The 55,127-nt window shown below is 65.2% G+C and carries 55 protein-coding genes (1 of these 55 only partly in view); 13 read left to right on the top strand and 42 right to left on the bottom strand.

Annotation, left to right across the window (positions count from 1 at the left end; all coding sequences use genetic code 11):
- From RBT42_RS08170 to RBT42_RS08160, 3 genes are all read right to left on the bottom strand, one after another.
- Window positions 1-571: the 5' portion of a hypothetical protein gene (locus RBT42_RS08170; RefSeq protein WP_320363954.1), read on the bottom strand. 326 nt of this gene lie to the left of the window's left edge; the window shows 571 of its 897 coding nt (coding positions 1-571); the start codon lies at window positions 569-571; its stop codon lies beyond the left edge, outside the window.
- Window positions 572-677: 106 nt separating this feature from the next.
- A complete protein-coding gene (locus tag RBT42_RS08165; protein ID WP_320363951.1) occupies window positions 678-1,427 on the bottom strand; it encodes a hypothetical protein in 750 nt (249 codons plus the stop codon).
- A complete protein-coding gene (locus RBT42_RS08160; protein ID WP_320363949.1) occupies window positions 1,424-1,684 on the bottom strand; it encodes a hypothetical protein in 261 nt (86 codons plus the stop codon). The genes RBT42_RS08165 and RBT42_RS08160 overlap by 4 nt, the downstream gene beginning before the upstream one ends.
- Window positions 1,685-2,118: 434 nt before the next feature.
- Between RBT42_RS08160 and RBT42_RS08155 the strand changes: the two genes are divergently transcribed.
- A complete protein-coding gene (locus RBT42_RS08155; RefSeq protein WP_320363947.1) occupies window positions 2,119-2,328 on the top strand; it encodes a hypothetical protein in 210 nt (69 codons plus the stop codon).
- A gap of 75 nt (window positions 2,329-2,403) precedes the next feature.
- Here the strand turns inward: RBT42_RS08155 and RBT42_RS08150 are convergent, their stop codons facing one another.
- The 8 genes from RBT42_RS08150 to RBT42_RS08115 form a co-directional block, all read right to left on the bottom strand.
- Window positions 2,404-2,793, bottom strand: a complete 390-nt coding sequence (locus tag RBT42_RS08150) for a hypothetical protein (protein WP_320363945.1) — start codon at window positions 2,791-2,793, stop codon at window positions 2,404-2,406.
- An 11-nt stretch (window positions 2,794-2,804) separates the two neighbouring features.
- The gene (locus tag RBT42_RS08145; protein ID WP_320363943.1) at window positions 2,805-3,137 is read right to left on the bottom strand and encodes a hypothetical protein; all 333 of its coding nucleotides are present in this window, start codon (window positions 3,135-3,137) and stop codon (window positions 2,805-2,807) included.
- Window positions 3,138-3,516: 379 nt separating this feature from the next.
- Window positions 3,517-3,792, bottom strand: a complete 276-nt coding sequence (locus RBT42_RS08140; RefSeq protein WP_320363940.1) for a hypothetical protein — start codon at window positions 3,790-3,792, stop codon at window positions 3,517-3,519.
- A gap of 90 nt (window positions 3,793-3,882) precedes the next feature.
- Window positions 3,883-4,203: a HigA family addiction module antitoxin gene (locus RBT42_RS08135; protein ID WP_320363937.1), complete on the bottom strand. Its 321-nt coding sequence runs from the start codon at window positions 4,201-4,203 to the stop codon at window positions 3,883-3,885.
- Window positions 4,204-4,218: 15 nt separating this feature from the next.
- On the bottom strand, window positions 4,219-4,497 hold the full coding sequence (locus RBT42_RS08130; protein WP_320363935.1) for a type II toxin-antitoxin system RelE/ParE family toxin: 279 nt from the start codon (window positions 4,495-4,497) through the stop codon (window positions 4,219-4,221).
- A 41-nt stretch (window positions 4,498-4,538) separates the two neighbouring features.
- Complete coding sequence (locus RBT42_RS08125) at window positions 4,539-5,954, bottom strand: integrase family protein (protein ID WP_320363980.1); 1,416 nt, start codon at window positions 5,952-5,954, stop codon at window positions 4,539-4,541.
- Window positions 5,955-6,309: 355 nt separating this feature from the next.
- Window positions 6,310-7,728 (bottom strand): GntP family permease, encoded by a 1,419-nt coding sequence (locus tag RBT42_RS08120; protein WP_320363932.1) that lies wholly within the window; start codon window positions 7,726-7,728, stop codon window positions 6,310-6,312.
- A gap of 48 nt (window positions 7,729-7,776) precedes the next feature.
- A complete protein-coding gene (locus RBT42_RS08115; protein ID WP_320363930.1) occupies window positions 7,777-8,799 on the bottom strand; it encodes a LysR family transcriptional regulator in 1,023 nt (340 codons plus the stop codon).
- Between the two features lie 93 nt (window positions 8,800-8,892).
- Between RBT42_RS08115 and RBT42_RS08110 the strand changes: the two genes are divergently transcribed.
- Window positions 8,893-9,204, top strand: a complete 312-nt coding sequence (locus RBT42_RS08110) for a DUF4148 domain-containing protein (RefSeq protein WP_320363928.1) — start codon at window positions 8,893-8,895, stop codon at window positions 9,202-9,204.
- Here the strand turns inward: RBT42_RS08110 and RBT42_RS08105 are convergent.
- The 5 genes from RBT42_RS08105 to RBT42_RS08085 all read right to left on the bottom strand — a co-directional run bounded on the left by RBT42_RS08105 (window position 9,153) and on the right by RBT42_RS08085 (window position 14,100).
- On the bottom strand, window positions 9,153-12,221 hold the full coding sequence (locus tag RBT42_RS08105) for an HD domain-containing phosphohydrolase (protein ID WP_320363926.1): 3,069 nt from the start codon (window positions 12,219-12,221) through the stop codon (window positions 9,153-9,155). The genes RBT42_RS08110 and RBT42_RS08105 overlap by 52 nt on opposite strands.
- Window positions 12,222-12,282: 61 nt before the next feature.
- Window positions 12,283-12,561 carry a hypothetical protein gene (locus tag RBT42_RS08100; protein WP_320363924.1) on the bottom strand — a complete coding sequence of 93 codons (279 nt, stop codon included), beginning with the start codon at window positions 12,559-12,561 and terminating at the stop codon, window positions 12,283-12,285.
- Window positions 12,562-12,577: 16 nt separating this feature from the next.
- Complete coding sequence (locus tag RBT42_RS08095; protein WP_320363922.1) at window positions 12,578-12,832, bottom strand: DUF3297 family protein; 255 nt, start codon at window positions 12,830-12,832, stop codon at window positions 12,578-12,580.
- A 43-nt stretch (window positions 12,833-12,875) separates the two neighbouring features.
- On the bottom strand, window positions 12,876-13,517 hold the full coding sequence (locus RBT42_RS08090) for an SOS response-associated peptidase (protein WP_320363919.1): 642 nt from the start codon (window positions 13,515-13,517) through the stop codon (window positions 12,876-12,878).
- 127 nt (window positions 13,518-13,644) lie between these two features.
- Window positions 13,645-14,100: a hypothetical protein gene (locus RBT42_RS08085; protein WP_320363917.1), complete on the bottom strand. Its 456-nt coding sequence runs from the start codon at window positions 14,098-14,100 to the stop codon at window positions 13,645-13,647.
- 253 nt (window positions 14,101-14,353) lie between these two features.
- Between RBT42_RS08085 and RBT42_RS08080 the strand changes: the two genes are divergently transcribed.
- The 5 genes from RBT42_RS08080 (at window position 14,354) to RBT42_RS08060 (ending at window position 23,052) form a co-directional block, all read left to right on the top strand.
- A complete protein-coding gene (locus RBT42_RS08080; RefSeq protein ID WP_320363915.1) occupies window positions 14,354-15,298 on the top strand; it encodes a DHH family phosphoesterase in 945 nt (314 codons plus the stop codon).
- 113 nt (window positions 15,299-15,411) lie between these two features.
- Window positions 15,412-16,575 carry a two-component system response regulator gene (locus tag RBT42_RS08075; RefSeq protein WP_320363913.1) on the top strand — a complete coding sequence of 388 codons (1,164 nt, stop codon included), beginning with the start codon at window positions 15,412-15,414 and terminating at the stop codon, window positions 16,573-16,575.
- Window positions 16,572-17,279, top strand: coding sequence for a histidine phosphatase family protein (locus RBT42_RS08070; RefSeq protein WP_320363911.1), 708 nt, complete (start codon window positions 16,572-16,574; stop codon window positions 17,277-17,279). The genes RBT42_RS08075 and RBT42_RS08070 overlap by 4 nt, the downstream gene beginning before the upstream one ends.
- Window positions 17,280-17,292: 13 nt before the next feature.
- Window positions 17,293-21,627, top strand: a complete 4,335-nt coding sequence (locus tag RBT42_RS08065) for a PAS domain S-box protein (protein WP_320363909.1) — start codon at window positions 17,293-17,295, stop codon at window positions 21,625-21,627.
- 9 nt (window positions 21,628-21,636) lie between these two features.
- Window positions 21,637-23,052, top strand: a complete 1,416-nt coding sequence (locus tag RBT42_RS08060; RefSeq protein WP_320363907.1) for a 3'-5' exonuclease family protein — start codon at window positions 21,637-21,639, stop codon at window positions 23,050-23,052.
- Window positions 23,053-23,062: 10 nt separating this feature from the next.
- Here the strand turns inward: RBT42_RS08060 and RBT42_RS08055 are convergent, their stop codons facing one another.
- The 9 genes from RBT42_RS08055 to RBT42_RS08015 all read right to left on the bottom strand — a co-directional run bounded on the left by RBT42_RS08055 (window position 23,063) and on the right by RBT42_RS08015 (window position 31,281).
- Window positions 23,063-23,944: an alpha/beta hydrolase gene (locus tag RBT42_RS08055; RefSeq protein WP_320363905.1), complete on the bottom strand. Its 882-nt coding sequence runs from the start codon at window positions 23,942-23,944 to the stop codon at window positions 23,063-23,065.
- A gap of 70 nt (window positions 23,945-24,014) precedes the next feature.
- Window positions 24,015-24,521 carry a nuclear transport factor 2 family protein gene (locus RBT42_RS08050; protein ID WP_320363903.1) on the bottom strand — a complete coding sequence of 169 codons (507 nt, stop codon included), beginning with the start codon at window positions 24,519-24,521 and terminating at the stop codon, window positions 24,015-24,017.
- A gap of 10 nt (window positions 24,522-24,531) precedes the next feature.
- The gene (locus RBT42_RS08045) at window positions 24,532-25,305 is read right to left on the bottom strand and encodes an SDR family NAD(P)-dependent oxidoreductase (RefSeq protein ID WP_320363901.1); all 774 of its coding nucleotides are present in this window, start codon (window positions 25,303-25,305) and stop codon (window positions 24,532-24,534) included.
- Between the two features lie 7 nt (window positions 25,306-25,312).
- Window positions 25,313-25,867 (bottom strand): DUF3833 domain-containing protein, encoded by a 555-nt coding sequence (locus RBT42_RS08040; RefSeq protein WP_320363899.1) that lies wholly within the window; start codon window positions 25,865-25,867, stop codon window positions 25,313-25,315.
- Window positions 25,864-27,264, bottom strand: a complete 1,401-nt coding sequence (locus RBT42_RS08035) for an MFS transporter (RefSeq protein WP_320363897.1) — start codon at window positions 27,262-27,264, stop codon at window positions 25,864-25,866. The genes RBT42_RS08040 and RBT42_RS08035 overlap by 4 nt, the downstream gene beginning before the upstream one ends.
- Before the next feature lie 10 nt (window positions 27,265-27,274).
- Complete coding sequence (locus RBT42_RS08030) at window positions 27,275-27,856, bottom strand: chalcone isomerase family protein (RefSeq protein WP_320363894.1); 582 nt, start codon at window positions 27,854-27,856, stop codon at window positions 27,275-27,277.
- A gap of 43 nt (window positions 27,857-27,899) precedes the next feature.
- A complete protein-coding gene (locus RBT42_RS08025; protein WP_320363892.1) occupies window positions 27,900-29,177 on the bottom strand; it encodes a cyclopropane-fatty-acyl-phospholipid synthase family protein in 1,278 nt (425 codons plus the stop codon).
- Window positions 29,174-29,956, bottom strand: coding sequence for a DUF1365 domain-containing protein (locus RBT42_RS08020; protein ID WP_320363890.1), 783 nt, complete (start codon window positions 29,954-29,956; stop codon window positions 29,174-29,176). Before RBT42_RS08020 ends, RBT42_RS08025 begins: the two co-directional genes overlap by 4 nt.
- Window positions 29,957-29,973: 17 nt before the next feature.
- Window positions 29,974-31,281 (bottom strand): NAD(P)/FAD-dependent oxidoreductase, encoded by a 1,308-nt coding sequence (locus tag RBT42_RS08015; RefSeq protein ID WP_320363889.1) that lies wholly within the window; start codon window positions 31,279-31,281, stop codon window positions 29,974-29,976.
- Window positions 31,282-31,399: 118 nt separating this feature from the next.
- Here RBT42_RS08015 and RBT42_RS08010 point away from each other — a divergent pair, with 118 nt between their 5' ends.
- Window positions 31,400-32,032, top strand: coding sequence for a TetR/AcrR family transcriptional regulator (locus tag RBT42_RS08010; protein ID WP_413785869.1), 633 nt, complete (start codon window positions 31,400-31,402; stop codon window positions 32,030-32,032).
- A gap of 95 nt (window positions 32,033-32,127) precedes the next feature.
- Here the strand turns inward: RBT42_RS08010 and RBT42_RS08005 are convergent, their stop codons facing one another.
- Complete coding sequence (locus RBT42_RS08005; protein WP_320363885.1) at window positions 32,128-33,312, bottom strand: acetyl-CoA C-acyltransferase family protein; 1,185 nt, start codon at window positions 33,310-33,312, stop codon at window positions 32,128-32,130.
- Window positions 33,313-33,526: 214 nt separating this feature from the next.
- Between RBT42_RS08005 and RBT42_RS08000 the strand changes: the two genes are divergently transcribed.
- Both RBT42_RS08000 and RBT42_RS07995 read left to right on the top strand, forming a co-directional pair.
- On the top strand, window positions 33,527-34,126 hold the full coding sequence (locus tag RBT42_RS08000; RefSeq protein ID WP_320363882.1) for an isoprenylcysteine carboxylmethyltransferase family protein: 600 nt from the start codon (window positions 33,527-33,529) through the stop codon (window positions 34,124-34,126).
- 17 nt (window positions 34,127-34,143) lie between these two features.
- A complete protein-coding gene (locus tag RBT42_RS07995; RefSeq protein WP_320363880.1) occupies window positions 34,144-35,550 on the top strand; it encodes an acyltransferase in 1,407 nt (468 codons plus the stop codon).
- Window positions 35,551-35,632: 82 nt separating this feature from the next.
- Here RBT42_RS07995 and RBT42_RS07990 read toward each other — a convergent pair whose 3' ends face one another.
- Complete coding sequence (locus tag RBT42_RS07990; protein ID WP_320363879.1) at window positions 35,633-37,369, bottom strand: sensor domain-containing diguanylate cyclase; 1,737 nt, start codon at window positions 37,367-37,369, stop codon at window positions 35,633-35,635.
- Window positions 37,370-37,735: 366 nt separating this feature from the next.
- On the opposite strand from RBT42_RS07990, the gene RBT42_RS07985 reads away from it, so the two are divergent.
- Entirely contained in the window at window positions 37,736-38,218 is a 483-nt protein-coding gene (locus RBT42_RS07985; protein ID WP_320363877.1) for a GreA/GreB family elongation factor, read from the top strand.
- 63 nt (window positions 38,219-38,281) lie between these two features.
- On the opposite strand, the gene RBT42_RS07980 is transcribed toward RBT42_RS07985, so the two are convergent.
- The 12 genes from RBT42_RS07980 to edd form a co-directional block, all read right to left on the bottom strand.
- Complete coding sequence (locus RBT42_RS07980; protein ID WP_320363875.1) at window positions 38,282-38,839, bottom strand: hypothetical protein; 558 nt, start codon at window positions 38,837-38,839, stop codon at window positions 38,282-38,284.
- 49 nt (window positions 38,840-38,888) lie between these two features.
- Window positions 38,889-39,803: an MBL fold metallo-hydrolase gene (locus RBT42_RS07975; protein WP_320363873.1), complete on the bottom strand. Its 915-nt coding sequence runs from the start codon at window positions 39,801-39,803 to the stop codon at window positions 38,889-38,891.
- A gap of 67 nt (window positions 39,804-39,870) precedes the next feature.
- Window positions 39,871-40,773: a hypothetical protein gene (locus RBT42_RS07970; protein WP_320363870.1), complete on the bottom strand. Its 903-nt coding sequence runs from the start codon at window positions 40,771-40,773 to the stop codon at window positions 39,871-39,873.
- Between the two features lie 11 nt (window positions 40,774-40,784).
- Window positions 40,785-41,009 carry a hypothetical protein gene (locus RBT42_RS07965; protein WP_320363869.1) on the bottom strand — a complete coding sequence of 75 codons (225 nt, stop codon included), beginning with the start codon at window positions 41,007-41,009 and terminating at the stop codon, window positions 40,785-40,787.
- 259 nt (window positions 41,010-41,268) lie between these two features.
- Window positions 41,269-42,027, bottom strand: coding sequence for a Crp/Fnr family transcriptional regulator (locus tag RBT42_RS07960; RefSeq protein ID WP_320363866.1), 759 nt, complete (start codon window positions 42,025-42,027; stop codon window positions 41,269-41,271).
- Between the two features lies 1 nt (window position 42,028).
- Entirely contained in the window at window positions 42,029-43,195 is a 1,167-nt protein-coding gene (locus RBT42_RS07955) for an ABC transporter permease (RefSeq protein WP_320363864.1), read from the bottom strand.
- Window positions 43,196-43,207: 12 nt separating this feature from the next.
- The gene (locus RBT42_RS07950) at window positions 43,208-44,368 is read right to left on the bottom strand and encodes an ABC transporter permease (RefSeq protein WP_320363862.1); all 1,161 of its coding nucleotides are present in this window, start codon (window positions 44,366-44,368) and stop codon (window positions 43,208-43,210) included.
- Window positions 44,368-45,096: an ABC transporter ATP-binding protein gene (locus RBT42_RS07945; protein ID WP_320363861.1), complete on the bottom strand. Its 729-nt coding sequence runs from the start codon at window positions 45,094-45,096 to the stop codon at window positions 44,368-44,370. Before RBT42_RS07945 ends, RBT42_RS07950 begins: the two co-directional genes overlap by 1 nt.
- A gap of 17 nt (window positions 45,097-45,113) precedes the next feature.
- Entirely contained in the window at window positions 45,114-46,349 is a 1,236-nt protein-coding gene (locus tag RBT42_RS07940; RefSeq protein ID WP_320363859.1) for an efflux RND transporter periplasmic adaptor subunit, read from the bottom strand.
- Window positions 46,336-47,670 (bottom strand): glycosyltransferase, encoded by a 1,335-nt coding sequence (locus RBT42_RS07935; RefSeq protein ID WP_320363857.1) that lies wholly within the window; start codon window positions 47,668-47,670, stop codon window positions 46,336-46,338. Before RBT42_RS07935 ends, RBT42_RS07940 begins: the two co-directional genes overlap by 14 nt.
- A 165-nt stretch (window positions 47,671-47,835) precedes the next feature.
- Window positions 47,836-48,489: a bifunctional 4-hydroxy-2-oxoglutarate aldolase/2-dehydro-3-deoxy-phosphogluconate aldolase gene (locus tag RBT42_RS07930; protein ID WP_320363855.1), complete on the bottom strand. Its 654-nt coding sequence runs from the start codon at window positions 48,487-48,489 to the stop codon at window positions 47,836-47,838.
- Window positions 48,486-50,348 carry a phosphogluconate dehydratase gene (gene edd / locus RBT42_RS07925; protein WP_320363853.1) on the bottom strand — a complete coding sequence of 621 codons (1,863 nt, stop codon included), beginning with the start codon at window positions 50,346-50,348 and terminating at the stop codon, window positions 48,486-48,488. The genes RBT42_RS07930 and edd overlap by 4 nt, the downstream gene beginning before the upstream one ends.
- Before the next feature lie 19 nt (window positions 50,349-50,367).
- Between edd and pgl the strand changes: the two genes are divergently transcribed.
- Window positions 50,368-51,099 (top strand): 6-phosphogluconolactonase, encoded by a 732-nt coding sequence (gene pgl / locus RBT42_RS07920; RefSeq protein ID WP_320363850.1) that lies wholly within the window; start codon window positions 50,368-50,370, stop codon window positions 51,097-51,099.
- A gap of 92 nt (window positions 51,100-51,191) precedes the next feature.
- On the opposite strand, the gene RBT42_RS07915 is transcribed toward pgl, so the two are convergent.
- Both RBT42_RS07915 and RBT42_RS07910 read right to left on the bottom strand, forming a co-directional pair.
- Window positions 51,192-52,307 carry an acyl-CoA desaturase gene (locus tag RBT42_RS07915; RefSeq protein ID WP_320363848.1) on the bottom strand — a complete coding sequence of 372 codons (1,116 nt, stop codon included), beginning with the start codon at window positions 52,305-52,307 and terminating at the stop codon, window positions 51,192-51,194.
- 14 nt (window positions 52,308-52,321) lie between these two features.
- Window positions 52,322-53,446, bottom strand: coding sequence for a ferredoxin reductase (locus RBT42_RS07910; RefSeq protein ID WP_320363846.1), 1,125 nt, complete (start codon window positions 53,444-53,446; stop codon window positions 52,322-52,324).
- Between the two features lie 111 nt (window positions 53,447-53,557).
- Here RBT42_RS07910 and fabR point away from each other — a divergent pair, with 111 nt between their 5' ends.
- Window positions 53,558-54,238 (top strand): HTH-type transcriptional repressor FabR, encoded by a 681-nt coding sequence (gene fabR, locus RBT42_RS07905; RefSeq protein WP_320363844.1) that lies wholly within the window; start codon window positions 53,558-53,560, stop codon window positions 54,236-54,238.
- Window positions 54,239-54,305: 67 nt separating this feature from the next.
- On the opposite strand, the gene RBT42_RS07900 is transcribed toward fabR, so the two are convergent.
- Window positions 54,306-54,845, bottom strand: coding sequence for a PEP-CTERM sorting domain-containing protein (locus RBT42_RS07900; RefSeq protein ID WP_320363842.1), 540 nt, complete (start codon window positions 54,843-54,845; stop codon window positions 54,306-54,308).
- Between the last annotated feature and the right edge of the window lie 282 nt (window positions 54,846-55,127).

Raw genomic sequence — 55,127 nt, 5'->3', positions numbered from 1 at the left:
CGACGGCTGCGGGTGTGGTGACAGTAAAGGCGGTGAGATACCCTTTAACGGTTAACCCGTTTCTTTCCAAAAAATCGGCGCGGGCCTTGGTGTCAATTGCTCTCATAGGCTTGCCGTCATCCGCCAACTCCAGGTGCCCTGCCTGCGCTGCGTCATTCAGCATGTCAACATACTCTCGAAGCTCCCCACCATCGTTCAGGGACAGCATCGCGGCAGCCTCATAGATGTTGACTACCCCTCGCTCAAGGCGGTCAATGGCTTCCTGTACGCGCCTTCTGGCTTTCTCAGCGGTGGTGATGATGTCGTACTGATTGCAGGCATCCCGAAACACAATTTCAGCATCTGCTGGCATTGCTTCCAGCTCGGGCGGCACTTCTGACGGCCGCAGTCCAACTGTCACCAGTGGCAGCGCATCGGCGGCGATGCATTTCTTAAGTTCGTGCTCCCACAGCCACTTTGCGAAATTCAGGGCCCCAGCAATTTCCTGACCCTGTTCACCGTTGACTAGCTCAAAACATCGAACGCGGCCAGTGTCGCAGTTCAGTTTCAATCGGTATTTTTTGCTTTCCATTCAGCATCCTCCCGAATGCTCTCCCGTGAATAGGTGCCCCAGCAGGCCAGCGGGAGGACTGGCTTTTCGGTCGGATTGCGGCCCGGCCTAGCTGGGGCGAAACTGATTAAACCTGCCCGTGCCTCATCTTCCACAGCAGGCCACCTGGGCGCAGCTCCTTCAGCATGGTCTCCTTCGTGCCTATGGCGATGCGCTCGCCAATCTGGCGCGCCAGGACCGAATCACCACTGGTTGACTCGGTAGAGGTGCGCGCAGTGCCATCCGGTGCAATGTTCACGTTGACATTGATGTCACCCACCCAGCCGGCGCCACCGCCAGAGCTTGCAGCGCCACCACCAGAGCCCATCGGCGTGACCCGCCCGCCCTGCGTCGGCATCAGGTACTGGTTGCCGTTGGCCGCAGTGAACATCTCAGGGCGCCCGCCTTCGTTGACGCGGTACATGCTGCCAGCGGACACCGGGCCACCGTACTGGCGCGCGCCAGCGATTGGCGCTGTGGCAATGGCCGGCGCGCCGATTGCCATGGCCATAGATCCGGCTGCCAATGCCGCCTCTGGCGCAAGCCCTGGGCCTATGACTGGAATTGCAGCTGTTGCCGCAAAAGCGTTCTGAGCGGCAAGTGCGCTCATCCCTTTGACCTGGGCGCCCACGCTGGCCGCGTAAATTGAGCCATTAGCGGCGCGCCGTGCGGCATCAGCAGCAGCGAGAGTGTTGGAGACCTGCGTCAGCTTTGCCTCGACAGACTGCAGGGAGCGCGTGGTGTTAGACAGGGCCGCGTCGACGCGCCGCTGCCCAGCAATCAGCCCTGCCGTCTCCAGCGTGACCTCGTAGTACAGGCGGCCTACAGGTTCGCTCATTGGTCGGCCTCGCTGTCTGCTGTCAGGCCGTCAACTACTGGGCCTGGAACCTCAAAGCGAATGCTGATTGAGCCAGGCGGATGAGAGTCAGCCGCTGGCCTTGTCTGGGAGAACTCCGCAAACGGGGCAATTTGGACGCTGAGCATCACGCCTTCGGCTGTCTGGATGTGCATCCATTCCACCTGTGGGTTTTGCAAAACCACCGTGAGTGTTTCTCCGGGCGCACTAGGCGTTGGCAGTTGTTCCACGTAGTTCATTGCTGGGCCTCCTGCTGCAGACCGTGAGCACGGCGAATCTCGGAAACCGGCCACGCCAAACGCCCATTGATCCGCACAGGGCGGATGGGCCCTGTCGAATTGCTCGCCCAGTTCTGAAGGGTTTTGGGTGCTCTGCAGAGGTAGTAGGCCGCTGCCTGAGTGGATACAGCGGGGCATGTCACTGTCTCCAGTGCTGGAAATTTGGCCTGTGAAGGCGAGCGCATGACGGTCTCCTGTTCTGCTGACGCCTGGGGCTCTTTTGGGGCGCATCGGTCAGCACAGGGAATGCTAGGGAGAGCACAAAACGGCATCAAAAACGCTCCACAAGGTTATCTTGCGCACCGCCTGAATCGGCTGGACCGGTATAGGGTTGGACAGTCTGACCCCCATGCAAAGAATGGGGGGCCATGTGCAACAAGCTCGAGGAGAGCAACATGGCAAAGGAACAGTTCGACCAGGCGGAATCAACGAATCTGCCGGAATCGCTTTGGGCGCAACTGCTTGATCTGGAGCGCCGAGAGTGGCCATCGAAGCTGTCGGGCTCACATGGATCAAGGCTCATGACCCAGCGCCGCATCGATAAGCGCACCTACGCCGCTGCCCGCGCGAAGCTGCTGGACATGGCGCAGCTAACCCTCTGGTAAACGATACCGGCACAAAGCCCACGCCAGACGGTCGCAGCGCCTTTGATGGCGCGGCAAGGCGCCTGGGTGGGCTGGCTATTTGCGGGGCTGGCTGGTTTCAACCTGTGCCGGGGCGGTTGAGCTGGGCCCCCTGCCGGTGCCGTAGGCCGTCGACGAGGCGCTAGTCTGCGTCAGCCTGCCGTTCGCGCCGAACATCAGCGTGACAGCGTCAGAGGTGACATCGGCCCCTCCCACAAACGCCCCCACAAAGGGAATGAAGGTGGCCGGCCTGGTCGAATACTCGGCGTAGGAATAGACGACCATCACCGCGCCGTCAGGCAGGCGCGTGCGCATGGTCGGCTTCCCGAGCTGGCTAATCACCTCTGCCTCGGTGGTTTCGCCCACTTTGAAGGCCTCAAGGTTCTGCTCTGTGACACGCACGCCAGTGCTTCCGCATCCAGCCAGCAGGCTGACCACCAGGACCACGCAATGCAACCTCATTTCATCCACCCCAAGTATTCACCCACTACAGTGACACCATGGTGCTGCGAGTCCATCGGCGGCCCATCATGTTGTTCAGCCTCATAGCCGCTGGCCAAGCGGCGGAACTCGCCGAGGAAGAGGGCCCCAGCCGGGGTCTTAAACAGGTACATCTCACCATCAATGCAGCCGGCATCCGACGCGAGGCTGCTGATTGCCACCTTGCAGCCCTGCCTCAACCGCCACCGGGGCAAATCGTTCTCCACGAGATACCACTTCTTCTCCGGTGTGGCCTCAGGCCATGGCATAGCCGCGTTTTTGAACCGCTGGCTTTCAGTCATGTGTGTCATGAAGTCACCTCTTCGTTAGGCTGTGGTTGGCGAGGACTTAGGTTCGGCCGGTGTTTGACGTTGGCCCAGCTGGGGTGACCGAGGTTGAACCAGGGACGTTATGAGTTCGTTCTGCCGATGCAGGAGATATGTGAAGCCATTCCCCGCACCGGTTTGCCACCAATCAGGCGTGTTATAGCTAATGTCGTGCGCCTCCAGGGCCGCGCTGAGTGCGCCGCCTCCATCGTTGGCGAACCCCTGTATTTCCTCAATCAACTCACGCGCCTGGGTAATCCACAGCACTAGTTCGCTGAGGGCGGCGGCCTCCCTGACGACGCTTTCGCGGTCCACTTCGTTTGCAGTTTCATTTGCCACAGTCAAATCTCCGTTTTGATGGTGTTCAGGACTGCGGATTGAGTTGCTGCAGCGGTGCCGCGCTCACATGCGTGTCAATCTTCGCAACAAGCGCCTTTAGCTCTGAGGCCATGTCGGCACAAGACCACATGTACTCGTCTTGCAAGTGGTCGTTCATATTTCTAAATGCGCCGCCACTCTCGCCATATGTATACGCCAGCAAGGCGTTTAGCTTCGCTGCCAAGACGCAGGCCCTTGCGCTTGTATCTTCAAGGATGAGGATTGCCGGTGATGTTGGTGGGTTTACAGTGTCGTTAGCCATGGTGCGCGGTCCTCTCAGTGTTGCGCGTTGTGGTCAGGGGCTGGCGCTGTGTTGCTGCACATGCCGGCCCCGCTTTTTTGCCTGAGTCCGTCAGGCGGCGGCTTGTGCCTTTGGTGCCCGCTGTACGTTCAGAGGTGCGCCCTTTAGGCGTTCCTCTGTCTGCCACATGTCGTAGGCGCTTTGCTCGGCCAGCCACACGCGGGCATCGCCTCCGCGCTCTTTGCCGAGCCATGCCTCGATGCGCAGTGCCATTTCTGGCGAGATGGCTGCACGGCCATTCAGCACGCGAGACAGTGCGACGCGAGACACGCCAAGCTGATCGGCTGCTTGGGTCACGTTCAGGCCCAGGGCTGGCAACACGTCATCGCGCAGCGTCAGGCCGGGGTGGGGGGGGTTGAACATGCGGGCCATGATGTTTCCTTGGGTTCAGTGGTAATCCTGATAGTCCACCAGTTCGGCGTCGGCACCATCGAATCGAAAGGTCAGCCGCCAATTGCCGCTTACCCAGACCGAAAAGTGCCCCTTCAAGGCGCCTTTGAGTGGATGCAAGCCCCAGCCTGGCAGGCTCATGTCCTGCGCGCGTGTCGCCACATCCAAGCGCCGCAGCATGGCCGCAAGCCTGGGGGCGTGCGCAGCCTGAATGCCTGCTGTGCTGCCTTTCTCAAAGAACTGCTTGATGCCTTTGTGCTTGAAGGACTTGATCATAATTGAGTGTATCGTGTAACGCTATGCTTTGCAAGTGCGTGTCATTGGGCAGAAATAACGCGCAGCTTTCCTGGCTCGACTTGGGCGTCAAACTGAACGCCAGCCAGCGCCAGCACGTGCGCTTCGATTTGAGTCAGGAAGGGGCGTAGGGCGTCCACACTGCGCGGGCGGTAGCCCTCGGCGGTGGCGCTTGGCTTGTGGCCCATCACTTGGGCAATGGCCCCGGCCGGCGCGCCGGCAGCCTCCCCCAGCAGCGAGAACGAGCGGCGCAGGCCGTGAATGGTTAGGCCCTCAATCCCGGCGCTCAAGAGTGCTTTGGCATGTTGGCTTCTGGGGTCGGACATGCGGCCCGATTCGCTCACCGTCGAAACCTCACCCGCTGGCGCTGTGCGCCCCGCCTGGGTGGCGTCGCGCTCCCGACGTTTGGCGTTGTAAACGGCCATGCTGAGGGTCTTGGTGCTTGCAAACACCCATTCATTGACGCGGGGTAGGGTGGCCAGCAGTTGCGCCATGTAGGGCGTCAGGGGGATGGTGCGGGTTGCTTCCACCTTGTCGGCAATGGTCAGCTTGCGCCATTGAAAGTCCACATCAGCCCATTTCAGCCCTGCCATTTCCTCACGGCGGGCACCAGTGAGCAGCAAGGCGCGCAGGTACACCGAGGCGGTGCGGTTGTTCAGTTGCTCCACTCCTGCCCACCAGCCCGCTACCTGTGCGGCCTCTAGGGCATCGGTGCGGCGCTTCATGCTGGGCAGGTTCTCAAGGATGGCAGGGGCGCGGCCTGCTTCGTTGTCCACCAGGCCCCTGTACTTCGGCTTGGTGGCACACCAGCGCAGGAACCCTCGAAACATCATCAAGGCTCGGGCGGCTTGGTGCTTGCTTGCGCGGGCTTCGTTGTCGTGCCACTCCTTGAGGGCGTCCTCTGAAATGTCCACCAGCGCCAGCGCCAGCAGCGGATAGATGGGGCCAGGGCGGGTCGTGCCCTTGCCGCGCTTCTTGGGCTCACCCCCTGGGGCGCTCATGCGCTTGAGGTCTTCGAGATATCGGGGCTTCCACGCGTCCCGGCGCTTTGGCTTGCCTGTTTCCAGGTAGTCGGGCCACAGGTCGCCCACGGTCAGGGCATGGGCGGTTGCAGCAGCCTTTGCAGCGGCCTTGTGTGAGGCTTTGGCCTTCTCTAGTTCGCGGGGGTCTTCGCCTCGGTCAATAAGTTGCTTCAGCTCGGCGGCGCGTTTGCGGGCTGTGTCCAGGCTCCAATCGGAGGCGGTCCCGATGCTGATGCGTACAGTGGCCCCGTTCAGTCTTGACTCAAAGGCGTAGGTCTTGCGGCCCGTCGGGGTGGCCCTGAGCAGGAGGGAGGGGGCCTCGGTGTCCCAAAGGAATGCCTGAGCCTTTCCGGCAGGGCAGGTGAATGCTTCCACCCGTCCGGCTGTCAGTCTGACTCGGCTTGTGTCCTTGCTCATGCTCACCCCATTCAGTCCTGTAGGCAACTTGTAGGCAATCTGTAGGCAAATTGACCAAAGATTGTCGAATGCCAATCAATGACAAAACAGCTTGTTGGGCATGTAATGCTTTGATTTTCAATGAGTTTATCAATGAATCCGAATGAAGGCAAATAATGCCGAATGTCGTTTTACGCTCATTCGTAATGAGAAGGTCGAGGGTTCGATTCCTTTCTCCGCACCAATAAAATCAACGACTTAGGCCACCTCGCAAGGGTGGCCTTTGTTATTTCTGGGGGCGATGTAGGCGCCTTGTAGTGAGGCGGCTCTGCCCCAAGGGGCCGCACCTGTGAAGGCGCCTGTCACGGGGGCACTGTCAAAAACTCCCGAACACCGTCCCCAAGGCTATGACCAGTGCCAGTGCGGGCAGCGGGAACAGCATGGTCACCGCCGCGATGTCGGCGTAGGACTGGCGGTGGTTGAGCTTGCAGATGGCCAGCAGGGTGATGATGGCGCCGCAGTGCGGCAGCGTGTCCATGCCACCCGCGGCCATGACGGCCACACGGTGCAGCAACTCCGGGCTGATGGCGGCCGCCTCGGCCATGGCCAGGTAGTCGTTGCCCAGCGTCTGCAAGGCGATGCTCAGTCCGCCGGAGGAGGAGCCGGTGATGCCGGCCAGCACGTTCATGGCGATGGCTTCGGAGACCAGTGGGTTGTCGGAGACACGCAGCACGGCGTCACGGATCAGGCCGAAGCCTGCCAGTGAGGCGATGACGGCCCCATAACCCACCTCGGACGCTGTGTTGAACAGCGGCAGCATGAAGCCGAACACACCCTGGTTGAGCGTGTGCTTGAGGTCGTGCCAGTGCCCCAGTCGGGTCACGACCAGCGTGGTGCACGCAACCAGCAGGGCGATGAGCAGCGACCACAGGCCGGTGACGCGGCTTGGGTCCAGCGTGGCGTAGCGCTCAGCCATGAAGGACAGATCGAGCGCGGGAAACACCAGGTAGGTGAAGAGCGCGTTGACGCCCACGACCAGCACCAGCGGCAGGAGGGCCAATGCCAGTGGCACCTCGGCATGGCGCGCGGCTTCGGCCGCAGCCTGGGCGGGCGTGGGGTTGGCGCGGTTGTCATCGCCTTCGTCGTGCTGCCCATAGCCTTCGCCTGTTGCGCGTGCGGCGGCGGCGCGGCGCAGCAACCACGTCATGCCGCCACCCAGCATCACGGCTGCGGCCAGTAGGCCCAGGCCCGGTGCGGCAAAGCCGTTGGTGCCGAAGTAGGGGATGGGGATGGCGTTCTGGATGGCCGGCGAGCCAGGCAGTGCCGTCATCGTGAAGGTGAAGGCGCCCAGCGCGATGGTGGCCGGCACCAGGCGCTTGGGGATGTCTGCGGCTTCAAAGAGGTTGCGCGCGATGGGGTAGATGGCAAACGCCACGACAAACAGCGACACGCCGCCATAGGTCAGCAGCGCACAGGCCAGCACCACGGTCAGCATGGCATGTCGCTCGCCCAGCGTGCGCACGATCCAGTGCGCCAGGGTGCTGGCAGCGCCCGAGTCGGCCATCAGGCGGCCGAACAGCGCCCCCAGCAAGAACAGTGGCAGGTACTGCAGCACGTAGCTGCCGAGCGCACTCATGAAGGTGTCGGTGTAGAGCGGCAGCAGCCAGCGCGCCTCGCCCGACAGCAGCACCGCCAGGGCCCCCATCAGTGGCGCCAGCAGCAAGACGGTCACGCCCCGGTAGGCCAGCCACATCAGCAAGGTCAACGAGACCACGACGGCCAGCACGCTCAGCATGGGGCACTCCCTGCTGGCTGTGGGCGGTGGGCGAGCTGGGTATGGAACTCAGAGCGGTGCCTGTGAGGCCTTCCTGGGACGAGGGGTTTCATGCGGGGCATTCTCGCCCAGGTCAGGGGCTTTCCCGGCTGGGCCCTGCAACGCTCGCACCACCGCCCCCATGTGCTCGCGGATGTAGCGGTGACGCCCATCGCGGTCGTGGCGGTGGTGCCAGACCCCGCCGATGCTGATCTCGACGGGCGGTTCGCTGCGCAGCGGGAGGCTGGTGAGCCCGTCCATGTCCAGCAGGTGGCCGAGTTGCAGCGCGGGCTGGATGGTCAGCAAGGGCGATTGCCGCAGTGTGCCCATGATGGAAGCCATGCTGGCCAGCGAGGCCACCACGCGGCGGGTGAGGCCGTGTGCGGCGAAGAGCTGGTCGAGCGCGCTGGTGGCGTCGCCGCGGTAGCTGCTGACCACATGGTCGCAGGCAGCGAGGTCGGCCAGGCTGGGGGCGGCGGGCAGTTGCAGGTGGGCCGGGGCGTAGATGCAGTTGAAGCCGCAGCGCAGCCACTCCGCCCGACGGTGCCAGCTGCGCAGGGGCAGGTCCACGGCGACGACGGCGAGGTCCACGTCATCGGCGTCCAGGGCCTGGGGCAGGTGCTCCACGGCCAGTGGCTGCACGCGCAGACCCAGGCCGGGCGCCTCGGCACGCAGGCGGGCCAGGAGGGGCGGCAGGATCAGGGCTTCCAGGCCGTCCGGGATGGACAGGCGGATCAGGCCTTCGGCGCGGGCGGGGTCGAAGGCCTCTTCGCGCAACAGGAAGTCGGCGCCCTCTTGCAGCCAGGCGCGCACGCGCGGACCCAGGGCCAGCGCCAGGTCGGTGGGCTCCATGCGCTTGCCGGTGCGCACGAACAGTTCGTCGTCAAACAGGGTGCGCAGGCGGGCCAGGGCGTGGCTCATGGCGGGCTGGCCGATGAACAGGCGCTCGGCCGCTCGGCCGACATGGCGCTCGCTCAGCAGGGCGTCAAAAGCCACCAGCAGGTTCAGGTCGAGCTTGCGGAAATCGGTGTAATTGATATCGATGTTGTGCATGGTGTTTATCCATTTAATCGATTTCCATAATTTTACTCACTTCGCCAGAATGAGCTTCATGTCCTCCCGGACAGCTCACGAAAGGTAAATCTCATGACATCCACTGCTTCTTTCCGTTCCGCTCTCTTGTCTCTGGCCCTGCTGGCTGGTGTGGCCCAAGCCGGTGTGGTCCAGGCTGCAGAGCAGTCCGCCAACCGCCCGCAAGCGCTGACACGCGCCGAGGTCGTGGCCGACTTCAATCTGTGGCACCGTGCAGGCCTGGATCAGTTCCTCAACACCCCGGGCTTCAACTTCAACTCGGCCGAATACCAGCAAGCGCTGGACACCTATCACGCCCTGCGCTCGGGCCCGGCCTATGCCGAGGAGTTGGCCAAGGTGCGCGCAGCGGCCGGATCGGCTCGCTGAGCGTCGCTGGCAGAGTCTGGCTGCTGCGGCGCTGGATCGGCACGCACCCGGTCGGTGGCTGCCAGATAGGTGGCCACCGGCACCGCGTCAATCTGTGACGGGTCCATGAAGCGCTCGGCGTAGGTCTTGTACACGCCGGACGACAGGAACAAGGCAAAGAGTGCGGGGTCGATGTGGCCCCGCTGGCTCATCCGGTGCAGGATCTCGATGGCCTCGGACAGCCGCTTGCCTGGCTTGTAGGGCCGATCGGCGGCCGTCAGCGCCTCGAAGATGTCGGCAATGGCCAGCATCCGCGTCTCCGGACGCAATTGCGCCTGGTGCAGGCCCTTGGGGTAACCGCTGCCATCCATCTTCTCGTGGTGGCCGGAGGCGATCTCGGGCACGTTGGCGAGGTAGGGCGGGAAGGGCAGCTGGCGCAGCATCACTTCGGTCTGCACGATGTGCTGGTTGATCTTGAAGCGCTCTTCCTCGGTGAGCGTGCCGTAGCCCACACGCAAGTTGTAGAGCTCGCCCTGGTTGTAGAGCAGCTTGGGCTCGGCCATACGGAAGCCCCAGCGACCGTCCTTGGGCATCTGGTCGTGGACCGGTCGCTCCAGGCGGTGCTGTGGCTTGTCGGCCAGCACCGATTCGGTCACGGGCAAAGGCAGGGCCACGTCTTGTGGATGGCGCTGCAGTTCCAGTGGTGACAGGCCCAGGCGGTCATCGAGGGTGCGCTGCCAGCGGCGCTGCGCCACCTCCAGCAGACGTTGCTGGTCTTCGGGCACCATCGCTTCGCTGCCCAGGTTGCAACGGGCCACGAAGGCGAAGTCATCGTCCAGTTCGGCCAGTGTCTTTGCCAGGTGCTGGCGACAGGCGGCTTCGTCGCCACCCTCGAGGATGCCTTGCAGGCAGTGGATCTCGGCATCGCGCTTGAGCACTTCGAAACGCATGCGCACTTCGTGGATGCGGTTGTAGAGCGTCTCCAGCTTGGTGGCCTTGTCGACCACGTACTCGGGCGTGGTGATCTTGCCGCAGTCGTGCAGCCAGGCGGCCATGCGCAGGGTTTCCCAGCCTTCCTCGTTGAGGCGGAAGGACGCGTAAGGGCCATCGTGCGCGGCGCAGGCCGCTTCGGCCAGCATGCGGGTGAGCTCGGGCACGCGGGCGCAATGGCCGCCGGTGTAGGCGCTCTTGGTGTCGATGGCATTGGCGATCAGCTGAATGAGCGCATCGAACAGCGCTTTCTGCTCGCTGATCAGCGCCTGGGCTTCGAGCGCGACCGCTGCCGTGCCGGACAGGGCGCCGAGGAAGGAGACGCGGTCGTTTTCACTGGGCGTCTCGGACAGGATCAGCATGGCGCCGACCAGTTCGCGCTGTCGGTTGAGCAGCGGCACCGCCATGGCGTGAGGCGGCCAGGGGTGTTCGCCCAGCTCCGACAGGCCCAGGGTCAGCATGTCCACAGGTTGCAGGGGGCCAGACAACACTCGCCCCTGGCTCATGGCCAGTCCCAGCAGCGGCACGTCTCGCCCTGGAGGCGTTGCGGCGGATGGTTCGCGGGGATTGGGCAGTGCCAGCCGGTGCAGGCCTTGCAGCGCCGCCGCGTCCATGGCGTGGCCGTCGATCCCTTGGGCACAGGCCGGCTTCAGGCCACCGTCATCGCGCAGGTAGAGCACGCCGGCGGTCGCGTTGACGGCGCCCACGGTCTCGCCGAGCAGGCGAGGCAGGAGGCGGTCAAAGTGCTTTTCGCCGGAGATGGCCGAGCTGATCTCCAGGAACTGGCGGATGGTGCGCTTCATCTGCGCCACGCTGCGTGCCAGGGTGTTGACTTCCAGGACATACGACTTGAGCGGGACGGTTTGCCCGAAGTCGAAGTGGCGAATGGATTCGGCCTCCTTGACCAGACCACTCAAGGGGCGGGCAATGCCGCGGGCGAAGCGCCAGGCCAGCGCGATGGCACCCAGGATGATCAGCAGCGCCGCGATGAGGGCGAAGCGACCCTCTTCGTATACGGTGGCCAGCAGTTCGTGCCGGGGCACGGCATTGATCAGCAGCAAGCTGGTGTTGCCCAGCATCGGCAGGGTGTTGAGGGTGACCTGCCAGGGGCCGTCTGCCAGGTCGATCACCTGTTGCAAGGTGCCGGTGGCTGGAACCTGGCTGAGCTGGATGTGTTGGCTCAGTGCGGTGAGCACGGGCACGCCGAAACGCGCCAGGGGGGTCAGGGCAGGGCGGTCGCTGGTGCCGCCGCGGGGCACGATGAAGGAGTTCTCGTGGGCAAAGACCTCGCCCTGGGCATTGACCAGCACCAGTTGCGAGCTGGGGGTGAGCTTCTGGCGCGCCAGGCCAGCGCCCAGCGTGCGCAGCTGGATGTCCAGGCCGATCACGGTGCCGCTGGCGTGCCGTGACGGACGCGACAGGGTGATGCCGACCTGCCGGTCGGTGAAGAACAGATAGGGGTCGGTGACGAAGACGTCGTTGTGGCGAAGGGCCTGGCGGTACCAACTGCGGTTGCGCGGGTCGAAGCTACGTGCGTAGTCGGGCACCGAGCGGGCGAGCATCACCTGCAGGCGCTCGTTCAGAAAGATCTGCCTGCCGCGCGGGGCTCCGCCTTGTCGCTCAATGCTGCGCACCATGTAGTGCGCACCTGCGGGGGCGTCGAAGTGCTCGCGCTCATCGGCGGAGCGCAGGCAGTGTACGTAAAAGTAATCGCCGTTGGGGTAGCCGAAAAAGATGGAGGCCGATGCCGGCGTGTGATCCAGCGTGGCCTTGATCAGGGGCAGGCGCGTCATGCGCTGCTCGAATTGGGTGAAGCTGGCCAGGGGCTCGAACTGCAGCAGCTGCAAGGCAGTGTGCGCCGGCTCGGTCAGCTGGCGCAACTCGGAGGCGGTTTCGCGGCTGATGCGCTGGGCCAGGTCTTCCGACACGGAGCTGATCAGCCGATCGGCCATGCGGTAGCCGACGAAGCCCAGCAGGGAGCCGACCAGCAAGATCAGCACCATGAACAGCGTCGAGACGTGAACGTGCAGAGGGGCGTTGGCGCGCATCAGAAAATGCTAACAGCCCCTTTCATGGCCCGGAATGGTCGGAATTGGCGTTATGCCGGCGTTATGCCAGAGTCTTGGGCGTACCGTCCGGGGCGGGCGGGCCACCGCGGTGCGATTTGGTCCAGCTGTAGTCGGGCGGCAACTCGTCGCTCACGCCCGGCTTGCTCACGCAGTCGCCCAGTTCGGAGTGGGTGACCACGTGGCTGTTGAGCGGCTGGCCCTGTGCATCCCGGTCCTTGCGGCGGGCTTCGGAAAAGGCCAACGCGTCCAGCAGCTGCGCGTCGCTGAAGGTCTCGCAGTGCGGGCGACCTTGGCTGAGCCAGTAGACGACGATGCTCATGGCGGGCTGCCTGGTTTTACTTGTAGAAGGCTTCGACCTTGCCCTTGAGCTTGATCAGCAGCGGGCGGCCCTTGCGGTCGACCTTCTTGCCGGCGGGCACCTTCACCCAGCCCTCGCTGACGCAGTATTCCTCGACGTCGAAGCGCTCCTTGTCGTTGAAGCGGATGCCGATGTCGTGCTGGAATACCTCGGCCACGTAGTGCGGGCTGCTGGGGTCGATGGACAGGTGGTCGGGCAGGGCGGGAGCGGGGGCTTGGGTGGTGTCGGTCATGTCAATGTGCAAGATTCGGTGGACGCGGACGGCGTCTCGCCCCTCAAGGCGCAGGCTCGGCCGTCAGCGAGGCCGCAGGATACCGCGTCATCATGCCCGACATCGCCTCGACCGGGCAGTTCAGCCATGTTTCGTAGTCGGACTCGTCCAGGATGACCACCATGCGCTTCTCGTCGTCGGGCTTGTGGAGGGTGCGCAGCAAGGAGTGCTCGTCGGCGTTCACGGTGAGCATGGCGAAGGAGGGCACCGGCGCACCGTTGTGCGACCAGCCCAGGCTCCACAGGCCGGCGATGCCCATGGGCGCGCCATCGGCGCGGGCCACCTGCCAGCGTGTGGCCTTGCCAGCCTCGTCGTAATGGGGCAGGTACACGCATTCGGCCGGGATGATGCAGCGATGCCCTCGGCGCCAGGCGTCGCGGAAGCTGGGCTTGGTGTCGGCGGTTTCGCTGCGGGCGTTGTAGGTGCGGCGCGCCAGCGTCGGGTCCTTGGCCCAGAAGGGCATCAGGCCGAACTGGCCGATGAAGATCTCGCGGTGAGGCTCGCCGCCCTCATCGCTGTGGCGCAGGGCGGGGACCCGGCACATGGACCGGGCCTCTTCAGGCCAGGTCGCGTCTGCGGGCGCGGAGGCGCCAAAGTGGTGTTGGAGCCGAGCGCGGTCGCTCACCGGACGGTAATTTGCACACATGCACCTCAGACTACGCCATTTCGGTGACGGAATTGGGGCGGTGTGCTCGGTGAGAACCCTGCAGGCCGTGATGGTCTGCCCGGAAATCGACCCGCGATTCGTCCATCCAGGGCCTCAGCCCAGGATCTCAGCCCCAGTAGGCCGCAAACACGTGTTCGGTGTTGTCGAGCGCATCGAAGCGGTTGGCGTCGAGTTCGTGGACGAACAGTTGACGCAACTCGTCGACCAGGGCCTGGTTGTCTTCGTCGGACACGGGCTTGCCCACGGGCGAGCCTTGGGGGATTTCTTCGGCCTGGTGGGTCCAGAAGGGCAGGGTCACGACCAGTTGGGGGGCGTCGGCACGGCCGAACTTCCAGCCCCGGACGCGGCCGCGGAAGCGGCCGATGGAGCCGGCCACGGTCAGGCCGTAGAAGGCGTTGTAACGCGGGACGATGGTCAACACCGCCTGGACTTCGGTCGTGGTCAGTTCCTGAGTCAGGAAGTTGGGCGAGTAGAACGGCGCGTTCTCGTCCACATGCTCACCGAAACCGAATCGGACGAACTGTTGGGCGATGGCGATGCGACGGGTGGAGGTGACCGGCATGGGGAGAGACAAAGGAATGCTGCACTGCAATATGCCATTTTAGGGCGGGATTGCCTTGCCAATGTGGCGAGTGGGGGTGTTTGCGCAAGTTGTCCACGGTTCCTGTGGATAAGTGTGTTGGCAAAGCGGGGGCAAACCGATGCCCCCCTGGGGCAGCGCCTGGATTGCTGCGAAATGAGGCAGCTGCCGGCCCGGCCCTGCCGTACCATCAGGGGTTTGATTCTTCTCGGCGCTGCAAGCGCCGCCGCATGCCGTGACCACTGGCCTTTTCACTTCGCTTCCCGGCCTGGCCGCTCAGCCGTCCAAGACCGACCCCCATCCCCTCGTCATCTACCACGGCAAGTGCCCTGACGGCTTTGGCGCCGCCTTGGCGGCCTGGCTGTACTTCGAGGGCCAGGGCGAGTACCTGGGCGTGAGCCACGGCAAGATCACCACGCTGGACGACCTGCCGCCGCTGGAGGGCCGCGCGGTCTACATCCTCGACTTCTCGTTTGGAGAGGGCCTGATGCAGGGCATCGACGAGCGGGCGGCCAAGCTGGTACTGCTGGACCACCACCAAAGCGCGGCCGACCGGCTCGGGCGCTTCCAGTGCCGCTGCGGCGCGGTGCATTTCGACATGACGCAGTCTGGGGCGATGCTGTCGTGGAAGTTCTTCTTTCCCGAGCAGCCCGTGCCCGACCTGATCCGCTATGTGCAGGACCGCGACCTGTGGACCTGGGCCTTCCCCGAGAGCGCGGCCTTCCTGTCGGCGCTCGACCTGGAGCCCAACGAGTTCCCGCGCTGGGCCGAGATTGCCGCGTTCACGCCGACGCAGGTGGCCGAGTTTGGCCAGCGCGGCCAGGCCATGAACGAGAAATTCCTCAGCCTGTGCCGTGACATTGCCCAAGGCGCCGCCCCGGTGACCTTCAATGGCCAGGCCGGTGTCATGGTCAACTGCCCCGGCGCCTTCACCAGCGAGGTCGGCAACATGCTGTCGGCCGAATGCGGCAGCTTTGCCTTGTTGTGGAGCGTTTCGAAGGACGGCACAGTGAAGGTGGGCCTGCGCGCGGTGCCCACGTTCAACGCCATTCCGCTGGCCGAATCCATGGGGGGTGGGGGACACCCTCAGGCCTGCGGCTTTCGCATGGGGCCGGAACGCCTCATTGAGCTACTGTCGGGGGTATTTTGGGCTGATCCACGTCAATTAATTTCTGCCTGACGTGCATCGGATCTCGGTAGACTGTCTCCATTATCAAATGCTAGGGATTGACCGTGGTGCCTCTGGGTGCGGCAGGCAGTTGCATGGAGACGATTGACACAGATACCCACCGTATGACGGTGCTCGTGGTGGATGACACCAAAGAGAACCTCACGGTCATCGGGCAGTTGTTGCGACCGTACTACCACGTACGAGTCGCCAACTCGGGCCTGCGCGCCTTGCAGGCCGTGGCCGTGGCGCCTCGGCCCGACCTCATCTTGCTGGACGTGATGATGCCGGAGATGGATGGCTACGAGGTTCTGAAGACCTTGCGCGCCAACCCGGCGTGCCAGGACATCCCGGTCATTTTCGTGACCGCGTTGTCGGCCGACACCGATGAGGAACTGGGTTTGAGCCTGGGGGCGGTGGACTATGTGACCAAGCCCGTCAAACCTGCCTTGCTCTTGGCCCGTGTTCGCGCCCAATTGGAATTGAAGAAGGCGCGCGACTGGCTGGCCGATCAGAACGCCTACCTGGATGCCGAAGTGCACCGGCGCATGGCTGAAAACGAGCTGATCAAGGACGTGAGCCTGCACGCCCTGGCTGCCCTGGCGGAGAAGCGCGACAACGAAACAGGCAACCACCTGCATCGCACCCAGGGCTATGTGGCGCTGTTGATCGAGCTGTTGCGTGAGCATCCGCGTTTCCAGACCGAGCTGGCCGACGAGGCCTACTGCGGGCGGGTGGTCAAGGCGGCGCCGCTGCATGACATCGGCAAGGTGGGCATTCCAGATGCGATCTTGCTCAAGCCGGGCAAGCTGACCCCCGACGAGTTCGAGGTGATGAAGACGCACGCGATGATTGGCGCCCAGGCCCTGGAGGAGTCGATCAAGCTGGTGCAGGTGGCACGCGCGCAGCGAGGTGTGACCGGTGACGCGGACGTGGACGACTCGGCCCTGGACTTCCTGGAGGTGGCGCGCCAGATTGCGGGCGGCCACCATGAAAAATGGGATGGCAGTGGCTACCCCTCGGGCCTGCGGGGTGATGCCATCCCCGTGCCGGCCCGTTTGATGGCGGTGGCCGACGTGTTCGACGCCCTGATCTCGCGCCGGCACTACAAGCAGCCCTTCGCCGCCGACGTGGTGCTTCAGATCATGCGGGAGGGGCGTGGGCGGCACTTTGACCCGGACGTGGCCGATGCCTTCTTGCAGCATCTGGACCGGTTCGAGGGGATTGCCAACCGCTTCAAGGATGAGCACCCGGAGGACTTGGGTGCGTTCGCCGGGCCCCAGGGATGAGGAGGTACCGCGTGCGAGCGTGGTGGTGTGCGGCCGTGATGATCGCCATGGGGCTGACGGCCACTGGCCAGGTGCAGGCGCAGGTTCAAGCGCCGCTTGCTGTGCCGGTTCAGGCCGGACCTGCAGACAAGGCGCCGAAGTTTGTCGAGCGCATGGCGACGCCGGCTTTGCTGGCGCAGCTGCGTCAGGGCGGCTATGTGCTCTACATGCGTCATGGCACCACCGACAACAGCCGTGCCGACCTGGTTCCCTTGGGGGACGTCCGTGACTGCAGCCGCCAGCGCGTCCTCGACGAGGGCGGCCGAAAGTTGTCGGTTCAGGTCGGTCGGTTCATCCGGCAGGCCGGTATCCCGGTCGTTGAGGTCTTGCACAGCCCTTTGTGCCGCGCGCGTGACTCGGCCCAGTTGGCCTTTCCGGATCAGCCGGGTGGGGTGCGCCAGGTGGACGTGTTGCTGTACACGGCGAACCTGACGCAGGCCGAGAAGCAGCCCGTCTTGCAGGCGACCCGGTACTGGCTGTCTGAGCCGGTGGCCCGTGGCAGCAACCGGGTGATCGTGGCGCATGCGCCCAATCTGGCCGACTTGATAGGCTATTTCGTTCGCCCGGAGGGCACGGTGGTGGTCATCCGCCCGTTGGGGCAGGGCCAGTTCGCCTACGTGGCGAGTGTGCCGCCGACCTTGTGGCCCACGCTGCTTTCACCTTGAGACGAGGGCGTTCGTGACGAGTCTCTTCTCCCCCCAGTGGTTGCGTCGAGCGCGCTTTCTGCTCATTTTGTTCGTGCCCATGGCACTGGCGCTGATCTTGGGGGCGGGGCTGAGCTTTGTGGCCACGCAATATGCCCGTGGGGTGCAGGCGCAGGCAAGTCAAGAACTGTCGCAAGAGCTGTCCTTGGCCGCTGAGGCAATCGGCGTGCGCTACGATTTGTATCAGATTCAGGAAAGACTGAAGGCGGTCTTGGCGCGCGCGCAAGCCGGGGCCCTGGATGAGGCCGAGGCGTACCGCACGCATGTGAGCTTCGTGGAGCAGATGGCTGGCCTGGAGCAGCGTCTGACGCGGGTCTTGGTCGATCACCGCCACCGCTTGAGTGCCAGTGATATCCAGTCGGCCCAGGAAGCGTTCTTTGGCTTCAAGCAGTTTGTCTTGATGAGCACCGACCTGTTGAGCATCGACCCGAAGGTGGCCGAGGAAAAGCAGGCCGCTGCCACAGAGCACTACGGGCGCTTTGCGGTGCTCTCGACCCGGGTTGCCTTGATCTGGACGCGGCACGCTCTGGAAAACAGCCAGGAGGCCGAGCAAAAGCTGCTGGCATTTCACCAGGTACAGAGCAAGGTGATCGTGGGCTTCACTGTGGTACTGGTGCTGGGGTGGCTGGCTGCTGCGATCTGGCTGGCGCGCAAGCTGCAGCATGTGGCCGGGAGCCTGAACCGTCTTGCGCAGGGGCAAGAGGGCGGTGATGCCAGTTTTGCTGTGGTGGGCGCGATGGCAAAGGGGCGTCCCTCGGTGCTTAGCGAGATGGCGCAGGCCGTGCTGGCCTTTCGGGAGTCGCGGGCCGAGAGTGCGCGCAGCCGGGCGGCCCTGGAAGCTGAGCGCAGCCAGTTGCAGGCTTTGGTCCAAGGCATGCCGGACTTGGTGTGGCTCAAGGACGCAGCGGGTATGTTCCTGGTGGCGAATGAGCGCTTTCTGGCTTTCATGCAGGCCAGCCGTGAGGCGGTGATCGGACACAGCGTTCACGAACTGGCTACCGCCGATGTGGCCGCCAAAGACACCTTGGAAGACCAGCGGGTGATGAGCGAAGGGCACCTGACCCTGCCGTCCACCTGGTATGCGGCAGGGGATGGGACGCAGCGCTTGATCCACATCGCCAAGACCGCCATCCACGATGCCCGTGGGCAACTCATCGGCGTCTTGGGTGTGGGGCGCGATGTCACGTCCGAGCATCAGGTGCAGGAGGCCTTGCGCGAGCGTGAGGAGCTGTTCTCGACCATCGTGAACCAGTCGCCCCTTGGCATCCTGTTGGTGGACCATGCGACCCTGGGCTTCATCAGTTTCAATCAGGCGGCTTCCGACGCCTTGGGCTACACCCGTGACGACTTCGCGTCCCTGACGCTGTACGACGTCCAGGCAACCCTGACGCGTGAGGAAGTCGACGAGATCGTGGCACGGGTGCTGGCCGAAGGGGGGCGCGAGTTCGAGAACCAGCGCCTGACCCGTCATGGCGAGGTGCGGGAGTTCTGGGTTTCGATGAAGCCGCTGGTGGTGCAGGGCAAGCAATGCTTCACGGCGGTGTGGGTGGACATCACCGAGCGCAAACGCACCGAGCGCGAGTTGCTGCGTTATCGCGATGAGCTGGAAAACCTGGTGCGCCAGCGCACGCTGAAGCTGGAAGAAGCCAGCCGTGAGGTGGCGGCGCAGGCAGTGAGCTTGAAGCTGCTCAACGATGAGCTGACGACCGTGTTCGATGCGGCCACGGTGGGCTTGGCCGTGATGAAGGACCGACGTGTGGTGCGCTGCAACCACAAGCTCGAAGAGATTTTCGGGGCGCCCGAGGGCAGCATGTTGGGTGAATCTGCCATGAGCTGGTACCCCGATGAAGCCAGCATCCAGCATGGCGCGGAGTTGGTGCGTGAGCTGATGCAGACCGGGGTCTCGCATCAGCGTGAAGAACAACTGGTGCGCCGCGACGGTTCGCGCTTTTGGGCACGCATGCGGGGGGCGCGGCTCGACCCGGAGGCCGGCACCTTGCTGGCCATCATCGAGGACATCAGCGAAGAGCACCGGGCCGACGAGCTGTTGCGACAGGCCAAGGAACAGGCAGAAAGTGCCAACCGGGCCAAGAGTTCCTTTCTGGCCAACATGAGCCACGAGATCCGCACGCCGATGAACGCCATCATCGGCCTGACACATCTGATGCGCCGCGAGCCCTTGAGCACGCGCCAGTTGCAGCAGCTCGACAAGGTCTCCGGTGCGGCCATGCACCTGCTCTCGGTCATCAACGACATCCTGGACTTCTCCAAGATTGAGGCCGGCAAGATGACGCTGGACCCCACCGACTTCGAGGTGGAGCGCATGGTCGGCAACGTCACGGCCATGGTCACCGACAAGGCGGAGGCCAAGGGCCTGGAGTTGGTGGTGCGCCTCAGTGGCGTGCCCCCTGTGTTGCATGGCGACGGGGTGCGGCTGGGGCAGGTGCTGGTCAACTTCATGAGCAATGCGGTGAAGTTCACCGAGCAGGGTACGGTGGTGCTCAGTGGCCGCGTGTTGCGCGAAGATGGTGAGCAGGTGTGGGTGCGCTTCGAGGTGCGCGACACCGGCATCGGGCTGAGCGAGGCCCAGCAGGCCAAGCTGTTCACGGCCTTCCAGCAGGCCGATGTGTCGACCACCCGTACCTATGGTGGCACGGGCCTGGGCCTGGCGATCACCAGGCGACTGGCCGACCTGATGGGCGGGCAGGTGGGAGTGGTGAGCACCGAAGGCCAGGGCAGTGTGTTCTGGATTGATGCGCCGTTTGGGGTGGGCGTGCAGTCGGTCATGCCGGCGGCCAGTGTGCTGCCCCCGCGTACCCGTGTGCTGGTGGTGGACGACATGGAAGAAGCCCGCGCCCTGCTGGTCGACATGCTGACGGACATGGGTGCCCGTGCCGATCCCGTGGACCGGGGCGCGCTGGCGCTGGAGCGCGTGGCCGCTGCGGACAGCATCGGTGATCCTTACCAGCTGGTGTTCACCGACTGGCAGATGCCCGGCCTCAATGGCACCGAGACCTGTCATGCCCTGCGCAAGCTGGATTTGCACTTGCAGCCGGCCTGCATCCTGGTCAGTGGCAGCAGCGGGTGCCCGGCCGAAGACCTGGAAGACGGCGGCTTCTCGGCCTTCATCCCCAAGCCCGTGATGTCGGCCACCCTCAACGACGCGATTGCGCGCAGCTGGGGACAGGCCTTGATGCACAGCGACGCGCCATCGGTGTCGGAGGCTTTGCCGCGCTTCCAGCCGGGGCACCGCCTGCTGTTGGTCGAAGACAATGCCCTGAACCAGGAGGTGGCGGTGTCCCTGCTGGAAGACATGGGCTTTGTGGTGGACCTGGCGGGTGACGGTGCCGTGGCGGTGCAGCGCTGCACCGAGCAGGGCGGGTATGAGCTGATCTTGATGGACATCCAGATGCCTGTTATGGACGGCCTGGAGGCGGCGCGGCGCATCCGTGCCTTGCCGGCGTACGCGCAAACGCCGATTCTGGCGATGACGGCAAATGCCTTCAGCGAAGACCGGGCGGAGGCCCTGGGCGTGGGCATGAACGACCATATCCCCAAGCCAGTGGACCCGGCGCAGTTGACGCGCGCCCTGGCGACCTGGCTGCCGCAAGCGGTGCGGGCCGAGGAGCGGGGCGGCGTGCAGTCCGAGCTGACGCACGACGACATGGCCGAACTTGCTCTCTTGCATGCCATGCCCGGCCTGGCCCTGGAGGTGGGCCTGCGCAGCTGTCGTGGCAAGGTGGCACAGTTGCGCAAGCTGTTGCTGCGGTTTGCCGCGGACCATGCCGCCGACATGGACAAGGTGCGCGCCGATTTGGCGCAACAGGATTGGGTGACGGCCGAACGCCGGGTGCACACGCTCAAGGGTGTGGCGGGCATGCTGGGGTGGGTGATGTTGCAGCGTGAGGCGCAAGCGGTGGAGCAGGTGCTCAAACAGCATGGCACCGATGTACAGCTGCCCCTGCAGGCCTTGCCCGGCCTGGAAGCGTTGTTGCAGGACGCGGTGCGGGTCACGCAGGACCTGGCGCCCGCGCCGGCCGCCGCGCCCGAGGTGCCGCTGGACTGGCCGGCCTTGGAGGCCGGTTTGGCGCAACTGCGCACCTTGCTGGAGACCGATGACCTGGATGCGGCCGAGGCTTACGAACGGGTTGCGCCCATGTTGGCCTGCCATCTGCCAGAACATGCTCGGGCTTTGGGCAGCGCGGTGGAGTACTATGATTTTGCCCAGGCCACCGAGGCCTTGCATGTCATGATGGCGAGCCCCGCCTGGCAAGCCTTGCAATCCCGCGAATCCCTCGCTGCCCCTTGACGTTCCCTGATGCCTGAGAAGTTGTTTGAGCCCATGGTCTTTGTGGACCTGGAGACCACCGGTGCCACCGGCACGGTGGACCGCATCACCGAGATCGGCATCGTGGAGGTGAACGAGGAGGGCGAGGTGCGGGAGTGGTCGAGCCTGGTCAATCCGCAGACGACGATCCCGCCGTTCATTCAGAACCTCACTGGCATCACCGATGCGATGGTGGCCAAGGCACCCACGTTCGAGGCCCTGGCCGAGGAGGTGCTGATGCGCGTGCATGGCCGTCTGTTCGTGGCGCACAACGCGCGCTTCGACTATGGCTTCTTGAAGAACGAGTTCAAGCGCGTGGGCGTGGACTTCAAGGCCACGGTGCTGTGCACGGTGAAGCTGTCGCGCAAGCTGTTCCCTCAGTTCAGCAAGCACAGCCTCGATGCACTGATCGAGCGTCACCAGTTGCACATGCCGGCCAGACACCGCGCGCTGGCCGATGCGGCGGTGTTGTGGCAGTTTTGGCAGATTCTGATGCAGCAGGTGCCGGCCTCGCAGTTGCAAGAGGCGGTGGGCACACTGACGGGGCACAGCAGTTGGCCGACGCACCTGGATCGGGCCCTGCTCGATGAACTGCCCGAGCGTCATGGCGTGTACCTGTTTTATGGTGAGGGTCCGGTGCCCATCTACATCGGCAAGGCCAATAAATTGCGACAGCGGGTCTTGTCGCACTTCAGCGCGGATCACCGACTGGCCAAGGAGATGAGCCTGTCGCAGCAGATCCGCCGTCTGGAGTGGATCGAGACACCGGGCGAGATGGGCGCCTTGCTGCTGGAAGCGCAGCTGATCAAGCGCTGGCAGCCCATCCACAACCGGCGTTTGCGTCGCAGCGACGAGCTGTGCACCTGGCGTCTGCTGCCCACCGAACGGGACGGCGAGGGCGGCTACCTGCCCGAGCTGGCGTGGGCGCGCGATCTGGATTGGGGACGGCAGGATGCCGTGTACGGGCTGTTTGGCAGCCAGCGTGATGCGCTGAAGACCTTGCGCGAGATCGCCGAAGAGGCGCAACTGTGCCTGGCGACCTTGGGACTGGAGAAGACCTCAGCCGGGCGGCCCTGCTTTGCCTACCAGTTGCACCGCTGCAGTGGAGCCTGTGTGGGCGCGGAGTCGTGGGGACGCCATTCGGCCCGTTTGCGCAATGTGCTGGCGGACTGGCAGGTGAAGGTGTGGCCTTATGGGGGCCCGGTGCAGGTGCGTGAGGGCGATGCCTGGCATGTGCTGGATGCCTGGTGTTACCTGGGCACGGCACGCACGCCCGACGAGGTGCAGGCGCTGTTGCAGCAAGGGCGGCCTGCCTTTGACAAGGACACCTACAAGATTTTGGTGGGGCGTTTGCCGGCCATGACGGTGGAGCCGGTGCCGGTGTCGCTGCCTGCCCCAGTGTCCTGATCGTCAGCGATCAAGCCGACAGCAGAAACGACTTGACCAGGGCCGCGGTGTTGGCCGGTTGCTCCAGCATGAAGCAGTGCGTGCCGCTGACCTGCTGCGTTTGCACATGGCGGTTGATCCGACGCAGGCGGGCGGCGCCTTCGAGCACAAAAGGGAAGGTGTGGTCGGCATGGACCACCAGCGTGGGCGTCTCGATGCGGCCCATCAGGGTCCACAGGCGCTCGGGTGCCGAGGCAAAGACCTCGGCTTCACGCGAAGGTTGGCACTTCAGTTCCACGCCGCCGTCCGGTGCGTCTTTCATGGCGTGGCGCACGAAGGCATGCAGGGCTTCGGCCGTCCAGGTCTTGTAGACGCCGCGGTGGCGCAGTTGCTCGAAAGCCTCGTCACGGTTGGCCCAGTGATGACGACGGCTGCGCGCGCTGCGTGCCAGGGGTGACAGACGGGCTGTGCCGGTGAGGGTGGCCACGGCCACGCCCAGCATCATGGCGGGTGAGAAGAGCACAGGGTCGAGCAGCACCGCACGTTGAAACAGCTTGCGGTGCTCGCCCATCGCCAAACCGGTCAGCACGCCGCCCAGGCTGTGGCCCAGGCCGAAGTGCGGCACGTGGCCAAACTGGGGCTGGCCGTGGGTCTTGAAGGCCTCAATGGCGAGTTCGGCATTGCGGTTCCAGCCGACGAAGCGGCCGCCGTGGTCGCTGTCGCCATGGCCCTGGATGTCGCACAACCACAGGTCGAAGTCATGCGACAGATGCTGCAGCATCGGCTCGTAGGTGCGCGTGCAAAAGCCGTTGCCATGCAGGAAGTGGATCACGGACTTGCCGCTGGGGGCCGTGTGCCAGCCACGCAGGGTGAAGCCTTCGCGGGCGGTGTGAGACCAGGGGGTGAGCTGCATGGGCGTGCTTCGGGATCAATGCGTCAGGGTGATATTGTGCCAACACATTGCACCAAAGCTGAGCCCCGTGTCAGGCCGTGGCCGAGAGCTTGCGGGTCAGCCAGCGCACCAGGGCTCCGAGCACGGGCAGCTTGGCATAGAGCTCCGCGGCGGTGTCCCAGTAGTCGCGGTGCACGCTGACGCGGCCGTCGGGCGCGAAGGTCAGTTGTGTGGCGCCATGAACCGTGAGGGTGCCCTCGGGACGGTCGATGAGGAAGTCCCAGGTCAACCAGGCGTGATCGCCCTGGGTCATGGTGTGGTGGACGACGAAGCGCGGGTTCTGCACCGTCTCGAACATGTGGGCGAACACGCGCTGGATACCGGGCAGGCCCGTGACGTCGTTGAACGGGTCCTTGAAGCGGGCGTGCTCGTTGTAGACGCTGCTCAATGTGCCCAGGCTGGCGGGGCTGATGGACTCGAAGAACGCGGCGACTCGTGCGGTGCGCGAGTCGATGGCGACGCTTGCCTGTCCAGGTGTGATTGTGGTGGCCGAGGTTGCGGCAGAGGTCATGTCCGGTGTGAGGGGTGCGAAGGGCATGGTGAGGGTCTCACAAACCGGTGGCGCGGCGCACCAGGGCAAAGTAGAGCGTGTCGGGCAGGTGGCGCATCAGCTTGAGCCACCACGTGAAGCGGCGCGGGAAATGGATCTCGAACGCACCGCGCGCCCAGCCTTTCAATATGGCCTGAGCCGCCTGATCGGGCGTCAGCAGCGCCGGCATGGCGAACTGGTTTTGCGCCGTCAACGGGGTAGCCACGAAGCCGGGGTTGACCACCGACACGCCAATGCCCACATCGTGCAGATCGATGTAGAGCGTGTCGGCCAGGTTCTGCAGCGCGGCCTTGGTGGGGCCATAGGCCAGCGACTGCGGCAGGCCCCGGTAGCCCGCCACGCTGGCCACCAGGCTGAGGTGGCCGTGGCCCTGGCGCTGCAGCACGGGCAGCACGGCATCGAGCAGGTAGAGGGCGCCGGTCACGTTGACCTGCTGGTGGCGCAGGGCATCGTCCAGGTCGAAGGCGGTGGCGCGCATGGGGCGGTAATGCCCGGCGCAGTACATCACCAAGTCGATCCGGCCGGTTTGGTCAAGCACGGCCTGGGTGGCGCGGGCCACGTCGGCGCGGTCGGTCACGTCCAGCGGCAAGGCGATGCTGCCGGGGTGGGCGGCTGCAAAGCGCGTCAGCGGTTCGGCGGAGCGGGCCGAGACGACCACGCGGGCGCCGGCCGCATGCAGGGCGCGGGCCGTGGCTTCACCGATGCCGCTGGAGGCGCCAACGAGCCACACGACGCGGCCTTGCCAGTGGGTGATCCGGGGGTTGAGGGACATGAGGGGCTCAGGGCTTGGTGAAAGACAGGGTGACCTCGCCCAGGCGGATGCCGAACTTGCTCATCACGGCCTTGTTGAGCATGGTGCGCTGGTCCATGAGGTACATCCAGTCGTCGAACTGCACGTGCCAGACGCGGCCGTCGACGGGCAGGGCCAGGGTGTAGCCCCAGCGGAAGGCGTTGCCGGCGGTCTGGCCTTCGGCCTCGCCCACCACATCGTCGGCGCGGCCGGTGTAGCGGCCGTTGCCGTGGTCGGTGAGGTACCAGATGCGGGTCTGTTTGGTGCCGTCGCTGTAGGTGAAGCGCTCGTCGAGCGTGCCTTGGTTGCCTTGCCAGCTGGCCTTCATGTCCACCACAAAGCGTTTCACCACGCGGCCGCTGCGGTCGGTGAAGATGCCGTGGGCCTGCATGGGGCCGTTGAAGTACTGCTTGAGGTCAAGCGTGGGCTGTTCCTGGGCATAGTCCTGCACTTGCGGTCCGGCGCAACCACTCAGCAGAGGGCTGAGCAGCAGGGCAGCACCCAAGGTAGCCAGGAAGCGACGGAAGCGTGTGAAGGGGGTCATGCTTGTCCTCTCAGGATGGGGTGACGGCGCATGGCCTGCCACAGGGCGGCGGCGGCCAGCAGTTTGAAGACGCAGGGGAGCAGGCCGTGGGAGATGGCCATGGCGAACTGGTTGTCGGGCGTGTGCCGGCCGGTTTCGTAGCCGATGACCGCCAGCAACGGCAGCGCCAGGCCGGAGGCCAGCGCGAGGTTGAGCTTGGTGGCGGCGGTCCACCAGCCGAAGAAACGGCCTTCGCTGTGCTGGCCCAGGCCGGCGTGGTGGATGACACCGGTGAGCAGCGCGCCGGGAATGGCGAGGTCGGCCCCCAGGGCCAGGCCGGTCAGCACGCAGATGGCTTCGAACGCCAGGGTGTCGCCCGAACCCAGCCAGGGCACGGCGCAGAAGGCGAGCACGCTCAGGGCCATGCCCAGCAGCCAGGCCGGGGCCAGGCCCAGGCGCTTGACCAGCCTCACCCACAGCGGCAGCCCGATGGCGGCGGCCAGGAAGTAGCTGCCCAGGAAGAGCGGCTCCCAGGTGGGGGCTTGCAAGGTGTCGCGCACGAAGAAGGGCAGCAGCGTGGCCGGGATGGCGCTGGCAGTGCCGTTGAGGAGGAACACGATCAGCAGTGCGACGAATGCTGGGGTGCGCCAGGGAGACGTGTCCACGGCCGAAGTGACGTGCGCGGTGTTCGCCTGACCAGATGACGCTGTCGCTTCGTCGGTCGGCCTGGCGCTGATTGTCGCGCCTGAGGTGAGAGGTGTCTGTGCAAGCTGAGCAGACCTTGGGTTCGATGAGGGGACCTCCTCTTTCTCGCTGTGCCCATGCAGCGTCTGGTGCAGGGTCCACAGTCCCAGGCCCAGCGCCACGGCCAGCACCACACTGGTGGCTTGCAATCCCAGCCAGGCGGGCAGCAGGCTGGCGAGCAGCACCCCCGCCAAGGCCGTGCCTTCACGCCAGGCGACCAGGCGGGCGCGTTGTTCCGGTTGTCCGCCCCAGCGAGCACCCCAGGCCTGGTGCACCATCGACGCGAGGCTGTACGCCAGATAGGTCAGCACCAGCGCACTCGCCAGCCAGGCCAGCAGTTGGGTCTGTGAGCCGGCCACGCTGGGCGGTGGCATCCACAAGGCCGCAAAGCCCACCGCCATCAACACAGAGGCGACCACGGCAGCGCGCCAGCTGAGGCGGGCATGGCGGGCAAACAGCTGGTCCACCCAGTGGCCGATGCGGGGGTCGAGCACCGCGTCGAGCAGGCGGGTCAGCAGCAGCAAGACGCCCAGCGTGCCCAACGGCACGGCGTATTGCTCGGCGTAGTGGCGGGGCAGGGTCACATACAGCGGCAGCGACACGAAGGCCAGGGGCAGGCCCAGGAGACCATAGCGCCACCCTGTGCCGTGCGTGTGGATGCCGGTACTGCGCATGGTGCACCGCTCAGGCTTTGCCGATCAGGGCATTGCGCAGCCCTGGGGCGGAGGTCTTGGGCGACAGCCAGATGCCGAAGAACAGGCGGGCGTAGGCTTTGTCCTGCGTGGCGGCAGTCTGCTTGCCGTTGAAGTAGAAACGCACGCCACCGGCGCCGTCGTGCACACCGGTCAAGCGGTCTTGCGCGCCCACGTTCGGAAATGCCTGATTCATGAAGGCCAGCCAGGCTTTGGACTGTGCCTCTGTGAACTCGCCCACGCGGCGCATTTCGGCAATCGAGCGCTCGGCAATGGCCTGGCCTTCGAGCTTGCGGGCGTATTCCAGCTCCAGCGCAAAGGGCAACTGGTCGTAGCGCTCGGCCTCGAAGGCGGGCTGGGCCCACAGTCGGGCCTCGTACACCAGCAGGCCAAAAAAGCGCAGCGGTGCACGGCCGCGCAGCTGCACCTGCTTCAGGTCGGAGGCGACCTCGGTAGGCACGGTGGTCGGGGCGGGGGCGGCGATGGCGTTCATGGTGGGGGCAGCGGTGGTGCACAGTGCCGCCAAGGTGCACAGGGTCTGGCGACGGCTGAGATCAGGGTGGCGGTGTGACATGGTGTGGGCGTGGTTGAGGCGACGCGGGATGGACGCGCAGGGCTCAGTCCGGGCGACGCAGGGTGAACTGCATCACGTCGGTGTTGCCATGGTCGAAGGCGGCCTCGCAGTAGGCGAGGTAGAAGGTCCAGATGCGCACGAAGCGGGTGTCGAAGCCCAGCTGGCCGACTTCGTTTTCGCGCTGCAAGAAGGCATGGCGCCAGCGGCGCAGGGTCTCGGCGTAGTCGGGGCCGAAGGCCAGGCGCTTTTCCACCACCAGGCCGGCTTTGCGGGCCATGGCTTCAAAGCCCGAGGGACTGGGCAACATGCCGCCGGGGAAGATGTACTGCTGGATGAAGTCGGTGGAGCGGCTGTAGCGCTCGAACAGGTCATCGCGGATGGTGATGGTCTGGATGCAGGCGCGGCCACCGGGCTTGAGGCAGCGCTTCACTGTGTCGAAGTAGCTGGGCCAGTATTCGCGGCCCACGGCCTCGAACATCTCGATGGACACGATGGCGTCGAACGGCTCGCGCTCGTGCAACGGGGCCAGGTCGCGATAGTCCTGGTAGCGCAGGTCGGCCAGCTCGCTCAGGCCCGCATCGGCCATGCGGCGTTGCGCCCAGGCCAGTTGTTCGCTCGACAAGGTCACCCCGGTGACATGGGCGGCGCGCTCGCTGGCAGCCGTCTCGGCCACGGCACCCCAACCGCAGCCGATTTCCAGCACACGGCTGCCACGGGTCACGCCGGCTTCGTCCAACGCGCGGCGCATCTTGGCCATCTGCGCGGTCTTGAGGTCAGCCCCTGCCAGTTGATCGGCATGCCTGCCCTCGAACCACGCGCTGGAGTAGTTCATCGACGGGTCCAGCCACATCCGGTAGAAATCGTTGCCCAGGTCGTAGTGGGCGTGGATGTTCTTGGCGCTGCCTTCGCGCGAGTTGCGGTTCAGCCAGTGCTTGACGCGGTACAGCAGCGAACCCCACCACGAGCCGTACACCACCTTCTCCAGGTGGTCGCGGTTGATGATGAACAGCGAGAGCAGGGCGGTGAGATCGGGCGTGTGCCAGTCGCCATCGATGTAGCTTTCGGCGAAGCCGATGTCACCGGACTTCATCGTGCGCTCGAACACGCGCCAGTTGTTCAGGCACAGCGTGGCGCGCACGCCGGGCGTGTCGTCATGGCCCACGGCCGAGGCCGGGAAGCGGCTGTGGCCGCCATCGGGCCATTCGATGTCCAGCCGGCCATGCTGCAGCTTGTTGAGCAAGCGGAACACCCGCTTGGCCGACGCCGGCGCATCGGCGGGCAGGGCGGGGGTGGCGTGGGTGGTTGATGCGGTGGTGTTCATCTTGAGACGAAGCGCTCAGGCGCAGCAGGCTTGTGGAAGAAAGGCACGCGCTTGAGGAACAAGCGCAGGGCGTGCCAGTGAATGCGGGCGACCACGCCCAGTGTCATCAGGGGCGTGCCCCAGAAGGCGCGGCGGGCGCTGTGGCGGGTGAAAGGTTCGAGCTGGCCGCTGATGCTGGTTTGAATCAAGGGGCCGTGGTCGTCATGCAGGTCCACCCGCGAGACCATGCGGTCGCCTGTGCGGGTGAAGCGGAAGCGGTAGGTGCCTTCCACCGCGCAGAAGGGTGAGACGTGGAAGATCTTGTCGGCTTGCATCTCCTGCCCCCATTGCACGTGTTCACCGCGCAGCAGGTAGCAGTGCCGCTCGCCAAAGGTGTTGTTGACCTCGGCCACGATGGCCGCCAGCGAACCATCGGTCCGGTGTGCAAACCAGAAGCTGACTGGCTTGAAGGCATGGCCCAGCACGCGGGGGTAGGTCTGCAACCAGACCTCGCCATCGGCATCGTCAATCCCTTCGGCCTGCAACAGGGCCTCAAACCAGGTCAGGGCATCGGTGCCGCCTTCGCCGTGGTCCTGGTCGGCAAAGGTGATCCAGCCAAAGCGCTGGCGCGGCACGGTCCAGCCGTGCTCGCGTCCCAGGCGCATGGGCAGCATCAGGAAGTAGCTGTCGTGCTCAAAGCGGTGCTGCGCGGGGCGCAGACGCTGATGCCAAACCTTGCCACGGCCGATCAGGGCCTGCGGGGCGGGCGTCAAGGCAGCGGTGGTGGGTGGGGTGGGCATGGCGGGTGCTCTCGGGTTCACGCAGCGGCCAGCTTATTTGGCCAGGTGGTTTGCTGGATCAGCTTGGCCGCGCGCAAGCCGGCCTGGAAGCCGTCTTCGTGGAAGCCGTAGCCGCACCAGGCGCCGGCATACCAGACCCCTTGGGTGCCCTGGATGGCGGGTAGGCGGGCCTGTGCATCGATGGCAGCTTGGTCGAACACCGGGTGGTCGTAGGCGATTTCCTGGATGACGGTGGCCGGGTCGGGCTCACCCACAGGGTTCAGCGACACCACCACCGGCTTTTGCCAGGGCAGCGGCTGCAGCACGTTGATCAGGTAGTGCAGGCAAACCTGGGCCTGCTCGGTGTTCTTTTGGGCCGCGCGTTCGTAGTTCCAAGCGGCCCAGGCCGAGCGCTTTTGCGGTAGCACGGCCGTGTCGGTGTGCAGCACGGCGCGGTTGGGCTGATAGCGGATGGCGCCCAGCAGGTCGCGCTCGTTGGCGGTGGCCTGTGGTCCCAGCAGGCGCAGCGCCTGATCGCTGTGGCAGGCCATCACCACGCCGTCAAAGGTCTCGGCGCCTTGTGCCGTGTGCACCGTCACCCCCTGGTTGTGGCGCGTCACCGCCTGCACCGGGGTGTTCAGGCGAGCGTCCTTCAGGCGCGTCAGCACCTTGCGCACGTATTCGCGTGAGCCACCCGTCACAGTGAACCACTGCGGCCGGTTGGCCACCTGCAGCAGACCGTGGTTGTGGCAGAAGCGGATCATCGTCGCCATCGGGAAGCGCAGCATCTGTTCGGTCGGGCACGACCAGATACAAGCCACCATGGGCAGGAAGTAATCGTCGCGGAAGGGCTGGCCGAAGTGGTGGTCGTCCAGGAAGGCGCCAATCGGCTGAGCCAGTTCGGCGTCTTTGCCCGCAACGGCCATGGCCGTGGTCAGCTGGTTGAAGCGCAGGATGTCGCGCAACATGGACCAGAAGCGCGGACGCAGCAGGTTGCTGCGCTGGGCAAACACGGTGTTGAGCGAGTGGCCGCTCCACTCGATGTTGCGCTGGCCCGGTCCTTGGGGGGACTGCACCGAGAACGACATTTCGGAGGGTGCACGGTCCACGCCCAACTCGTCAAACAGCGCGATCAGGCCGGGGTAGGTGCGCTCGTTGTAGACCAGAAAGCCGGTGTCCACCCCGTGGGTGACGCCGTCGATCGTCACATCGACCGTGTTGGCGTGGCCGCCGAAGTAGGCGCCGGCCTCGAACACCGTGACCTCGTGGCCAGAGCCGGGGGCAGACAGGTGCCAGGCGGCGCTCAGGCCGCTGATACCGGAACCGATGACGGCGATACGAGACATGCGATGCTCCGTGTAATGAACTTGCAAGTGCAGAATGAATACTTGCGAGTCTACATGATAACCAAAAGAGTGTCACGTGTGACTTCTGCCGTTTTACGCCAAGGGGCGTCGGTCTACAATGGCAGACATGGAACGGCTTTCATACAAGGAACAAATACAGCGCATTCGCGAGGACGCCATCGTGGAGGCCGTCAATCGGCTGCTGGCCACCAAGGGCTACGACGCGATGACGGTGGACGAGGTGGCGGCGGAAGCCGGCATGGCCAAGGCCAGTGTGTACAAACACTTCGCCTCGAAGGAAGACCTGGCCGCTGCGGCCATGATCCGCGCGCTCGACCGGGCCGTGACCTTCGTGGATGGCCTGCGTGAGAACCCCGACGCGCGCCCGATCGAGCAACTCAAGGCGGTGGCCCGCTGGGCGATCACCAGCCAGCTCGAAGGCGAAATGCCCTCGCTGCCCTCGCAGAATTCGGCGCTGTCCAACTCGCTGCAGGCCAACGAGGCCTACATGGACCGCCTGATCAGCCTGAGCAACAAGCTCAGCATCTGGATCACTGAGGCCCAGACCAGCGGCGAACTCAACCCCGACCTCCCGGCCGAGATGACGCTCTACATGCTGTTCGCGCTTGCCTGCGACCCCGTGGTCGGCATGCTCAAGGCGTCGGGCATGTACACGAACGAACAGATCCTGGCCTGGGTCACCACCGCCACGTTCGACGGTGTCAGCCCCCTCAGGGCCGCGGCAAGCTGAACTCCCACGGGCGGTTCAGCGTCTGAGCCTGCTGGCAGTCAGGCACAAAAAAGGGGCTCCGAGGAGCCCCTTTGTCATGGTGCGATCACGTCAGATCAGACGCGCTCGATCACCATCGCAATGCCTTGGCCGCCGCCAATGCACATCGTGATCAGGGCATAGCGGCCGCCGGTGCGCTGCAGTTCGTAGATGGCCTTGGTCACCAGGATGGCGCCGGTGCCGCCCACGGGGTGACCCAGGGAGATGCCGGAACCGTTGGGGTTGACCTTCTCGTTGTCCAGACCCAGTTCCTTCGCCACGGCGCAGGCTTGGGCGGCGAAGGCTTCGTTGGCTTCGATCACGTCCATGTCAGCCACGGTCAGGCCAGCCTTGGCCAGCGCGTTGCGCGAAGCGGGCACGGGGCCAATGCCCATGTACTCGGGCTCGACACCAGCATGGCCGTAGGACACCAGACGGGCCAGCGGCTTCAGACCCAGCTCCTTGGCCTTCTCGCTTGATGCCATCACCACGGCGCCAGCGCCGTCGTTCAGGGTCGAGGCGTTGCCGGCGGTCACGGTGCCGTCTTCCTTCTTGAAGGCGGGCTTCATCTTGGCCAGGGCTTCGACATTGGTGTCGGCCTTCACGCCTTCGTCGGTGTCGAACAGCACCACGCCCTTGCGGGTCTTGATCTCGACCGGAACGATCTGTTCCTTGAAGTAGCCAGCGGCAATCGCCTTGGCAGCGCGCTGTTGCGACTGCACGGCGTAAGCGTCTTGCTGTTCGCGGGTGATTTCGTAGCGGGCGGCCACGTTTTCAGCGGTGATGCCCATGTGGATGTGCATGCGCGGGTCGTGCAGGGCGCCCAGCATGAAGTCCAGCATCTTCACGTCGCCCATGCGCGCGCCCCAGCGGTTGCTGGTGACCAGGTAAGCGCCACGGCTCATCGACTCGGCACCGGCACCCACGGCGACTTCGCAGTCACCCAGTTGAATGGCTTGGGCGGCCGACACGATGGCCTGCAGGCCCGAGCCGCACAGGCGGTTCACGTTGAAAGCGGGGGCCTCTTGCGGCACGCCGGCGTTCAGGGCGGCCACGCGGCTGATGTACGCGTCTTGCGGCACGGAGGGGATGACGTGACCCACGACAACATGACCCACGTCCTTGGGGGCGACGCCAGCGCGCTCCAGGGCGGTCTTGATCACGAGTGCACCCAGGTCAGCGGGCGGCACGTCCTTGAGCGAACCACCGAAGCTGCCGATGGCGGTACGGGCTGCGCCCACGAAGACGACTTCACGAGTCATGTTGTGTTCCTTTGAAAGGAGGGGGACAAATCGCCAGATCTGGCGGGATGGATTGTCAGATTATGAGGCCAACGCGCCGTCTTTGGTGCGTTGCACCATTGTCAGGCCTGCGTCCCCTGTGTCGGGGGTGTCGGGGTGAATCCCTCATACGAGCAGAAAAACGCCCCGCCCACAATCGGTGTGAACTTTCTCACAGCTGTAGCCCGGAGGCACGATGTTCGACCGACCCCTGATCTTTGTGTGGCCCGATGCCATCGCCTTCTGGGCCGTTCTGATCTGGGCGTATGCCATGGAAGCGCGCCAGTTGCAGCGCAAGAAGCAGCACTCGGCCGGGCACGAGGGCGCCGACCGCTATTCCGGCTTGGTCATCTCCATAGGCACCTCGCTGCTGCAACTGGGTTCCGTGGCCTTGGCCTTTTATGCCCCTTCAGCCATGCCGGCCGAAGCGCGCCACCCCGCCTACTTCGGCGGCCTGGGCCTGATCGTGGCCGGCATGCTGCTGCGCATGCACTGCTGGCGAGAACTGGGCGCCTTCTTCACCCACACCGTCACCATTGCCGATGACCACCGCGTGGTCGATGGCGGTGCCTACCGCCTGCTGCGTCACCCATCCTACCTCGGCGCCTTGCTGACGCTGATGGGCCTGGGCCTGGTGCTGGGCAACTACGCCAGCCTGGTGCTGATGTGCATCGGCTCCTGGTCCATCTACATCTACCGCATCCAGGTGGAAGAGGCCGCGCTGGAATCGGCTCTGGGCGAGTCCTACACGCGCTTCAAGCAAAGCCGCAAACGCCTGATTCCCTACGTGTACTGACGCGCGCCGAGTCCACCATGTCGTCCGCCGACCACACCCTGCTGACCCGTGAACGACTGCACTGCGGCGTGACCGCGCCGCGCCAGCCGCTCACCGGCCTGGACCTGTTCAGCGGCCACATCGGCATCCCGGTGACGCTGGTGTACCCGCAGGGCATGCAGGTGCGCCACATGCGCGAGGCCCTGGTACAGACGCTGCGCCATTACCCGCTGATTGCCGGGCGCATGCAGAAAGATGCCGATGGCCAGGTCTATGTGGACTGCAACGACGCCGGCATCGACTTTCGGGTGCACGAGCACGACCGGCCCCTGCCTGCGCACGGGCCGGACTCCGATTTCGGCAGCCAGATCAAGCGTTACTTCAGTGCGGTCTACCCCTGGCAATGGGTGGGCAAGGACCAGCCCCTGCTGCAGGTGAACGTGCACCGCTTCCGGGGCGGTGGCGTCATCCTGTGCTGCTACGGGCCCCACTCGCTGTTCGATGGCTCGGCCTACTGGCAGTTCATGAGCGACTGGTCGCGCATGGCGCGTGGCCTGGAAGTGGTGACGCCGGCATTTGACCACCAGGCCGTGATCGACGCCGCGCAAGCCAAGATGACCCCCGATGCGCCACCTGCCGCACAGGGCCTGGTGCGCGACCCCGACATGCGCACGCGCCTGAGCGTGATGCTGCGCCTGGGCTCGCAAGCGCTGAAGCTGCGCAAAGGCGTGTTCCGCATCCCGGCGACCACCATGCAGCGTTGGAAAGACGAGGCCAGGCTGGCGCTGCCCGCCGATGCCGGCGTGAGCGCAGTGGAGTTGGCCGCCGCGCATTGCCTCAAGGCCATTGCGCCCTTGACGGCCTCGACGCGCGAGCGCCGCGTGGGCATCGTGCTCGACCTGCGGCACCGCCGCCGCCTGCGCATCCCGCGCGACTACTTTGGCAACGCGCTGTGCTACGGCGAGGCCCGCTACACCCCGCAAGACATCGCGCAGGACAGCGTGGCCGTGCTGGCCAGCAAGTGCCGTCCGTCCAACGAACAGGTGAGCAACGACACGTTGTTTCAGCACCTGGCCTTGATGGAGCATTACCGCCAGAGGCGGGCCATCTGGCGCCTGTTCTGGGACTCGGCGGCGGGCACGCTCGATGGGGGGCTGATCCTGAACAACTGCGCCCGCTTCCCGATGTACGACATCAACTTCGGGCAGGGCGGGCCGGCCTGGTACGACATCTGCGGCGTGGCGTTTCGCATGCTGATGGTCGTGCCCACGCCCGAGCAGGATGGCGGGGTGGATCTGCACTTCACCGCCACCAAGGCGGAGTTGAAGGCGGTGGCGGCGAGTTTGGCGGTACAGGTTCAGGCATCCGCCTTGATGCCGGCATCTGGCGTCGCGCCAGCTTCAGCGCAGGCCGAGGCCTCGTTGCCGATAGAGGCGTACTTCTAGGACGAGTGCTTCCAGAGAGCGTCTGCTACGGACTGGCTGCGGACCTTTGCGCTGCACTCACTGGCCGGCAGCCCCAGCCAGCTCAGTCCGCCAACTGCACCTGGTTGCGGCCTTGGGCCTTGGCCGCGTAGAGGGCGGCGTCGGCGCGGCTGAAGAGTTCGGGCAGCGAGGCCTGGAGGCCGGCCGACCGCGTCGCCAGACCGAAGCTGGCGCTCAGGTGCAGCATGCTGCCGTCGGGCAGGTGCAGCGGCTCCTGCTGCATGGCCTGGCGCAGGCGCTCGGCCAGGGCCAGCGCCGCGTCGACATCGCAATCGGGCAGCAGCGCGATGAACTCCTCGCCGCCATAGCGGGCCAGCAGATCGCCGCTGCGCAGCTGGGCCTGCGCGAGTTGCGCCACATGCTGCAGCACCTGGTCGCCGGTCTCGTGGCCATGCTGATCGTTGATGCGCTTGAAATGGTCCAAATCGAACAGCAGCAGCGCCAGCGGCCAACGGCGGCGTTCGGACTGGGCCAGCTGGGCCGGCGCCAGATCGTCGAAGGCGCGGCGGTTCATCAGCCCGGTCAGATGGTCGCGGTGGCTGAGCTGGCGCAGCTCGGTGATCAGGGTCTCGCGCTCGGCCTCCAGCTCCTGGGTGCGTTGCAGGCTGGCCTGCAATGCATGCACCGCAGCCTGTAGCTGGCCTATCTCGTCGCTGCGCTGGACAGGGGGCAGCTGCTGGTTCAGTCGGCCTCGCATCAGCGCCACCATATGCCGTGTGCTGAGCAGCAGCGGCGACAGCACACGGCGTCGCAGCGTGATGAACACGCCGACCTCCAGCGCCAGAATGCAGCAGCCGATCAGTGCATTGACGCGCAGCCGCTGCCGGGCTGCCGCCACCTCCACCAGGGCCTGTTCGCGACCGACCTCGTGCAGCGTGTCGCGCAGCTCGACGATGCTGCGCATCGCCGGCACATAGCGGGAGACGAACTGGGCCGAGTCCATGCCATAGGGCTGATCGGCCAGGCCGCGGGCGGTGAGCTCGGCGATGAAGGGCAGGCTCTGGCCGAAATAGCGTTCCTGCTGGGCCTGCAGCGCGGCGTCGATGCGCGGATCGGACAGGCTGGTGCGCGCCTTCACGTCCAGCAGGGTCTTGAGCTGCTCGATCCTGCCAAGCAGGCGGGGGATGCCGTCGCGCTCTTGCGGGCCGAGCGGCGAGCCGCTGGCCAGCGGCGCGGTGAATTGCGAGCCCAGGCGGCCGGCATGCTCGCGCAGCTCGGTCGCGTAGCGCGCGCCGACCAGCGGCAGCGACAGGCTGGGGTGGATGCGCTCGGCGCTGGCCGACAGCAGGGTGACCGTCTCCAGCACCGTGTCGACGACCTCGAACATCTGGTCGATGACCTTCCGGGTGCTGCGCTTGTCGACTGCCGCGCGCTCGGCCTGCGGCAGCGCCGCCACACGTTCGAGCTCCTGTCGGGCGGCCTGCATTTGCGCGCGCGCCCGCTCCAGCACCGGCAGGGCGGTCAGCAGCTCAGCCTCCTCGCGTTGGCGCAGCCTCGTCAGCGCCACGTCGAAGGCCACATCGGTCGCCTGCTGGAACTGCGTCAGGCGCTTGCGCAACGCGTCCGAGGGCGGGTCGTTGAGGACCGGGATGGCCGGGCCGCGCTCGGCCGAGGCGTGTTCGGCGACCTGCATGGCCGCATAGGCCAGCTCCATCGCCGCCAGACCGGATTCAGCGCGGCGCACGCCCTGCCAATCGGTCCACATCGTGCGCACCAGCATCAAGGAGACCAGACCGAGCAGCAGCGCGGTGGTGCAAAGGAAAAGACGGCTCAGGCGCATGGTGGCCAATATTGTCGGTGCTGCCGCTGCGCCTATTCCTGCGCATACCGACGATTCTTCCCGCCTTGCACGCTTTTTGCGCCGTTCTCCTGCTATCGGCGGCCCTGTGCGTCGCCGTCTGGCCGTGGCTTTGGGCTATTTCCTCAGGCGCCTCGTTGCAGACGCACCCGATGGCGGTCAATGACTGGGCCGGAGGGACGAGGCGGTATGCTCATTGCGTGTACGACACTTGACGGCTTCTGGCAGGGACCGCAACTTCATGGCTGCACCTGCAACTGTCGCTGCCAACGGACCAAGGAAGCCGACCTTGAGCCCTTCATAATCAAGACCAGCCCCCCCGCTTGTTCGAGATGCCTACTTTTCATCATGGATAAATTCTTGCTGCAGCAACAGGTGCTGGAACGTCTTGCCGAAGACCTGCTGCAAGCTGAACAGGCAGCGCGGGAGGCCCATGAAACGGCGACTCACGAAGAATACATCGCCGAGAACAAATACGACACCTTGGGACTCGAAGCCGCCTACTTGGCCACCGGCCAAGCTCGGCGCGCCGATGCCATCCGCCAGGCGATGGGCAATTGGCGCCAATTCCGCCCGCGCCCCTACGACGCCAGCAAAGGGATACAGCTCGGCGCGCTGGTCTGCCTGGTCGATTCCGACGACAAGCAGCAACTGCTCTTTCTCGGCCCGGATGGGGGCAGCATGAAGTTGGTCAGTGGCGCCCAGTTCGTTCAGGTCATCAGCAGCGAATCCCCATTGGGCAGGGCCATGCTGGGTAAATGCGAGGGTGATGAGGTGTCGATACAGGTCGCGCTAATCCGACAGCAGTTTGAGGTGCTGCGGGTTCATTAAGCCGCAGGCAAGTACACGCCGAACTGACCGTGGTCAGCCGCACTTTCCCCGTTTCGTGGCGCATCACTCCCCAAACGAAAGCCGTCCCGCCAAGAGCGCCATCACCTCTTGCAGGTGCGCAGCATGCTGCGGGTCGTCACTGGGTGCGCCCTGCAACAACATCAGTTTGGCCAGGGCTGCGCTGGTCTCGCTGATCTTGCCCGCAGCCTGCCGTGCCTCCACCTGCGCCATCAAAGCACTGGCATCGGCTCGTCGTTGCGCCATGCTGGTTTCTTCGCGGTGGTCGTACCAACGCTGTAGCTCGGCACGCAAGGCTACGTTTTCTGGTTTTTGCCAGTCCTCCATCCCCGTTTCGAGCGCTGTGCTTTCGTCGTCGCCTTCGTCCTCCCCTTGTGGGGCGGGGCCCTCCAAACCTGACTTCACCATCGGTGCGGCACCCATGGTGACAGAAATGTCAGCCGTGTTCGGGAGCGAGCTGGCGGAGACGTTCTGTGCCTCCACCGTGCCCACCGCTTCGGCGCCTTGATCCAGCCAAAAATGCCCCACGATGGCGAGACACAGCCCCGCCGCGGCCAGATAGAGCCAGCGATGAGAGAGTCGGTTCGAATGGATCTTGATCATGAGACACCCAGCATGAATGAGCGTGAAGACAGGGTGGGGTGACGCCGAATCATTTCACCGTGGCGCGCAAGGGCGCCTGACTCAAGGCCCCGCCCGCCTTGACCTGGACGCGCTCAAAGCCTGGAAATGGCACATAGCCGTCGGCCACCAGCCAGCGCTGCTTCGCGGCCTGGGTCAGGGCTCGCCGGCGGTCGGCTTTCGATGCCGTTCCGTCCCCCGTGATCAGCAGTTTGTGCCCGCCAGACTCGATCAGGTAGCCGACCGTTCCTGGCGTTCCGCCCGGCAGTGACACGACGGACAGGCCTGGCACCATGGACACACCGGTCTCGACCGGCTGCAGCTTGCCAGATTTGACATACGGCATCACGCTGGTGATCGTGGTCGCAAAGGACACCTTCTGCTCATCCGGTGCCTGGACGTAGTGGTGGTCGGCCAGCCAATGCACCATGGCCTCTTGAGAGGCATACAACTGCGCATTCTTGAACTGGCGTTGTTCGTCACGGCCCAGCAGGCCACTGACCTGGTCCGCATGCAGACTGGTCAGGAACACCGCCGACACCTCATCCGATGAGATGCCCGCAGACTTCAGGTTCTCGGCGACCTGGCCGAGGTCATCGCCTTGTCGTGCACCGCGACCGGCGTTGATCAGCACCACGGTGCTGCCCCAACGAATCGCGTATGCCGTCACGCCTTGCAAGCCCGGATCCGACTTGAACGATTGCGCCATGGCTTGGGGCCATTCACTCTGCGGCAGCTTGGCGAACCGGGTCGCATCAATGAGGAAGCGTTTGTCCGACAGGGCAAACACCTCGACCTCGCCCAGTTGGTGGCGCTCGACACCCGGCACCTGCACGACGCTCGGTGCGGGCAGGGAGGGGGTGCTCTGGGCTGATGCCGCAGGGATCAGGTGCGCACACACGCACAGGACCATGGCAGTGGCCAGTGGGCTCAACTTGAACTTCATGCAAACTTTCCTTGGGCTTCCAGCCGATTGAGCTGGAGGCTCCTGCCCCCAGCCCTGGCCATGGCGTTCAGTTCTTCAGGTTGTCCAGAATCGCCGGCGGCACGATGGCCAGGCGGCTGCGCTGCGGGTACTGGCCCACCTTCACGCGGGCCACTTCCGTGGCCGATTCGAAGTCGATCACCGACAGGTCGTTGCTCTCGCTGTTGGACACATAGCAGCGCTTGCCGTCCGAGCTGGTGCTGGCCCAGTAGGGCTTGGATCCCGAGGGGATGATGCGGTCGGTCGTCATGGACGGGACGGACGCGACAACGATGTAGTTGTCAATGGTGCCAGCCATGCACAGCTTGGTCTCGGCGCCGTTGATCGCCATGCCGTGGAAGGCCGAGTTCAGCGGGTAGTCGTCCTTGGTCTTGAAGTGGGCCTTGGCGTAATCGCTCATCGGGATCTCGACCTTGTTGAGCACCTTGCCGGTGGCCATGTCGACCTTGGCATAGCCGTTGAGGTAGGACATCTGCAGGTAGGTGAGCTTGCCGTCTCGGGTGATGACGTTGGGGCGGATGCCGTAGGGCAAGGTCCACTTGTTGAGCACCTTGAAGGTCTTGGCGTCCACCACGGTCATCTGCTTCTTGCCCTTGAGCCCGTTCAAGGCGTAAGGCAGGGGGATGATGCCCAGGCTGGAGTTGTAGATGTACTTGCCATCGGGCGAGTAGTCGTTCTGGTGCGGGAAGGCGCCTGTCGGGACCTTGGCCACTTGCTTGCCCGTGGCCGTGTCGATCACGAAGAAGTTGCCGGCGCTGGTGGCCGAGACGGCGATGTGCTTGCCATCGGGGCTGATGCCCATGTGGTCGGCGTTGATGCCGGGGATCGGAAAGCGCCACAGGATGCGGTGATCGGGCGAGCTGAGGTCGATCGCGATGACGTCCGACAGGTTGGAGCGGGAGATGTAAACGGTCTTGCCATCCAGCGACACGGCGATGTCGTCTACAAAGCGGTCACCCCCCTTGGTGGACTTGCCACCTCGTAGGTCGCACGTCGGATGATGTCCATCTCGGCAAGGCGCTCCTTGACGTCAGGGATGGCGTTGACGTAACCCAGTCGGCTCAGCGTGGATTCGTCCACGAAGCTCAGGGTGCCCCCGGCGGAGTCGCCAACGACCAGAATTTTCTTGCTGGATTGGGCGAACGCAGGACCAGAGGCTGCGCCCATGAGCAGGGCGGCACAGGCGAGGGCGACACGGCCCGCTGCAGCAAGATGGTTTCTGTTTGTCATTCCATGTTTCCTCGGTTGTGGGGTCGAACAGCCAACGGCCCTCTGGCGTTCCGCGACGCTGTACGGGTGGCAGCCTTGATGGTGATCAAGCGAGGGATGGAATTCCGTGCGGTATTTAACAATCACCGGGTTAGCGATGGGGCCAGATCGGCGCCAACTCCCCCATTTGGATGGGGGCGTCCAGCCTTGCTGTCGTTCAGCTGGGGAGGTGTTCTTGGTGCAGGCCAGGCGCCGGGCACTCGGCATCGATCTTGGCCACGTCGCACAAGCGCGCCCAGTCGATCACCGTGATGCGGCGGTAGCCCAGCTTCACGATGCCCTGGTCTTGCAGCGCCTTCAAGCCTGCGGCCACGGTCTGGCGCGTCATGCCCAAGGTTTCGGCCAGCGAGCCTTGGTTCAGTGCTGAGCTGCTGGCTGCCAGGTCGGGTACCGCTGTGCCCCCTTGGGTCAGGGTCATCGCGATGACACGCGCGATCTTGGCTTGCGTGTCCAGCCGCGTGATCGCTTCCAGGGCGAAGAACAGCAGGCGGGTTTTCTGGGCCATCAGGACCGCCAGCCTGAAGGTCCACTGCGGGTCTGCGCTGATCAGGCCTTGCAGCCGAGCAGGCGAGACGCGCAGCAGCACGGTGGGCCCCACGGCCTGCGCGTCGTGGGTGCGTGGCAGGCCGTCAAAGAAGGCAATCTCTCCGAACCAGGTGGGTGGGGAGATCACGCTGAGCAGGTTCTCTTGTCCGTTGGGGGCGATGCCGGTCAGGCGCAGACCGCCCTCGGCGACGCAGTAGATGCCATCGAAGCTGTCGCCGCGCAGGAACAGTTGCTGACCCGCCCCCAGGTGCAACACCGTGGCTTCACGGAGCAGGTCTTGCGCTGCCGATGGGGGCAATTGGGCGAACCACAGGCTTTTCTGCAGGACCGGGAGGTAATGCCTGGGGTCTGACTTGGCCAAGGTATGCATCTCAAGCCTGCCTCAAACACTCGATGATGCTCAAGCGGGCCGCCCGCCAGGCCGGGATGAAGCCGCCCACCACGCCCATGAACAGTGCAAAAGCCAGCGTCTGAAACGCCACGCTGGCGGTGAAGCGGAAGCGGAAGGCCATTTCCGAGAAGGTGGCGTAGTTCACCGTGGACACGTCCACGCTCTGCAGCAGCGACGCCGCGCCCAGCCCGATCAGCCCGCCCACCAGCGACAGGCCCAGCGACTCGCCCAGGAAGGCGATCAGCACCGCTTCCTTGCGAAAGCCCAGCGCGCGCAGCGTGCCGATCTCGCCAATGCGCGAGGCCACGGCCGCGAACATGGTGATCATGGCGCCGACGATGGCCCCGATCGAAAAGATCACCGACAACGACATGCCCAGCAGCTTGATGAAGCGCGACATGGACTCCGACTGCTCGGCGTAGAACAGGGTCTCGCGCTTCACGTCGAGCTGTAGGCGCGGGTCGGCATCCACAGCCCGGCGGGCGGCCTCCAGCGCATCAGGGCGAGACAGACGGAACAGGATGGTCGAGTAAGCCGGGCGGCGGAAGGCCTGCATGGCCTGGTGTGAGTCCACCCAGAGTTCCGAATCAAAGGCGCTGCGGTCGGCGTCCATGATGCCCACCACGGTCCAGTCACGACCGGCAAAGTGCAGGGTGTGGCCCACCTCGACGTTGGCAAAGCCCTTGGCGACGGCCTTGCCCGCGACGATCTCGGAGGTGCCGGGGCGGAACATGCGTCCCTCGACCAGCTTGACCTGTGGCCGCATGCTGATGCCGAACTCCGACATGCCGCGCAAGATCACGTTGGCCGTGGTGCCGTCGCGCTTGGGCAGGTTGTTGAGCGCCACGATCTCGCGCGACACCATCTTGCGGCCCAGGTTGTCGTTGGCCACGCCGGGCAGGGTGTCGATGGCGTTGGCCTGGTCGCGGGTGATGTTGGAGTTGATCTCGGTGCCGGCGCCCTTGCGCATCACCACCACGTTGTCGTCCTGGCCGGTGGCGACCATGGTCTCGCTGATGCCTTCGCTCATCATCAGCACGGTGGCGAACACGAACACCACCAGGGCCATGCCGCCGGCAGTGAGCACCGTGGTCACCCGGCGCACCCACAGGTTGCGCATCACGTAAGAGAGGGGAATGGCTCGCATGGGGGTTCTGCCTCAGGCCACGTGGCGCAAGCCTTGCACGATGTCGATGCGCGACATCTTCCAGGCCGGCCAGGCGGCGGCCAGCAGGCCCACCACCAAGGCCGCCAGGGCCTGGTACACCAAGGTGGTTTGCGACACCTCGAAGACCTTGAACAAGGTGCCCGTTTGTTGCACGAAGGCCGCGGTGAGCGGGAAGGTGAGCGCGATGCCCGCGGCACCGCCAATCACGGCAATCATCAGGCTTTCGCCAAACAGCAGCTTCACCACAAAGGCGGGCGAAAAGCCCAGGGCCTTGAGCGTGGCGTATTCGGCCAGGCGTTCGCGCGCGGTCATGGTCATGGTGTTGGCCATCACGGCCATGATGATGAGGATGACGACAAAGCTCACCGCGCGAATGGCCATCAGCACGGTCTGGCTCATGGCCACCATGCCGAGCTGAAACGACTTCTCGGTCTCGGTCTTGGTTTCGGCGTTGGAGTTGCGAAACAGTGCGTCAATCTCTTGCGAGATGGCGGACGCGCGACTGGGGTCGCTGATGCCGACCACGTACAGGGCCACTTGTTCGGCCGCCAGGTTGCCCAGGCGTTTGCGCAGGTTCTCGGACAGCAGCGACCAGTGCATCAGCATGATGCTTTCGTCGGTGGCCGGGTCGGGCGAGGCGTAGATGCCGCGGACCGTGAAGCTCCAGTTGCCGGGGTAGATGGTGCCGCTCAGCGGGATGGTGTCGCCGACCTTCCAGCCAAAGCGCTGGGCCAGATCGCGGCCGATGATGGCGCCTTGGCGGTCGGCCATGAAGGCGGCGCGTTCGGCGTCGCTCACCTGGTATTCGGGGTAGATCGCGAAGTAGCTGGGGCCGTCCACCGCGAAGCGGGCGAAGAAGTTGCGGCGGTCCAGGTAGATGCCGCCAAACCAGTTGGCCCAGGTTACGCCGCTGACGCCCTCGATCTTGCGGATGCGTTCGGCGTAGTAGCGGGGCAGGGGTTGGCCCACCGAGATGGCGCTGCGGGTGATCAGGCGTGTGCTGGACGTGCCTTCCACGCCGGCATACCAGGCGTCGACGATGGTGCGCAGCAGCCCGAAGGCGCTGATGGCCACCACCAGGCCCACCATGGTCAGCAAGGTGCGCAGCTTGTGCCGGAAGGCGTTTTTCAGCAGGAGCTTGAAGAGGAACATCAGTGCGCGTCGCTCGGGTCGTCCACCAGCACGCCCTTTTCCAGGTGGATCATGCGGCTGGCGCGGGCGGCGGCCTTGGGGTCGTGCGTCACCATCACGATGGTCTTGCCCAGGTCGTGGTGCAACTCGTCCATCAGGGCCAACACCTCTTCGCCGGTGGCGCGGTCCAGGTCACCGGTGGGTTCGTCGGCCACGATCAGCGTGGGGTCGGTCACCAGGGCGCGGGCAATGGCCACGCGCTGCTGCTGGCCGCCCGACAGTTCATTGGGGTAGTGGTCCATGCGGTCGGCCAGGCGCACCATTTCCAGCGTGGCCTCCACATGGGCCTTGCGCTGCTTGCGGGTCAGGTTGGTCAGCAGCAGAGGCAGTTCCACGTTCTCAAAGGCCGTGAGCACCGGCATCAGGTTGTAGAACTGAAAGATGAAACCCACGTTGGCGGCGCGCCAGTCGGCCAGCGCGGTCTCGTCCAGCGTGGCAATGTCCACCCCGGCGATGCGGATGGTGCCCGAGGTGGGCTGGTCAATGCCCGCAATCAGGTTGAGCAAGGTGCTCTTGCCCGAGCCGCTGGGGCCCATCAGCGAGACAAACTCGGCGCGGCGCACTTCCAGGTTGATGTCCATCAGCACCGGGATGGGCTGGTCACCGCGTCTGTAGGTCTTGGTGAGGTGGTCGATGCGGATCAGCGTGTCGTCAGTGCCGTCGCGAGGCGCGTCATGCGGGGTGCTCATACTGCGGCGCCCTCGCGTCAGGACGCGGCCAGGCGCACGCGGGCGCCGTCGGACAGGCGCGTGGGCGGGGTGCCCACCAGCTTGTCGCCTTGCTTGAGCTCGCCGCTGATCTCGCGCAGGTCGCCCAGCTGGCGGCCCAGGGTCACCGGCACGGCCTGCGCCACCTCCTTGCCGCCGACGGAGGCAATGCGGTAGACATGGCTCTTGCCCTGGTCGGTGACGATCGCATGGTCGGGCACGGCCAACACGGTCTTCTGGTCGGCGGCGCTGATGTCTTGCGACAGGAAGCTGACCTTGGCGCTCATCTCGGGCAGGATGCGGGCATCGAGCTGCTCGAAGCGGATCTTGGTCATGACCGTGGCTTTGGCGCGGTCCACCGTGGGCACGATGCCCGAGACGCGGCCCTTGAAACGCACACCGGGCAGGGCGTCCAGCACGATCTCGACGGGCTGCCCCACTTGCGCCTTCGACAGATTGCCTTCGGACACGTCGGCCTCGACTTCGAGCGTGCTCATGTCGGCCATGGTGACCACGGCACCCTGTGCGCCCGCGGCGCTCGACATGGGGGTGATGATGTCGCCCACATTGGCGTTCTTGACCAGCACCACGCCGTCAAACGGGGCGCGGATTTCGGTGTAGTCCAAGGCCACCTTCTGGGCCTTGAGCTGGGCGCGTGCCTGTTCCAACGCGGCCTGGCCGGCCGCCGCGGCGGCAAAGGCCGCCTTGTTCTTGCTTACCGTGGTGTCCACCATTTGCGGCGAGATGAAGCCCTGGCCTTCGAGGCTGCGCGCGCGGGCGGTTTCGGCGCGGGCGTTGATCAGCTGCACCCACAGTTGTTTGTGGTTGGCTTCGGCCTGCAGCACGGCGGCCTCGGCGCCCAGGATGGCGGCCTGAATGTCGCTGGCGTCCAGGCGGGCCAACAGCTCACCGCGCTTGACCTGGGAGCCTTCGCGCACGTTCAGCTCCACCAGCCGGCCCGAGGCCTTGGAGGCCACCGCGGCGCGCCGCTGGGCCACCACATAGCCTGAGGCGGTCAGTTGCACATACTGCTGCGAGGGGGTGCTCAGGACCACCGACGTGGTGCTTACTTCTGTGGCACGGGGCATCCACAGGTAGGCACCGCCGGCGACAGCCGCGGCGCCGACCACCAGCCAGGTGCTCAGGCTGGACTTCTTGCGCACAGGGGCCTGTGCACTGCGGTCGATCTTCAGTTTGGACAAGGCCGAGGCCTGGGGTACTTCATTGCTGCTCATGGCGGGCGGGGCAAGATTGGGCGATCAGGCGTGCGGCGGTCACCGTGCCACACACCGGGTTGATGTCCTGCCGCAGCTGGCGTGCGCGTGCGTGCAGGGCGGGGTCGTGGATCAGGCGATGCAGGGCCTGCTCGAAGGTTTTGCCACGTGCTTTGCGGGGGGGCACGCTCAGGGCTGCACCCAGGCGCACCAGGCGCGCGGCGTTGTCGGGTTGGTCCATGCCGAAAGGCACCAGCAATTGCGGCACCCCTGCATGCATCACCTGCGAGGAAATACCGCAGCCGGCCGTGTTCACCACCGCATGGCAGCGTGGGAACAGCGCACCCACCGAAGCCCAAGGCACGGTGATCTGGCCTGCGGGCAGGGGGCCGTTCAGCACGTTCTGGCCGGCCAGGAAAATGGCTCGCACGCCCAGGCGCGCGCACAACTTCGACCAGCCGGGGTAAAAGCGCGCCGCCTGGAACCACAGCGAGGAGCCCAGGCTGAACAGCAGGGGCGGGGGGCCATCTTGCAGGAAGGCTTCCAGCTCGTCGGACAAGGGGGCCGTGTTGCCGTCGAAGAAGTTGAAGCCGGCAAAGTCCACCGGGCCGGGCAGGTCGGTGGGCAACGGCTGGCGCATCATCTCGGGGGCCATCAGGGCCACGCTGCCCCAGGGCGAGATGCAACCTTCGAAGATCGGGTTGCGGGCTGGGTCGAACATGCCGTACTCGCGCGCCTTGTCGTCGAGCGGTTTGATGAAGTTGCGGCCCGAGTTGCGCAGGGCGCGGAACCACCGACGGTAGCGCTCCTCGCCGAGCAGGCGCGGCCAGGGGCGCAGCGACAAGGCGTTGGAGACCACCGGGGGGTCTTGGGCACTGTGCAGGCTCAGGGTCAGCGCCTGCAGGATGACGGACTTCCAGGGCAGGCCGCGCTTGTGCGCCACCATGTGCGCCCAGGGCGTGGTGGGGGGGGCCACCAGCAGGTCGGCGCCTTCGCAGGCCGCGTCCAACTCGGCGCAGATCTGGTCCATGTAGGGATAGACCAGCTTCTCCATCACGAACTTGCCGCCCAGCAGCGGGTGAAAGGCTTTTTGCAGGCGCTCGGCCTGGGTCAGGCCCAGGTCGCGTTCATGCTGGCTGTGGTGGGGCGCCGCGGGCGCGTATTCCACGCCGTGCTCGGTCACCAGATCGCGGAAAAAGTCGGACGTGGCCAGCACCGGCCGGTGTCCCAGGGCCTGCAACTCCTTGGCCAGACCAATGAAGGGCACGATGTCGCCATGCGTGCCGAAGGTGGTGAGCACGATGCGAAGGGAAGCAGCGGTGACTGGCGCGGAGCTTGGCATGTGCCCTTTGGAATGGTCGTCAACAGCCCTGTGTCAGCGGGGCAACCCAGACTGGATGGGCTTGTTGTCAGACTACGCCAGCGTGAAGTGCTTCACGGTAAGGGAAAGCCAGATCACCCCCCCCAGAAAGAGGGTGCGGTGGGCACGCCTCCAGGGCGCCGCCGATCAGGCGGTGAGCGTGCCGCCCAGCGTCAGCGTGTCGCGTGCCAGCTCGGTGATGCGCGCCCAGTCACCGGCCCGCACGGCCGAGGGCGGGGCCAGCCAGGAGCCGCCCACACAGGCCACATTTGGCAAGGCTAGGAACTGGGACGCCGTGTCGAAGGTGATGCCGCCGGTGGGGCAGAACACCGCATCGGCAAAGGGGCCTTGGAAGGCCTTGAGCATGCCCACGCCTCCGGCCTGCTGGGCCGGGAAGAACTTGAAGCGGTTCAGGCCGGCGTCCATCGCGCTCATCAGTTCGGAGGCGGTGGCCACGCCGGGCAGCAGCGGGGTGGGGGCGACGCTGTGCAGGGCACTGAGCAGGCGGGGCGTCAGCCCGGGAGACACGGCCAGGTGCGCACCCGCATGGGCCACGGCCTCCCACTGCTCGGGTGTGGTCACGGTGCCGGCGGCCACCAGGGCCTCGGGCACCTCGCGCACCAGGGTGCGGATCACGTCCAGTGCCGCCGGGGTGCGCAGCGTCACCTCCAGCACCTGCACGCCACCGGCCAGCAGCGCCCGCGCCAGCGGTACCGCATCGTCCACCCGGTCGATCACCAGCACCGGGATCACCGGGCCGCGGGTCAGCGCCTTCTCCAGCGTCAGTTCGTCACCCTTCATGCTTCGCTTTGCTCCGTCCAGCCAAAGGTCATGGCGCCTTGTTCGGCACCGCTCACCATCTGTCGCAGGCCGCCAAACAACTCGCGCCCGGTGCCCGCATGGGCGGCGCTCACGTCCAGCGCGGCGGTGGGGCGGGCGGCCCATTCGGCCTCGGGCACCAGGGCCTCCAGCGTACCCGCTTCGGCGTCCAGCCGGACCAGGTCACCGGTGCGCAGCTTGCCCAGCGGGCCGCCCGCCAGCACCTCGGGCGTCACGTGGATGGCGGCCGGCACCTTGCCCGATGCGCCCGACATGCGCCCATCGGTCACCAGCGCCACCTTGAAGCCCTGGTCTTGCAGATTCGTCAGCAGCGGCGTGAGGGCGTGCAGCTCGGGCATGCCATTGGCGCGCGGGCCCTGGCCGATGACCACGGCGACCACATCGCGGTTCAGTTCGCCACGCTGGTAAGCATCATGCAAGGCCTGCTGGCTATGCACGACCAACGCGGGCGCCTCCACCACGCGGTGCGCGGGCCTCACCGCGGACACCTTGATGACGGCACGGCCCAGGTTGCCCTGCAGCAGCTTCAGGCCGCCATCGGGCGAGAAGGGCGCCTGCTCGGTGGAAATGATGCTCGGATCGCCGCTTTGCGCGGGCGCGTCTACCCAGGTCAGGCTGCCGTTGTGCAGCACCGGCTGCTGCGTGTAGTGCCACAGACCCTCAGGCCCGGCCACGGTGCGCACATCGGCGTGCAACAGGCCCACGTCCAGCAACTCGCGGATGACCAGGGCGACGCCACCTGCGGCCTGGAAGGCGTTCACATCGGCACTGCCGTTGGGGTAGACGCGGGCCAGCAGCGGCACCACGTTGGAGAGCGCATCAAAGTCATCCCAGTTGATGATGATGCCCGCTGCCCGAGCGATGGCGACGAGGTGCAGGGTGTGGTTGGTCGAGCCGCCCGTGGCCAGCAGGCCCACGATGCCGTTGACCACGGCGCGCTCGTCTACCACCTGGCCCACGGGCGTGTATTGCGTGCTGTGCCGCGTGAGCTGCACCACACGCTGCGCCGAGGCGCGGGTCAGGGCCTCGCGCAAGGCGGTGCCAGGCGGCACAAAGGCCGTGCCTGGCAGATGCAGGCCCATGATCTCCATCAGCATCTGGTTGCTGTTGGCCGTGCCGTAGAACGTGCAGGTGCCCGGCCCGTGGTAGGACTTCTCTTCGGCGGCCAGCAAGGCGGCATCGTCCAGCTCGCCAGCGGCGTGGCGTTGGCGCACCTTGGCCTTTTCTTCGTTGCTCTGGCCCGTGCCCATGGGGCCGGCCGGCACAAAAAGGGTGGGCAGGTGGCCAAAGCTCAGGGCACCGATCAGCAGGCCCGGCACGATCTTGTCGCACACGCCCAGGCAGAGCGTGGCGTCGAACATGTTGTGGGACAAGGCCACGGCGGTGGCCATCGCGATCACGTCGCGCGAAAACAGCGACAGCTCCATGCCAGGCTGGCCCTGCGTCACGCCATCGCACATGGCGGGCACACCGCCGGCAAACTGCGCCGTGGCCCCCATCTCGCGTGCGGCCTGCTTGATCCAGTCCGGGTAGGCTGCCAGCGGCTGGTGGGCCGACAGCATGTCGTTGTAGCTGGAGACGATGGCGATGTTGGGCGCGCGCTGTTGGCGCAGCCAGATCTTGTCACCCGCCGGGGCCGCCGCGTAGCCATGGGCCAAGTTGGTGCAGCCCAGGTGCGCCCGTTCGACCGCGTTGTCGCGCGCTGCCGCGTCGATGCGCTGCAGGTAGGCCGCACGCGTGGCCGCGCTGCGAGCACGGATGCGGTCGGTCACCGCCCGCACCGTGTCGTGAAGAGGGGGATGCTGGGGAGCAATGGGCATGGCTCATTATGATGGGCCGATGCCTGAGCTGTCTTGTCCCCCTTCGCTGCACCACACCTTTCACCACGCCGCCGATCCGGCCCTGCTGGCGCTGGACCTGGCCGACCATGTCGCGGCCTTGTTGCGCCAGGGTCTGGACGAGCGCGGGCAGGCCTTGCTGGTCGTGTCAGGGGGCAGCACGCCCGTGCCGTTTTTCCAGGCTTTGGCCCGTTGCGTGCTCGACTGGTCGGCGGTCACGGTCACCCTGGCCGATGAGCGCTGGCTGCCGCCCGATCACCCCGGCAGCAACGAAGCCTTGGTGCGCAAGCACCTGTTGAAGGCGCAGGCGGCTGCCGCGCACTTTGTGCCCCTGTACAACGGTGCCGCCACCCCCGCCGAGGGCGTGCCCGCGCTCGAAGCCACCTTGGCCGCGCTGTCCTGGCCAGCCGATGCGGTGGTGCTGGGCATGGGCGGCGATGGCCATACCGCCTCGCTCTTTCCCGACGCGCCCGAACTGCCCTATGCCTTGCTGGACGTGGCGCCTGCGCGTTGTCTGGCCGTGGGTGCCCCCCTGCCGCCCAACGTCCCCGTGCCCCGCGTGAGCCTCACCCGCCGCGCCTTGCTCGACACCCGCCAGCTGATCGTCCACATCACCGGCGAAGACAAGCTGGAGCTGCTGCACCAGGCCATGCTACCTGGCGACGTGGCCGAGTACCCCATCCGTGCCGTGCTGCAACAGCACACCGTGTCGTGCCACATCTTCCACGCCTGACCTTGCCGGGCTGAGCCAACCCGCTGCGCAGGCAAGAAAAAACCGCATCTGGCGGGTGGCACAGATGCGGTTGGCAGGGAAGCGGGCCGCGCTTACTTCGCCATCTTCGGGCGCAGGGTGCGCGCCGGCGAGCTGGGGAAGGAGTGACGCAGTATGCGCCACAGCACCTGGCCAAACTGCTTCACCATCGAACCGGTGTTGTAGTACTGGCCGTAGCGCTGACAGATGTCGCGCACTTGCACGGCCATCTCGGCGTAGCGGTTGGCCGGCACGTCCGGGAACAGGTGGTGCTCGATCTGGTGGCTCAGGTTGCCCGTCATCACGTTCAGCAGGAAGCCGCCGCTCAGGTTCGAGGAGCCGGCGATCTGGCGCACATACCAGTGGGCGCGGCTGTCGTTCTTCAGCACGCTCTTGGGGAAGGTCTGCACGTCGGTCGTGAAGTGGCCGCAGAAGATGACCGTGTAGGTCCACAGGCTGCGGATCACGTTGGCGACGGCGTTACCGGCCAACACCACCAGGAAGCCCGGGCCAGCCAGCAAGGGCCAGATCAGGTAATCCTTGATCAGCTGACGGCGCATCTTCACCAGAGCCGGTTGTGCGATCTGGAACATCTGCTTGTTGTTGACGCGGCCGGTCAGCCAGCGACCCAGGCGCAGGTCCTGAATGGCCACACCCCACTCGAACAGGATGGCGAAGATGATGGCGTAGATCGGCTGACCCAGGCGGGCCGGGTGCCACTTCTGCTCGGGGAACAGGCGCAGCACGCCATAGCCCAAGTCCTCGTCCATGCCGTGGATGTTGGTGTAGGTGTGGTGACGGAAGTTGTGCGTCTTGCGCCAGTTCTCACTGGTGCCCATGATGTCCCACTCAAAGTTCTTGCCATTGAGGTGGGGGTCACCCATCCAGTCGTACTGACCGTGGATGACGTTGTGGCCCAGCTCCATGTTGTCCAGGATCTTGGACAGGCCCAAGATCACGGCGCCCACCGCAGCGGTGCCAAACACCCAGCCTTCGGGCAGGAACCACGCCACCATCAGCAGGACGCGGCCGAGGATCTCGGAGTAGCGCACGGCCTTGTGGACGTTGCGGATGTAGCGCGCATCGCGCTCGCCCAGGTCGGCCACGGTGCGGGCGCGCAGGGCATCAATCTCGGCGCCAAAGCGCTCCAGTTCGTCGCCACTCAGAACGCGGCTGGTCGGTTTGCTCATGTCAGCAATCACTTTCACAGGTCAAGCGTGAGGTCGGTGCGGGCGCGCGTCATGCAAATGCGCACGTCGATGCCCGGCTGGGCGTCTTGTTCGCCCGTCTGCAGGTCGAGGGTGGTGCCTTCGGTGCGGGTGCACACACAGGTGCGGCACACGCCCATGCGGCAACCCACCTTGGGTTTGAGGCCTTGGGCTTCCAGGGCGTCCAGAATCGACAAATTGGTGGTGATCTCCAGGTCGCGCCCGCTGGCCGCCAGGTGCACCTTCACCGTGGCGGTGGCCGCATCGGCCACCGTGATCGGGGCCATGGGCGTGAAACCCTCGGCCATGAAGCTGCGCACCTGGCCTTCGGTCAGGCTGCGGGCCGCATCGACGAAACCACTGGGGCCGCAGGCATAGACCTGCTTGGCCGACAGGTCACCCACCACGCGGGCGAGCTGTTCGGCACTGATCAGGCCCGATTCTTCGCCTTGCAGCAGTTGCGGCTCTTTCTCCAGCACGAACTGCAGCTTGAAGCGGGGAAACTGCTTGGCGAGCTCGCGCAGTTCGCGGGCAAAGCACAGCTCGGCACGGGTCTTGGCCCAGTAGATCAGGGTCAGGTCCACCGGCATGTTCTGCGCGGCCAGGCTGCGCGTCAGGCTCATCAAGGGGGTGATGCCGCTGCCGGCGGCCAGGAACAGCCACTCGCCCTCGGGCTTGGCAGGCAAGGTCATCTCGCCAAAGGCCGGGCCCAGCTCCAGCACGTCGCCCACCTGAATGTGTTGCACGAGGTGGGTGCTCAGCACGCCCTTGTCCACGCGCTTGATGGTGAGCGACAGGCGGCCATCGCGACGCGGAATGCCCGTGAGGCTGTAGCTGCGCGTGGTGCGGCGGCCGTTGACCTCGGCGGTGACATTGATGTGCTGACCCGGAACAAACTTGCCGCAGTGCGCGTTGGGCTTGAGCACCAGGGTGACGGTGTCGAGTGCCTCGACCTTGCGCTCGACCACGCGGGCCAAAGGACGGTCCCACGACCAGGCCGGGTTCAGCTTGCTGACCCAGAAGTCGAAGATGCCCGGATTCACAAAGGGCGCCACCACCTTGCGCAAGGCGCTGGGTGCCACATTGGCCTGGCCACGAGAAGCGGAGTAGGAAACGGTCACAGAGGCGGTTCTTGAATCTTGATGGTCGAAGTATACGCACAAGCGAACATTTGTCTATACACTTGTGCATTAATTGCCGGGCGATATGATGTTGCCTTGGCCACCCCATACATGAGCGATATCCTGACCGTCCCATCTGACACCCATGTGAACAAGCCACTGGCGGCAGGCACCCCGGGGCGAAAAGCCGTCATTTCACGTGATGACATCATCAAGGCCGCGCTCAAGCTGGCCGGGCCCAACCGCAGCGTCTCATCCTTGAGTTTGCGCGAGGTGGCGCGCGAGGCCGGCATTGCCCCCAATAGCTTTTATCGACAATTCCGGGACATGGACGAGCTGGCCGTGGCCTTGATCGAGCGGGCAGGGCAGTCGCTGCGGCGGATCATTGGGGAGGCCCGCAAGCGCGCGAGCGCCGACCGCAGCGTGGTGCGCGGTTCGGTCGAGGCCTTCATGGAGCAGCTTCGCAGTGACGACAAGCTGCTGCACATGTTGCTGCGCGAAGGCTCGGTTGGCTCTGATGCCTTCAAACAGGCGGTAGACCGCCAGCTGAACTACTTTGAAGAAGAGCTGCGCCTGGACCTGATTCGCCTGGCCGAACTCAACAAGACGGGGCTGTTCGAGCCGGCCCTGACCGCCAAAGCCATCACCCGCCTGGTGTTTGCCATTGGCGCCACGGTGATGGACGCGCCGCCAGAAAAGCTCGATGAGTTGACCGAGCAACTGGTGCTGATGGTGCGAATGATTGTGACCGGCACGCAGACGCTCGCGGTGACGGGTGTGACGGAGCGTTGAGCGTATCCCCAACGCTCAAACAAAAAAGCCCGGCGGTGCCGGGCTTTTTTTTACGTCAATGAGCGGCTCAGGCGCGCTTCTTGCGCAGCATCAGACCTGCCAGCGCGGCACCCATCAAGGCCAGCGAGCCTGGCTCCGGCACCGAGTTGGTCGAACCGGTTGTGATGTCCGTGAAAGACGTCCAGTACCCACTGTAATTGCTGCCGGAGAAGAAGGCCGTGTTGACCGTGATGTCGGTGTTGGACGAGGGAGAGCCATAAGGCGTCCACATGCCGTTGGCGTTATCAACCATCAAGAAATAGGTGCGACCTGCTTCCAGGGCCCAGTCCACGTCCACGAACTGTTGAAGCGAGTCGGTGATCACCAAGGTTGAAAACAGCGTGGCACCGGTGTTGGCGTCGCGCAAGTAGACGGTGTTGTCAGGCCCTTGATTCCAGTACACAAAGCTGTCGAGCACGGTGTTCTGGTTGGCGGTGATGCTCAGGCCGGTATTGGTGTGACCAACAATGGTCTCTGTCAGTGTGGCAGGGCCCGTGATGACCGCAGCCAAGGCTGGTACTGAGAGGGCCAGCGTGGCGACAATGGAGAGCGTGAGTTTCTTGAACATGGGAGTCTCGGACACTGCTGTTGACAACAGTGCTCGTTAAGCAGGTTCAGTGCCAATATGGAAATCCCTTTTGTGTCAAGCACTTGCAGCGCTCATTATTGGGTTGGCATGCGTTCTTGGAGTGATGTGTAAATTATTTCGACACGCTGACAGACCGACAAAATTCTCATGTGAGGGGCATGTCATCATCATCCAACCATGAATGGCATGGTCTCATCTGATCGAGTGTCCTTCAACGTCGGTCGCGCCCTTCCTGCGTCAGACCTTCCATGAAAACAGATT

Source organism: Aquabacterium sp., assembly GCF_034003525.1.
Lineage (GTDB): Bacteria > Pseudomonadota > Gammaproteobacteria > Burkholderiales > Burkholderiaceae_C > Aquabacterium.
The sequence above is the reverse complement of the archived record's forward strand: the minus strand, read 5'-3'. Positions and strand labels throughout refer to the sequence as shown.

Coding starts and splice junctions, on each gene's coding strand:
- RBT42_RS07945 (WP_320363861.1), bottom strand. CDS start 45,096: ATGAGCACCCCGCATGACGCGCCTCGCGACGGCACTGACGACACGCTG.
- RBT42_RS07980 (WP_320363875.1), bottom strand. CDS start 38,839: ATGATCAAGATCCATTCGAACCGACTCTCTCATCGCTGGCTCTATCTG.
- RBT42_RS07955 (WP_320363864.1), bottom strand. CDS start 43,195: ATGCGAGCCATTCCCCTCTCTTACGTGATGCGCAACCTGTGGGTGCGC.
- RBT42_RS08075 (WP_320363913.1), top strand. CDS start 15,412: ATGACGGTGCTCGTGGTGGATGACACCAAAGAGAACCTCACGGTCATC.
- RBT42_RS07960 (WP_320363866.1), bottom strand. CDS start 42,027: ATGCATACCTTGGCCAAGTCAGACCCCAGGCATTACCTCCCGGTCCTG.
- RBT42_RS08025 (WP_320363892.1), bottom strand. CDS start 29,177: ATGAACACCACCGCATCAACCACCCACGCCACCCCCGCCCTGCCCGCC.
- RBT42_RS08140 (WP_320363940.1), bottom strand. CDS start 3,792: ATGGCTAACGACACTGTAAACCCACCAACATCACCGGCAATCCTCATC.
- RBT42_RS08155 (WP_320363947.1), top strand. CDS start 2,119: ATGGCAAAGGAACAGTTCGACCAGGCGGAATCAACGAATCTGCCGGAA.
- RBT42_RS08010 (WP_413785869.1), top strand. CDS start 31,400: ATGGCAGACATGGAACGGCTTTCATACAAGGAACAAATACAGCGCATT.
- RBT42_RS08050 (WP_320363903.1), bottom strand. CDS start 24,521: ATGCCCTTCGCACCCCTCACACCGGACATGACCTCTGCCGCAACCTCG.
- RBT42_RS08005 (WP_320363885.1), bottom strand. CDS start 33,312: ATGACTCGTGAAGTCGTCTTCGTGGGCGCAGCCCGTACCGCCATCGGC.
- RBT42_RS07985 (WP_320363877.1), top strand. CDS start 37,736: ATGGATAAATTCTTGCTGCAGCAACAGGTGCTGGAACGTCTTGCCGAA.
- RBT42_RS08070 (WP_320363911.1), top strand. CDS start 16,572: ATGAGGAGGTACCGCGTGCGAGCGTGGTGGTGTGCGGCCGTGATGATC.
- RBT42_RS08100 (WP_320363924.1), bottom strand. CDS start 12,561: ATGAGCATCGTCGTCTACTGGCTCAGCCAAGGTCGCCCGCACTGCGAG.
- RBT42_RS08060 (WP_320363907.1), top strand. CDS start 21,637: ATGCCTGAGAAGTTGTTTGAGCCCATGGTCTTTGTGGACCTGGAGACC.
- RBT42_RS08110 (WP_320363928.1), top strand. CDS start 8,893: ATGACATCCACTGCTTCTTTCCGTTCCGCTCTCTTGTCTCTGGCCCTG.
- RBT42_RS08120 (WP_320363932.1), bottom strand. CDS start 7,728: ATGCTGAGCGTGCTGGCCGTCGTGGTCTCGTTGACCTTGCTGATGTGG.
- RBT42_RS08040 (WP_320363899.1), bottom strand. CDS start 25,867: ATGACCCCCTTCACACGCTTCCGTCGCTTCCTGGCTACCTTGGGTGCT.
- RBT42_RS08090 (WP_320363919.1), bottom strand. CDS start 13,517: ATGTGTGCAAATTACCGTCCGGTGAGCGACCGCGCTCGGCTCCAACAC.
- RBT42_RS08015 (WP_320363889.1), bottom strand. CDS start 31,281: ATGTCTCGTATCGCCGTCATCGGTTCCGGTATCAGCGGCCTGAGCGCC.
- RBT42_RS08085 (WP_320363917.1), bottom strand. CDS start 14,100: ATGCCGGTCACCTCCACCCGTCGCATCGCCATCGCCCAACAGTTCGTC.
- RBT42_RS07935 (WP_320363857.1), bottom strand. CDS start 47,670: ATGCCAAGCTCCGCGCCAGTCACCGCTGCTTCCCTTCGCATCGTGCTC.
- RBT42_RS08130 (WP_320363935.1), bottom strand. CDS start 4,497: ATGATCAAGTCCTTCAAGCACAAAGGCATCAAGCAGTTCTTTGAGAAA.
- edd (WP_320363853.1), bottom strand. CDS start 50,348: ATGCCCATTGCTCCCCAGCATCCCCCTCTTCACGACACGGTGCGGGCG.
- RBT42_RS08035 (WP_320363897.1), bottom strand. CDS start 27,264: ATGCGCAGTACCGGCATCCACACGCACGGCACAGGGTGGCGCTATGGT.
- RBT42_RS07965 (WP_320363869.1), bottom strand. CDS start 41,009: ATGGGCGCAGCCTCTGGTCCTGCGTTCGCCCAATCCAGCAAGAAAATT.
- RBT42_RS07930 (WP_320363855.1), bottom strand. CDS start 48,489: ATGAAGGGTGACGAACTGACGCTGGAGAAGGCGCTGACCCGCGGCCCG.
- RBT42_RS08095 (WP_320363922.1), bottom strand. CDS start 12,832: ATGACCGACACCACCCAAGCCCCCGCTCCCGCCCTGCCCGACCACCTG.
- fabR (WP_320363844.1), top strand. CDS start 53,558: ATGAGCGATATCCTGACCGTCCCATCTGACACCCATGTGAACAAGCCA.
- RBT42_RS07975 (WP_320363873.1), bottom strand. CDS start 39,803: ATGAAGTTCAAGTTGAGCCCACTGGCCACTGCCATGGTCCTGTGCGTG.
- RBT42_RS08125 (WP_320363980.1), bottom strand. CDS start 5,954: ATGAGCAAGGACACAAGCCGAGTCAGACTGACAGCCGGACGGGTGGAA.
- RBT42_RS08160 (WP_320363949.1), bottom strand. CDS start 1,684: ATGAACTACGTGGAACAACTGCCAACGCCTAGTGCGCCCGGAGAAACA.
- RBT42_RS07950 (WP_320363862.1), bottom strand. CDS start 44,368: ATGTTCCTCTTCAAGCTCCTGCTGAAAAACGCCTTCCGGCACAAGCTG.
- RBT42_RS08045 (WP_320363901.1), bottom strand. CDS start 25,305: ATGTCCCTCAACCCCCGGATCACCCACTGGCAAGGCCGCGTCGTGTGG.
- RBT42_RS08145 (WP_320363943.1), bottom strand. CDS start 3,137: ATGACACACATGACTGAAAGCCAGCGGTTCAAAAACGCGGCTATGCCA.
- RBT42_RS07990 (WP_320363879.1), bottom strand. CDS start 37,369: ATGCGCCTGAGCCGTCTTTTCCTTTGCACCACCGCGCTGCTGCTCGGT.
- RBT42_RS08135 (WP_320363937.1), bottom strand. CDS start 4,203: ATGGCCCGCATGTTCAACCCCCCCCACCCCGGCCTGACGCTGCGCGAT.
- RBT42_RS08020 (WP_320363890.1), bottom strand. CDS start 29,956: ATGCCCACCCCACCCACCACCGCTGCCTTGACGCCCGCCCCGCAGGCC.
- RBT42_RS07995 (WP_320363880.1), top strand. CDS start 34,144: ATGTCGTCCGCCGACCACACCCTGCTGACCCGTGAACGACTGCACTGC.
- RBT42_RS08115 (WP_320363930.1), bottom strand. CDS start 8,799: ATGCACAACATCGATATCAATTACACCGATTTCCGCAAGCTCGACCTG.
- RBT42_RS07915 (WP_320363848.1), bottom strand. CDS start 52,307: ATGAGCAAACCGACCAGCCGCGTTCTGAGTGGCGACGAACTGGAGCGC.
- RBT42_RS08030 (WP_320363894.1), bottom strand. CDS start 27,856: ATGTCACACCGCCACCCTGATCTCAGCCGTCGCCAGACCCTGTGCACC.
- RBT42_RS07900 (WP_320363842.1), bottom strand. CDS start 54,845: ATGTTCAAGAAACTCACGCTCTCCATTGTCGCCACGCTGGCCCTCTCA.
- RBT42_RS08105 (WP_320363926.1), bottom strand. CDS start 12,221: ATGCGCGCCAACGCCCCTCTGCACGTTCACGTCTCGACGCTGTTCATG.
- RBT42_RS08000 (WP_320363882.1), top strand. CDS start 33,527: ATGTTCGACCGACCCCTGATCTTTGTGTGGCCCGATGCCATCGCCTTC.
- RBT42_RS07940 (WP_320363859.1), bottom strand. CDS start 46,349: ATGAGCAGCAATGAAGTACCCCAGGCCTCGGCCTTGTCCAAACTGAAG.
- RBT42_RS08055 (WP_320363905.1), bottom strand. CDS start 23,944: ATGCAGCTCACCCCCTGGTCTCACACCGCCCGCGAAGGCTTCACCCTG.
- pgl (WP_320363850.1), top strand. CDS start 50,368: ATGCCTGAGCTGTCTTGTCCCCCTTCGCTGCACCACACCTTTCACCAC.
- RBT42_RS08165 (WP_320363951.1), bottom strand. CDS start 1,427: ATGAGCGAACCTGTAGGCCGCCTGTACTACGAGGTCACGCTGGAGACG.